At 66.1% G+C, this 44,743-nt stretch carries 45 protein-coding genes, 2 tRNA genes and 1 pseudogene (1 of these 48 cut by a window edge); 20 read left to right on the plus strand and 28 right to left on the minus strand.

Annotated elements, in window-relative coordinates; all coding sequences use genetic code 11:
• From FQV39_RS29470 to FQV39_RS29480, 3 genes are all read left to right on the plus strand, one after another.
• A protein-coding gene (locus FQV39_RS29470) for a flagellar hook protein FlgE (RefSeq protein WP_149133534.1) crosses the window boundary here: on the plus strand, positions 1–804 show its 3' portion. 594 nt of this gene lie to the left of the window's left edge; the window shows 804 of its 1,398 coding nt (coding positions 595–1,398); its start codon lies off the left edge, out of view; the stop codon is at positions 802–804.
• Positions 805–976: 172 nt separating this feature from the next.
• Entirely contained in the window at positions 977–2,848 is a 1,872-nt protein-coding gene (flgK, locus tag FQV39_RS29475; RefSeq protein WP_149133535.1) for a flagellar hook-associated protein FlgK, read from the plus strand.
• A 7-nt stretch (positions 2,849–2,855) separates the two neighbouring features.
• Positions 2,856–4,373, plus strand: coding sequence for a flagellin (locus FQV39_RS29480; protein ID WP_149133536.1), 1,518 nt, complete (start codon positions 2,856–2,858; stop codon positions 4,371–4,373).
• Positions 4,374–4,630: 257 nt separating this feature from the next.
• Here the strand turns inward: FQV39_RS29480 and flaF are convergent, their stop codons facing one another.
• The 8 genes from flaF to FQV39_RS29520 all read right to left on the minus strand — a co-directional run bounded on the left by flaF (position 4,631) and on the right by FQV39_RS29520 (position 11,153).
• A complete protein-coding gene (gene flaF / locus FQV39_RS29485; protein ID WP_149133537.1) occupies positions 4,631–5,002 on the minus strand; it encodes a flagellar biosynthesis regulator FlaF in 372 nt (123 codons plus the stop codon).
• Positions 4,986–5,378 (minus strand): flagellar biosynthesis repressor FlbT, encoded by a 393-nt coding sequence (gene flbT, locus FQV39_RS29490; protein WP_149133538.1) that lies wholly within the window; start codon positions 5,376–5,378, stop codon positions 4,986–4,988. Before flbT ends, flaF begins: the two co-directional genes overlap by 17 nt.
• Positions 5,379–5,430: 52 nt before the next feature.
• The gene (locus tag FQV39_RS29495; RefSeq protein ID WP_149133539.1) at positions 5,431–6,759 is read right to left on the minus strand and encodes a flagellin N-terminal helical domain-containing protein; all 1,329 of its coding nucleotides are present in this window, start codon (positions 6,757–6,759) and stop codon (positions 5,431–5,433) included.
• Between the two features lie 200 nt (positions 6,760–6,959).
• A complete protein-coding gene (locus FQV39_RS29500) occupies positions 6,960–8,276 on the minus strand; it encodes a flagellin N-terminal helical domain-containing protein (RefSeq protein WP_149133540.1) in 1,317 nt (438 codons plus the stop codon).
• Between the two features lie 260 nt (positions 8,277–8,536).
• Positions 8,537–8,989: a flagellar protein FlaG gene (locus tag FQV39_RS29505; RefSeq protein WP_149133541.1), complete on the minus strand. Its 453-nt coding sequence runs from the start codon at positions 8,987–8,989 to the stop codon at positions 8,537–8,539.
• A gap of 199 nt (positions 8,990–9,188) precedes the next feature.
• Positions 9,189–9,677 (minus strand): hypothetical protein, encoded by a 489-nt coding sequence (locus FQV39_RS29510; protein WP_149133542.1) that lies wholly within the window; start codon positions 9,675–9,677, stop codon positions 9,189–9,191.
• Positions 9,664–10,020, minus strand: a complete 357-nt coding sequence (locus FQV39_RS29515; protein WP_149133543.1) for a rod-binding protein — start codon at positions 10,018–10,020, stop codon at positions 9,664–9,666. The genes FQV39_RS29510 and FQV39_RS29515 overlap by 14 nt, the downstream gene beginning before the upstream one ends.
• Positions 10,020–11,153, minus strand: coding sequence for a flagellar basal body P-ring protein FlgI (locus FQV39_RS29520; protein ID WP_149133544.1), 1,134 nt, complete (start codon positions 11,151–11,153; stop codon positions 10,020–10,022). The genes FQV39_RS29515 and FQV39_RS29520 overlap by 1 nt, the downstream gene beginning before the upstream one ends.
• A gap of 324 nt (positions 11,154–11,477) precedes the next feature.
• Here FQV39_RS29520 and FQV39_RS29525 point away from each other — a divergent pair, with 324 nt between their 5' ends.
• Complete coding sequence (locus FQV39_RS29525) at positions 11,478–11,885, plus strand: flagellar assembly protein FliX (protein WP_248313179.1); 408 nt, start codon at positions 11,478–11,480, stop codon at positions 11,883–11,885.
• Positions 11,886–12,077: 192 nt separating this feature from the next.
• Here FQV39_RS29525 and FQV39_RS29530 read toward each other — a convergent pair whose 3' ends face one another.
• From FQV39_RS29530 to FQV39_RS29540, 3 genes are all read right to left on the minus strand, one after another.
• Positions 12,078–12,623: a 2,4'-dihydroxyacetophenone dioxygenase family protein gene (locus FQV39_RS29530; RefSeq protein ID WP_248313180.1), complete on the minus strand. Its 546-nt coding sequence runs from the start codon at positions 12,621–12,623 to the stop codon at positions 12,078–12,080.
• Positions 12,624–12,712: 89 nt separating this feature from the next.
• Positions 12,713–13,450: an SDR family NAD(P)-dependent oxidoreductase gene (locus FQV39_RS29535; RefSeq protein WP_149133545.1), complete on the minus strand. Its 738-nt coding sequence runs from the start codon at positions 13,448–13,450 to the stop codon at positions 12,713–12,715.
• A gap of 78 nt (positions 13,451–13,528) precedes the next feature.
• Positions 13,529–14,347 carry a hypothetical protein gene (locus FQV39_RS29540; RefSeq protein ID WP_149133546.1) on the minus strand — a complete coding sequence of 273 codons (819 nt, stop codon included), beginning with the start codon at positions 14,345–14,347 and terminating at the stop codon, positions 13,529–13,531.
• A 215-nt stretch (positions 14,348–14,562) separates the two neighbouring features.
• Here FQV39_RS29540 and FQV39_RS29545 point away from each other — a divergent pair, with 215 nt between their 5' ends.
• A complete protein-coding gene (locus tag FQV39_RS29545) occupies positions 14,563–15,777 on the plus strand; it encodes an NADP-dependent isocitrate dehydrogenase (protein ID WP_149133547.1) in 1,215 nt (404 codons plus the stop codon).
• A 128-nt stretch (positions 15,778–15,905) separates the two neighbouring features.
• On the opposite strand, the gene FQV39_RS29550 is transcribed toward FQV39_RS29545, so the two are convergent.
• Both FQV39_RS29550 and FQV39_RS29555 read right to left on the minus strand, forming a co-directional pair.
• A complete protein-coding gene (locus tag FQV39_RS29550) occupies positions 15,906–16,334 on the minus strand; it encodes a YunG family protein (RefSeq protein WP_149133548.1) in 429 nt (142 codons plus the stop codon).
• Between the two features lie 436 nt (positions 16,335–16,770).
• Complete coding sequence (locus FQV39_RS29555; protein ID WP_248313181.1) at positions 16,771–17,319, minus strand: GNAT family N-acetyltransferase; 549 nt, start codon at positions 17,317–17,319, stop codon at positions 16,771–16,773.
• Positions 17,320–17,389: 70 nt separating this feature from the next.
• Between FQV39_RS29555 and FQV39_RS33935 the strand changes: the two are divergent.
• Together FQV39_RS33935 and FQV39_RS29565 are read left to right on the plus strand one after the other, a co-directional pair.
• Positions 17,390–17,503: pseudogene (locus FQV39_RS33935) on the plus strand (cupin domain-containing protein); the annotation flags it as partial.
• A gap of 39 nt (positions 17,504–17,542) precedes the next feature.
• Positions 17,543–17,731, plus strand: coding sequence for a hypothetical protein (locus FQV39_RS29565; RefSeq protein ID WP_149133549.1), 189 nt, complete (start codon positions 17,543–17,545; stop codon positions 17,729–17,731).
• 136 nt (positions 17,732–17,867) lie between these two features.
• On the opposite strand, the gene FQV39_RS29570 is transcribed toward FQV39_RS29565, so the two are convergent.
• The 3 genes from FQV39_RS29570 to recA all read right to left on the minus strand — a co-directional run bounded on the left by FQV39_RS29570 (position 17,868) and on the right by recA (position 22,565).
• Positions 17,868–18,512 (minus strand): hypothetical protein, encoded by a 645-nt coding sequence (locus tag FQV39_RS29570; protein WP_149133550.1) that lies wholly within the window; start codon positions 18,510–18,512, stop codon positions 17,868–17,870.
• Entirely contained in the window at positions 18,512–21,154 is a 2,643-nt protein-coding gene (gene alaS, locus FQV39_RS29575; RefSeq protein ID WP_149133551.1) for an alanine--tRNA ligase, read from the minus strand. The genes FQV39_RS29570 and alaS overlap by 1 nt, the downstream gene beginning before the upstream one ends.
• A gap of 325 nt (positions 21,155–21,479) precedes the next feature.
• Positions 21,480–22,565, minus strand: coding sequence for a recombinase RecA (gene recA, locus FQV39_RS29580; protein WP_282570134.1), 1,086 nt, complete (start codon positions 22,563–22,565; stop codon positions 21,480–21,482).
• Between the two features lie 263 nt (positions 22,566–22,828).
• Here recA and FQV39_RS29585 point away from each other — a divergent pair, with 263 nt between their 5' ends.
• Positions 22,829–24,163, plus strand: coding sequence for an MFS transporter (locus FQV39_RS29585; protein WP_472840617.1), 1,335 nt, complete (start codon positions 22,829–22,831; stop codon positions 24,161–24,163).
• A 176-nt stretch (positions 24,164–24,339) separates the two neighbouring features.
• Here the strand turns inward: FQV39_RS29585 and cckA are convergent, their stop codons facing one another.
• From cckA to FQV39_RS29620, 7 genes are all read right to left on the minus strand, one after another.
• On the minus strand, positions 24,340–26,841 hold the full coding sequence (gene cckA / locus FQV39_RS29590) for a cell cycle histidine kinase CckA (protein ID WP_149133553.1): 2,502 nt from the start codon (positions 26,839–26,841) through the stop codon (positions 24,340–24,342).
• Between the two features lie 231 nt (positions 26,842–27,072).
• Positions 27,073–28,140, minus strand: coding sequence for a flagellar biosynthesis protein FlhB (gene flhB, locus FQV39_RS29595; RefSeq protein ID WP_149133554.1), 1,068 nt, complete (start codon positions 28,138–28,140; stop codon positions 27,073–27,075).
• Between the two features lie 7 nt (positions 28,141–28,147).
• Positions 28,148–28,906 carry a flagellar biosynthetic protein FliR gene (gene fliR, locus FQV39_RS29600; protein ID WP_149134107.1) on the minus strand — a complete coding sequence of 253 codons (759 nt, stop codon included), beginning with the start codon at positions 28,904–28,906 and terminating at the stop codon, positions 28,148–28,150.
• A gap of 77 nt (positions 28,907–28,983) precedes the next feature.
• Positions 28,984–29,250, minus strand: coding sequence for a flagellar biosynthesis protein FliQ (fliQ, locus tag FQV39_RS29605; protein ID WP_149133555.1), 267 nt, complete (start codon positions 29,248–29,250; stop codon positions 28,984–28,986).
• A gap of 24 nt (positions 29,251–29,274) precedes the next feature.
• Positions 29,275–29,598, minus strand: coding sequence for a flagellar hook-basal body complex protein FliE (fliE, locus tag FQV39_RS29610; protein WP_149133556.1), 324 nt, complete (start codon positions 29,596–29,598; stop codon positions 29,275–29,277).
• Positions 29,599–29,630: 32 nt separating this feature from the next.
• Positions 29,631–30,041, minus strand: coding sequence for a flagellar basal body rod protein FlgC (gene flgC / locus FQV39_RS29615; RefSeq protein ID WP_149133557.1), 411 nt, complete (start codon positions 30,039–30,041; stop codon positions 29,631–29,633).
• Between the two features lie 17 nt (positions 30,042–30,058).
• On the minus strand, positions 30,059–30,460 hold the full coding sequence (locus tag FQV39_RS29620; protein ID WP_149133558.1) for a flagellar basal body protein: 402 nt from the start codon (positions 30,458–30,460) through the stop codon (positions 30,059–30,061).
• A 209-nt stretch (positions 30,461–30,669) separates the two neighbouring features.
• On the opposite strand from FQV39_RS29620, the gene FQV39_RS29625 reads away from it, so the two are divergent.
• Together FQV39_RS29625 and fliP are read left to right on the plus strand one after the other, a co-directional pair.
• Positions 30,670–32,031, plus strand: coding sequence for a flagellar biosynthetic protein FliO (locus FQV39_RS29625; RefSeq protein ID WP_187640120.1), 1,362 nt, complete (start codon positions 30,670–30,672; stop codon positions 32,029–32,031).
• 218 nt (positions 32,032–32,249) lie between these two features.
• On the plus strand, positions 32,250–32,960 hold the full coding sequence (gene fliP / locus FQV39_RS29630; RefSeq protein WP_149134108.1) for a flagellar type III secretion system pore protein FliP: 711 nt from the start codon (positions 32,250–32,252) through the stop codon (positions 32,958–32,960).
• Between the two features lie 13 nt (positions 32,961–32,973).
• Here fliP and rnd read toward each other — a convergent pair whose 3' ends face one another.
• The gene (gene rnd / locus FQV39_RS29635; protein WP_149133560.1) at positions 32,974–34,113 is read right to left on the minus strand and encodes a ribonuclease D; all 1,140 of its coding nucleotides are present in this window, start codon (positions 34,111–34,113) and stop codon (positions 32,974–32,976) included.
• A gap of 142 nt (positions 34,114–34,255) precedes the next feature.
• Between rnd and aspS the strand changes: the two genes are divergently transcribed.
• From aspS to FQV39_RS29660, 5 genes are read left to right on the plus strand one after another with little or no spacing between them, the layout of a single operon-like run.
• On the plus strand, positions 34,256–36,034 hold the full coding sequence (gene aspS / locus FQV39_RS29640) for an aspartate--tRNA ligase (RefSeq protein ID WP_149134109.1): 1,779 nt from the start codon (positions 34,256–34,258) through the stop codon (positions 36,032–36,034).
• Between the two features lie 6 nt (positions 36,035–36,040).
• Positions 36,041–36,412 (plus strand): hypothetical protein, encoded by a 372-nt coding sequence (locus FQV39_RS29645; protein WP_149133561.1) that lies wholly within the window; start codon positions 36,041–36,043, stop codon positions 36,410–36,412.
• Between the two features lie 16 nt (positions 36,413–36,428).
• A complete protein-coding gene (locus FQV39_RS29650) occupies positions 36,429–36,728 on the plus strand; it encodes a hypothetical protein (protein WP_149133562.1) in 300 nt (99 codons plus the stop codon).
• Positions 36,729–36,770: 42 nt separating this feature from the next.
• Positions 36,771–37,652 carry a glycosyltransferase family 2 protein gene (locus tag FQV39_RS29655; RefSeq protein ID WP_149133563.1) on the plus strand — a complete coding sequence of 294 codons (882 nt, stop codon included), beginning with the start codon at positions 36,771–36,773 and terminating at the stop codon, positions 37,650–37,652.
• Complete coding sequence (locus FQV39_RS29660; protein WP_149133564.1) at positions 37,649–38,701, plus strand: acyltransferase family protein; 1,053 nt, start codon at positions 37,649–37,651, stop codon at positions 38,699–38,701. Before FQV39_RS29655 ends, FQV39_RS29660 begins: the two co-directional genes overlap by 4 nt.
• Here the strand turns inward: FQV39_RS29660 and FQV39_RS29665 are convergent.
• Together FQV39_RS29665 and FQV39_RS33395 are read right to left on the minus strand one after the other, a co-directional pair.
• Positions 38,673–39,386, minus strand: coding sequence for a CatB-related O-acetyltransferase (locus FQV39_RS29665; protein WP_149133565.1), 714 nt, complete (start codon positions 39,384–39,386; stop codon positions 38,673–38,675). The two genes, FQV39_RS29660 and FQV39_RS29665, sit on opposite strands and share 29 nt — an antisense overlap.
• Positions 39,376–41,214: a hypothetical protein gene (locus tag FQV39_RS33395; protein WP_187640121.1), complete on the minus strand. Its 1,839-nt coding sequence runs from the start codon at positions 41,212–41,214 to the stop codon at positions 39,376–39,378. The genes FQV39_RS29665 and FQV39_RS33395 overlap by 11 nt, the downstream gene beginning before the upstream one ends.
• A gap of 207 nt (positions 41,215–41,421) precedes the next feature.
• Between FQV39_RS33395 and FQV39_RS29675 the strand changes: the two genes are divergently transcribed.
• Positions 41,422–41,895, plus strand: coding sequence for a DUF192 domain-containing protein (locus FQV39_RS29675; protein ID WP_149133566.1), 474 nt, complete (start codon positions 41,422–41,424; stop codon positions 41,893–41,895).
• 99 nt (positions 41,896–41,994) lie between these two features.
• Here the strand turns inward: FQV39_RS29675 and FQV39_RS29680 are convergent, their stop codons facing one another.
• Complete coding sequence (locus FQV39_RS29680; RefSeq protein ID WP_149133567.1) at positions 41,995–42,294, minus strand: hypothetical protein; 300 nt, start codon at positions 42,292–42,294, stop codon at positions 41,995–41,997.
• Positions 42,295–42,749: 455 nt separating this feature from the next.
• On the opposite strand from FQV39_RS29680, the gene FQV39_RS29685 reads away from it, so the two are divergent.
• The 4 genes from FQV39_RS29685 (at position 42,750) to FQV39_RS29700 (ending at position 43,852) form a co-directional block, all read left to right on the plus strand.
• Positions 42,750–42,826 (plus strand) — tRNA-Pro (locus tag FQV39_RS29685).
• Between the two features lie 68 nt (positions 42,827–42,894).
• Positions 42,895–43,200 carry an ETC complex I subunit gene (locus tag FQV39_RS29690; protein WP_149133568.1) on the plus strand — a complete coding sequence of 102 codons (306 nt, stop codon included), beginning with the start codon at positions 42,895–42,897 and terminating at the stop codon, positions 43,198–43,200.
• Positions 43,201–43,237: 37 nt separating this feature from the next.
• Positions 43,238–43,314 (plus strand) — tRNA-Arg (locus tag FQV39_RS29695).
• A gap of 97 nt (positions 43,315–43,411) precedes the next feature.
• On the plus strand, positions 43,412–43,852 hold the full coding sequence (locus FQV39_RS29700; RefSeq protein ID WP_149133569.1) for a helix-turn-helix domain-containing protein: 441 nt from the start codon (positions 43,412–43,414) through the stop codon (positions 43,850–43,852).
• A 37-nt stretch (positions 43,853–43,889) separates the two neighbouring features.
• On the opposite strand, the gene FQV39_RS00005 is transcribed toward FQV39_RS29700, so the two are convergent.
• The gene (locus FQV39_RS00005) at positions 43,890–44,720 is read right to left on the minus strand and encodes an alpha/beta hydrolase (RefSeq protein WP_187640122.1); all 831 of its coding nucleotides are present in this window, start codon (positions 44,718–44,720) and stop codon (positions 43,890–43,892) included.
• Positions 44,721–44,743: the final 23 nt, after the last annotated feature.

Consider the following 44,743-nt stretch of genomic DNA (forward strand, 5'->3'; position numbering starts at 1 on the left):
TTCACCTCCAATCCGCTCTCGACCACCCAGGGCGGTACCGGCCTCGTCATCGGCAGCGACGTGACGAACTTCCTCAGCCAATCGATCCCGGGTGGGTCGGTGACGGTCTACGATACGCTCGGCAAGGCAACCAGCGTGGAGCTGCGCTGGGCCAAGACCACGAATGCCTCGGCCGGCCCGCCGGCCACGGTCGACACCTGGAACCTGTTCGTTGCCGAGAACACCGGGGCGACCGGCGCCGCCGTCGCCTATCGCAATGCCAACGCCTCGATCACCTTCGATGCGACCGGCCAGATGACGGCTCCGGCCGGCGGCAACATTGCGCTGCCGACGATGACGATCGCAGGCACGACGATCACCGGCATCAACGTGACGACCGGCGGCAACGGCCTGACGCAGAACGGCGACGTCAGCGGCCAGATCGACGCCCGCAGCATCCGCCAGGACGGCTATACCGCCGGCACGCTGGATCGCGTCTCGGTCTCGGCCGAGGGGCAGGTGATCGGCACCTTCAGCAACGGCCAGGTCGTGGCGCTCGCGCAGCTTTCGGTGGCGCGCTTCAACGCGGACAACGCCCTGAAGCGGCTCGACGGCGGCGCCTTCGAGGAGACGATCGAATCCGGCGCGCCGATCATCGGCCTCGGCACGTCGCAGCTCGTCGGCGGCTCGGTCGAGCAGTCCAACACGGACATCGCCGACGAGTTCTCGAAGATGATCGTCACCCAGCAGGCCTATTCGGCCAACACCAAGGTCATCACCACCGCGCAGGAGATGCTGACCTCCGTGTTCAACATCATCCGCTGAGCAGCGCATCCGGGTTGAGAGCGGCCCAGAAGGGCCGCGGCTAGAGCCGGATCCCGATCAGGTTGAATCAACCTGATCGGGATCCGTCTCTAACCTTAAGTGAGAGAACGCGTTCTCCGATCTGACTGCAACGCAGTCAGATCGGCGCGTGCTCTAGCGACAGGAGTTGGCGATGGGTCTGAGTACTTCCCTCAATACGGCGATCGGCGGGCTCAGCGCCACGCAGGTCGGCATCGGCGTCGTCTCGCAGAACGTCGCCAATGCGGGGACGACGGGCTATGTCCGGCGGTCGGTGTCGACGGCCGACAGCCTGTCGGGACTCACGATCGGCGTGCAGAACACGCAGGTCCAGCGTCTGCTCGACAAGATCGTCCAGCATCAGCTCTGGCAGGAAGCCTCGGGCGCCGCCTACACCTCGACGCGGGCGAGCGCGCTGTCGAACCTCGACAAGCTCTATGGCGCACCGGGCAGCGCGACCGCGCTCGACACGATCTTCAGCCAGTTCACCAGCGCGCTGCAGTCGCTGCAGAACGACCCGTCCTCCTACAGCCTGCGCTCGCAGGTGATCGACAATGCGACGCAGCTGGCCCGGCAGCTCAACACGCTCTCGAACGGCGTGCAGGCCCTGCGCGCCCAGGCCGAAAACGGCATTGCCAATGCCGTCACCAAGGTCAACGATCTGCTCGGCGCGCTGACCAAGGTCAACTCCCGCATTGTCGCGGCGCCGAACGACAGCTCGACGGCCACTCTGAAGGATCAGCGCGATCTGATCCTGTCCGAGCTCTCGCAATACGTCGACATCAAGACGACGGAGGATGCGCGGGGCTCGGTCTCGGTCGTCACCGGATCGGGCACGCAGCTCTTCGACGGCCAGCCCTCCGTCACCTTCGGCTTCGACGAGCATAGCGGGCTCGGCGCGGACGATCAGTGGAACATCGACCCGGCGAAGCGCGGCGTCGGCACGATCACGATGAAGGACTCGTCCGGGAACGTCTCGGACGCGATCGCGAACCGCATCTTCCGTTCGGGCGAGATCGCCGCGAACATCGAATTGCGCGACAAGACGCTGGTGCAGGCGCAGGCCCAGCTCGACGAGATCGCCGCCCAGATGTCGAAGGCGCTCTCGGATCGCGAGATCGCCGGTACCGCGGTGACGGCGGGCGCGGCGTCCGGTTTCGACGTCGACCTGACCGCGCTGCAATCCGGCAATACGGTGACGCTCGACTACAAGGTGACGCCGGGCGGTCAGACCCAGCGCTTCACTTTCGTTCGCGTCGATTCCGCCGCTTCGCTGCCGTTGCCGGCCTCGGCTGGCGGCGATGCCAACAACCGCGTGATCGGCATCGACTTCTCCGGCGGCCCGGCTTCGGTCGCGGCGCAGATCCAGGTGGCTGTCGGCCCCGGCTTCACCGTCTCCAACACCGGCTCGACCCTGCGCATCGTCGATGATGGGGCGGCCGGCACGCGCGACGTGATCGGCCTGACCTCGCGGCCGACCAACACGGCGCTGTCCTCGGCCGGCGGCACAGCGGAGCTGCCCTTCTTCGTCGACGGCTCGGCCGGTACCCCCTTCACCGGCTCTTGCGAGGGCGGCTCGCAGACCGTCGGCTACGCCGCGCGGATCGCGGTCAATCCGGCGCTCGTCGCGGATCGCTCGCTGCTCGCCGTCTACAACACCTCGCCCGCGACGGCGCAGGGCGACACAACCCGGCCCAAGCTGATGCTGGACCGGCTGACCCAGAGCCAGCGTTCCTTCACCAACGCCGTCGGCCTCGACGGGAACGGCGCGACCTCGAACACGACGATCGCCAATTTCGTTCAGCGCGTGGTCTCGTCCCAGGGACAGGCAGTCGAGGCCGCCAAGCGCCTCGATGAAGGCCAGCAGGTCGCGCTCGCTTCGATCCAGAGCCGCTTCCAGGAAACCGCGCAGGTCAATGTCGACCAGGAAATGTCGATGCTGATCGAGCTGCAGACCGCCTACGCCGCCAATGCCCGCATCATCTCCACCGTGAAGGAGATGATGGACGTGCTGCTGAGAGTGTGAGCCCGCCATGACCATCACCGCTTATGGAACCGGTGCCTATCGCGCGGCCAAGCCCAACGAGTTCGTCTCGACCCGCGCGCAGTTCGACGATCTCCAGCGCCAGCTCGACACGAAGCAGCGCAGCACGAGCTATGGCGATCTCGGCATCGACCGGCGCGTCAGCCTCGATCTCAACGCCAAGATCTCGACCCTCGACTCCTGGCTCAGCGGCATCGAGCTCAGCAATGTCAATGTGAAGCTGCAGACGACCTCGGTCGAGAACTTCGCCAAGCTCACCAGCGAGACGCGCAACGATACGCGCTCCAACAGCTATGTGCCGAGCGCCAGCGGCCGGTCCTCGCCGCAGGTTCTGGCGGAGGAGAAGTTCAAGCAATCCCTCGACCTGCTGAACATCGCGGTCAATGGCCGCTATCTCTTCTCCGGCAAGACCTCGGATACCCAGCCGGCGGCCGGCTTCGACGAGATCATGGACGGTGATGGCGCCGGCAAGGCCGGGCTGAAGCAACTGATTGACGAGCGCCGGCAGGCCGATCTCGGTTCCGGGCTCGGGCGGCTGACGGCCGGCGGCGCCGGCACGACCGCGACCATCGCCGAAGAGGCGACCGTCCATCCCTATGGCTTCAAGATTGCCGGCATTTCCGGGAGCTCGGCCGCGCTGGCGACGACCTTCAACCCCGGGCCGCCGGCGGATGTCTCGGTCAATGTCGCGTCGCAGCCGGTGGCGGGCGACACGGTGCGGCTCAAGCTCAACCTGCCGGACGGGACGCAGGAGGACATCGTCCTGACGGCCCGCGCCACGGGGACGACCGGCTCGGACACCGATTCCTTCGAGATCGGCGCCGATCCCAACGCCACGGCGGCCAATCTGCGCAACTCGATCAACGCGGCCCTCGGCAAGGAGGCGAAGACGACACTCTCGGCTGCTTCCTCGCAGGTCGCGGCGCAGGATTTCTTTGCGGGCAGCCTCAACAATCCGCCCAAGCGCGTGCCGGGACCGCCCTTCGACACGGCGACCCTGCCGCCGAGCAATGCCGGTGCCGCGGCGACGACTGTGATCTGGTATCGCGGCGATGACGGCTCCGACCCGGCGCGCAGCACCGCGACGGTTCAGGTCGACCAGGGACAGGCGGTGGGGACGGGCACTCGGGCGAACGAGGAGGCGTTCCGCGTCGGCCTCGCCCAGTTCGCGATCATGGCGGCCGAGAATTTCCCGGCCGGCGACACGAACTCGCAGGCGCGCTACGAGGCGATGACGTCGCGCGTCAGCGAGAAGCTCGGCTTCGGGGGTAACACCCAGAAGCCGGCCGAGATCATCACCGAGCTCGGCTCGGCCCAGACGGCGCTCGCCAGCGCCAAGGCGCGCCATCAGAGCACCAAGGACTATCTGACGACGACGCTGTCAGGCGTCGAGAACGTCTCGACCGAGGAGGTCGCGACGCAGATTCTGGCGCTGCAGACGCAGCTGCAGGCGAGCTACCAGGTGACCTCGATGCTCTCGAAGCTGTCGCTGACGAACTTCCTCTGAGGCGGTACGTTCGCGCATTGAAAACAAGAACGCCGCCCCTGTGAGGGCGGCGTTGTTGCTTAGAGTGTGCTGATTTTACACAGAACTACGCGGGTCATCCCGGCCGGAGCGAAGCGGAGAGCCGGGATCCATGCCTGAACCTTGATCGGAAACGCTCTGGCATGGATCCCGGGTCAAGCCCGGGATGACCCGCGTGGTTCCGTGTAAACTCAGCACGCTTACAGCTTGGGGAGCCGGAGATCGGTTCGAGCGGAGCGTCAGCGTCCGCGCAGCCCGGCGGCGATATCGCGGTTGATGTTGACGAGGACGCCGAGGCCCTGCGGCTGCGGATCGGCCGCGAGCTTGAAGGTATGATTGAAGATGAAATTGCCGAGGCCGAGAATGTTGGTCTTGATGCCGACCGGCAGCGGGTTGTCCTCGGCGATCACGGCCGAGACGAGCAGGGTCCAGAGCCGGCGGTTATAGGTCAGCGCGTCGTCGAGTTCGCGCTCGCGCGTGCTCCAGTCGTCGGCGACGGCCTGCAGCCGGGTGGCGGCCTTGATCAGGAGGGAGGCTTCGAGCTCGCGGGGTGAAACGACGGATTGGGCTGTCTTGGCGGCGGCGGCGTAGGCGTTAAACCCGTTTTGCATGCTCGATCAGTTCCGCTTCATAGGCGATCAGCTTCTTGGCTGCCTTGAGAGCTTTATAGAGATCTCCGCTTAAGATGCGGTTATTGATCTCGTGAACATGCGGCAGAGCGCTGGGAGCGGCCTGGACGAAATCGCGCACGAGCTGGAAGAAGACCTCGTGCTGATGCGTGGGATCCTGCGCCAGATACATGAGCTGGATGGCGAAGTAGATCTTCTTGGCCGGGCTGTCCGCGGTCGCGGCGGTCAGGATGTCCTTCTCACGCAGGATCGGCGCGTCGCCTTCGATGAAGAAGCGGGTGCGCTGCTCGTCGTTGCGGATCACCACCTGACCGATGATGATCCGTTCGCGCGGCTTGAGCTCGACCTTGAGAGCCATGTCTGTCCTGCCTTCTGGCGGAGGGGAGGGCGGCGAACCGAACCTGAAGGCGTCAGCCGAACAGGCGCAGGACGCCCTGGTCGGCCTGGTTCGCCAACGAGAGCGCCGTCTGCGAGAGCTGCTGGCGGGTGTTGAGGGCGAGCAGGCTCGCGCCTTCCTCGTTCGGGTCAGCGAGGACGAGGTTGCCCGCGCCGGTGGTGAGAACGTTTGCCAGCTCTTTGGTGAAGTCCTGCCGGGTCTGCGCGACCGAGAGGTTCGAGCCCAGCGTCGAGGCCAGCGATTTCAGCGACGTGAGCGCGCCGGTCAGCGAGGCGGTAGCCTTGTCCAGGTCAGCGTCGTTCTGGAAGTTGATGAAGCCGGCGAGCTGGGTGTTGATCGCCTGGCTGATGCCGAGATTGTCGGCGGTCAGCGTCGAGCCCTGGATGTCGAGCTTGGTCTGGTTCTTGCCGGTCTTCTCGTTGAACTGGATCGAGAGACGATCGCCCTGCAGCAGGTTGATGCCGTTGAAGCTCGAATCCTTGGCCAGCTGATCGATCTGCGTGCGCAGGTCGTTGTACTGCTGGATGAGGTTGGAGCGCACGGCCGAGGTGATGCTCTGACCCTTGATCGCGCCGCCAGCGGTGGCATCGGCGGCGAGGAAGCCGAAGGCGACGTTGGCGCCACCGGCCGCTGCGTCGGTGATGGCCGCCGGGCCGGCCGCGCCCGAGCCGATACCGAACTGCACGTCTTCCGAGCCGGCGCCCTTGACGTTGAGCTGACCCTTCTCATCGACGAAGGCGGTGGCGATGCCCGACTTGTTGATCTCGTTGACGACGTCACGAACCGTGGCGTTGGCCGAGCTGAACGAAGCCGTATAGGTGTTGCTGCCGCTGGTGATCGAGATCGCCAGAGTCGTGTTGGTGAGACCCAGGTCACCGGGGCTGGTGGCGGTCGCGGCATCGGCCGCGCCGGCGGTGCCGCCGGCGACGTCGATGACGCGCTTGTCGAGCGCGATGTCCTTCAGGCTCTTCGACGTCGTGACCTGTTCGGCCGCAGTGGCGAGAGCCCCGCCGGCCTTGGTCGGGCGGTTCTGAGCGGCGTCGGCCTGGGCCTGCTTCACCGTCGATTGCAGCGACTGGACGAGCTTGGTGATGCCGTCGATGCCCTTGGAGGCGGCCTGGATGGTCTGAATGCCGTTCGAGATACCATCGAGTAAGCCGGTGAGCTGGCTGGAGCGATCATTCAGCGATAGGGCGGTGAAGTAGTTGACCGGGTTGTCGATTGCCGAATTGACCTTCTTGCCGGTGGCGAGGCGGTTCTGGATGACGCTCTGCTGGGCCGTGGTCTGCTGCAGCGTCAACAGGTTGTTGCGCACGCCGCTGGAAAGGATCGTGTTGGCCATCTTCGGTCCCCTGAACGCGCGACTCCGGCGCGATGCAACCTGATTTCAGGGGAGATCATCCCTTGTTAGGGATAACAAAAAGTTAATCAGGACACTGTTCTCGTTACCGCGCCCAAACGAAAAGCGGCGGAGCCGAAGCTCCGCCGCCCTTTGACTTCGCCCCGCATTCTGCGGGTTGATCCGCTTCTGCGGACCGAAGATCAGAACAGGCGCAGGACCGCCTGGTCGCTCTGGTTCGAGAGCGAGAGCGCCGTCTGCGAGAGCTGCTGACGGGTCTGCAGCGCGAGCAGGTTGGCGGCTTCCGAGTTGGCGTCGACATTCACCAGGTTCGAGGCGCCCGTGCTCAGCACGTCCGCCATGTCCTTGGTGAAGTCCTGACGGGTCTGGGCGACCGAGAGGTTCGCGCCGAAGGTCGAGGACAGCGACTTCAGCGAGGTCAGGGCGCCGGTGAGGGCCTTGGTCGCGGATTCGAGGTCAGTGTCGTTCTGGAAATTGATCTGGCCGGTGGTCTTGGTGTTGGTCGCCTGCGCGATACCGAGGTTGTCGGAGGTGACGTCCGAACCCTGGATGTCGAGCTTGGTCTGGTTCTTGCCGGCTTTCTCGTTGAACTGGATCGAGAGACGGTCGCCCTTCAGCAGGTTGATGCCGTTGAAGCTCGAGTCCTTGGCGAGATCGTCGATCTTGTTACGCAGGTCGTTGTACTGGTCGATCAGGTTCGAGCGCACCGCCGAGGTGATGCTCTGCCCCTTGATCGCGCCGCCAGCGGTGGCATCGGCGGCGAGGAAGCCGAAGGCGACGTTGGCGCCACCGGCGGCCGCGTCCGTGAGGGCGAGTGGGGCGCTTGTGTCCGCACCGATACCGAACTGCACGTCGTCCGAGCCCGTGCCCTTGACGTTGAGCTGGCCCTTCTCGTCGACGAAGGCGGTCGCGATGCCGGACTTGTTGATCTCGTTGACGACGTCACGAACCGTCGCGTTGGCCGAGCTGAGGCCCGCCGTATAGGTCGTGCTGCCGGCGGTGATCGAGATCGCCAGGTTGGTGTCGGTGTTGATGATGCCCAAGTCGCCCGAGCTGGTGGCGGTTGCCGCATCGGCGATGGCGTCAGCGCCGACGACCTTCTTGTCCAGCGCGATGTCCTTCAGGCTCTTCGAGGTCGCGACCTGCTCGGCCGCGGTCGCCAGCGCGGTGCCGGCCTTAGTCGGGCGGTTCTGGGCCGCGTCCGACTGCGCCTGCTTGATGGTCGACTGCAGCGAGCTCACCAGCTTGGTGATGCCGTCGATGCCCTTGGAAGCGGCCTGGATGGTCTGGATGCCGTTCGACATGCCGTCGAGCAAGCCGGTGAGCTGGCTGGAGCGGTCATTGAGCGAAGCGGCGGTGAAGTAGTTGACGGGGCTGTCGACCGCAGTGTTGACCTTCTTGCCCGTCGCCAGCTTGAACTGGGAAGCCTGGGCCTGGGCGGTGATCGACTGCAGCGACGAGAGCGCGTTGCGCACGCCCGCATTGAGAGAGACGGCCATCTGTTTTTACCTTCTGGTAGGATGCCTTCTGGCGCCCGGGCCGTTCTGGCCAGGACGGGGCGACCGTGGAGCGCCAGCCCGTAACAACCGGTAAATTTCCCTCCGCAAATTGAGCGCGAGGCGGGGCGCGTCGGACCATGGTTAAGCAGGCGCTAATGGTCGCGGAACTCCGGAACGGGAGGCGGTGCGCCGACGAAAAAGCGCCCGCGCGGGGGGCGCGGGCGATATGCCGAGGGTAGCTGGAATGGAAGGGGGAGACGTCAGGCCGTGCGCTCGACCAGGTGGCGCTCTTCCTCGGCCTCGCGCGCCCGCTCGCTGAGTTCGCGGGAATAGGCGCGCAGCTTCAGCAGGAGCTCGTCGGGCAGCTGCGAGATCGTCTCGCCCGTCTCGCGATCCTTCTTCTGCAGGACGATCGCCCGGGTCTGCGGGTCGATGACGAGCTTGCGCTCCACGGTCTCGTCGACCGTGCGGTTGGCAGCGCGGCCATTCTGATCGTTGGTAAAGGCGCGGCGTTCGCCATCGGCGCGGCTCTGCGCGTCGCGAGCCTGCGCGCGGACCTCGACGTTGACGGCTGCGCCGGCGGAAGCGGACTGAACGGTCTTCTCGGGCGGAAGGTCGACGGCGACGCTGCCCGGCTGGGCGGTGACGTCGGAGCGGGTGACCGGCGGCGCAGCGGTCGGCGCCACGATCCTGGGTGCGTTGCCGAATTCCATGACCACTCCTTCTGGAGCCGCTCACGGCGCCGCCGCGCCGGTTTCGTCGGTCGCCGGAAACAGGACACACCTGCCCGACAATGCCAATCATGACAGAAAAGATTGAATCCGCCGTTAGGGAATTAGGTAAATATTGAGGGTTTCCGGCGCAGCCGGGCCGGATACGCAGGTCGAGCGACTGCCGGGATCGGGCAGTCTCTTACAGGCGCCGCGAGACGACGAGCGGGCCGGAGTTCGGACGGGCGAAGGCGCCGGCCCCGACCGAGGCTGCGGGGCCGTAGCCATTCGCGCGCATCGGCCTGTTGGCGTCGGCGGCCAGGTCGCGGATGACGGATTCCGAGACGGCACGGGCAGTGGCCAGCACGATCTGGTTGGTCTCGATCAGGTTCTGGAAGGCGAGGTGAGCGTCCTTCAGGCGCTTGACCTGATCGGGCACGAAGCGGGCGAGCGCTACGGCATTGAGCTTCACCTGTTCGACGCCGCGCATATAGATGCCGGCAAGCTCGGTCTTGCGCGGCTCGCGGCTCATCGCCTCCGGCAGGCGGCCGGCACGGACGAGCTCGGTTTCCTCGCCAACGAGATGCGACAGCGCTCCGAGCGCCTCCAGCACGGCCTCGATCAGCGCACGCGCACTCAGCGCATCGGCGATGCGCGGCCGCTCATCCAGGATCAGATTAGCCGCCGACATTCTTCGCTCCGGACGCGGCCTGCTCCTGAAGGCTGATCAGATCGCGCAGGATCTGATCGGACAGGCCGACGCCGCCGGCCTTCTGGATCTGCTTGGCGTATTGCTGGCTGAGCTGCGAGCGCCAGATGCCGCCGCCGGTGCCGTTCTCGCCGAGTGGGCCTTCGGAGCCTTCGCTCGCCGTCAGGCGGTCGGTCATCTGCTCGAGAAACATCGTCTCGAAATCGTCGGCCTGCTTCTTCAGCTTGGCCTTGGCCGGATCGAGCGCGTCGGCAATGCCGTTGACGACTTTTCCGGCGATGCCGAGGGCGAGATTGGCAGCGGGGAGGGCGAGAGCGGCGGTCATCACATCACCTCGATTTCGGCCTGCAGGGCGCCTGCCGACTTGATGGCCTGGAGAATGGAGATCAGGTCACGCGGGCCGATGCCCAGCGCGTTGAGCCCGTCGACGAGCTCGGCCAGGGTCACGCTTTCCTTGACGAGAGCGAGCTTGTTGCCGCTGCCCGTGTCGACCTTGATGCTGGTCTGCGGCGTCACGACCGTCCGGCCGCGCGCGAATTCGTTGGGCTGGCTGACCTGCGGCTGCTCGCTGATCGTGACGGTGAGGTTGCCCTGCGCCACGGCGACCGTGGAAACGCGCACGTCCTTGCCCATGACGATGATGCCGGAGCGCTCGTCGATGACGACGCGGGCGAACTGGTCCGGCTCGACGCGCAGCTGCTCGATATCGGTGAGCAGCTTGATCATGTTGCCCTTGAAGCGGGGCGGGATCTGGAGGACCACTGTCGTGGGGTCGGTCGGCTCGGCGGAATCGCCGCCGATGAAATCGTTGATCGCGGCGGCGACGCGGCGCGCCGTGGTCAGGTCGGGATTGCGAAGCGAGAGGCGCAGCGTCGAGAGCTTGTTCAACGCAAAGTCGATCTCGCGCTCGACCACGCCGCCATTGGCGATGCGCCCGACGGTCGGGACGCCGCGGGTGATCTTGCTGGCCTCGCCCTCGGCCGAGAAGCCGGAGATCGCGACCGGTCCCTGCGAGACGGCGTAGACCTCGCCATCGGCGCCGAGCAGCGGGGTGGCCAGCAGCGTGCCGCCTTGCAGCGACTTCGAATCGCCCATCGCCGAGACGGTGACGTCGATGCGCGTGCCCTGGGGGGAGAAGGGCGGCAGGCTGGCGGTGACCATCACTGCCGCGACATTGGCCGTGCGCATGTTGGCGCCGCGCGTGTTGACGCCGAGACGCTCCAGCATCGCCTGCAGCGACTGCTTGGTGAAGGGCGTGTTGTTGAGCGTGTCGCCCGTGCCGTTGAGGCCGACGACAATGCCGTAGCCGAGCAGCTGGTTGCTGCGCACACCCTCGACCGAGGCGAGATCCTTGATGCGCGAGAGCGCGAACACCGGCTGCGACGACAGGCCGATCACCACGGCCAGCAGCGCGGCCAGCGGCTTCAGCAGAGTCGTCAGGGCGGAGTTGCGGAACATGCTGCGGCACCAGGGGACAGTTCTTAAGTCCACCGACCCTTGCGAGCGGCGTGCCAGACAGATCAAAATTGAAAAGCCTTGTTTGTCAGTCGTTTGGAGTTGTGCGCCATCCTAGGTCACGGCCCGTAGACGCTGCGCTTCCTGCCGAGGCGGCAGTTTCTGCCGGGCAATTTACCGGCTGTTAACCATGCGGGGCGAGGTTGGGAACACTCTGGATCGCCGCGTGCCCTGATCGGGCGCGTGGTGCCGATCCATCCGTTTATTGCATCGGATTCGCTCGAAACGTGGCTTCCACTTTTCGGCCCGATGCTAGCGAGGCCGCCGATGATCAGGATCGACCAGCGCGCGCCCGTCTCGAATGCCGGCCCGGCCAGTTCCGCGAGGCGCTCGAGCGGCGCTTCCTTCACGCTTCCGACACAGGATTCCGCCACAGCGAGCCGCAGCGGCGGTGTCGGCGCGACGGGGCCGCTCGATACGTTGCTGGCCGTCCAGGCGCAGGAGGACACCCAGGATCGCAAGCGCCGGCAAGCCCGGCGCGGGCATGACCTGCTCGACGGGCTCGACCGGCTGAAGGCGGCGCTTCTTGCCGGCCGGGTGCTGCCTTCCGAGCTGGAGAGGCTGCGCACGACGCTGGCGCTCAGGCGCGAGACGACCGATGACCCACGCCTCGACGAGGTGCTGGCCCATATCGAGCTGCGCGCTGCCGTCGAGCTGGCGAAGCTCGGGCGCTGAGCTCGGAGGTTCGCGGCCGAGCCGCGCCGTCATTCCGGGGCAGGCCGAAGGCCTGAGCCCGGAACCCAGAACCGAGGCGGTTTCCGATCAGGCTGCCGAGCCGACATGCCTCCCTGGCCGTGGCATCGGTTCTGGGTTCCGGGCTCTTCGCTGCGCGAAGCCCCGGAATGACGGTTGCGCCTGTTCGTCCATTCAGCGAATGAACTGGTCGACATACTCCGCGCCGAGCCCATTCTGCGCGTAATGCGTGCGGCATTTGTCGAGGCGGGTGAAGACGTCGTCATAGCCCAGGCAGTTGCCGTCCGGATCGACATAGATCATCGCGCCGTTCACCTGGAACATGGTGATCATCTCCTCGACATCGGGATCGACCACCAGCGTATGCGTCTCGCCCGGCGCCTCATAGACATAGGCGCCTTCGGTCGCGACCCAGTCATGCTCCAGATAGCGCCACTTGCCTTTCAGCACATAGCCATGGACCGGCAGCGGGTGGCGGTGGCGCGAGAGCACGCCGGCGCGGCGGACTTTCAGCAGGTTCATCCAGTAGCCGCGCGAAACGCAGAAGAGCAGGGGGCGGAACCAGACATTGTCGTCCACCGGCACCCAGACGCGCTCGTCGGTCGGGATGACGTTCGGGACGATCAGTTCCGGCGGCGATTCCTTCGGCTGTGGGTGGCGATAGGGCGTCCAGCGCTCCTCCTGCGTGGCCGCGACGGGCATCGGGCTCGTCGTATTCATGGCGTCTCTCCCGTGCTGATCTTCTGATTCAAGTGGTGCTCAATTTGATTCAATGTTTCCGCCCAAGCGATTGAGGCGAAATCGCTTTTCTAAACCGCGAGATAACCGCCATCGACCGGCAGGATGGCGCCGGTGACGAACTGCGCCGCATCGGACAGCAGGAAAGCGATGGCGCCGCCGACATCGCCCGGCTTGCCCCAGCGCCCCATTGGCGTCCGCGCGAGGATAGGGGCGGAACGCTCGGCGTCCTCGACCAGCGGCCGGGTCAATTCGGTCTCGATCCAGCCCGGCGCCACCGCGTTGACGCGAATGCCTTCCGGCGCCCAGGCGGCGGCGAGTGACTTGGTGAGCTGGCCGATGCCGCCCTTGGAGGCCGCGTAGCCCGGCGCGAAGGGCGAGCCATGGAAGGTCAGCATCGAGGCGATGTTGACGATGGCGCCGCCGGTCTTGTCCGCGGCCTTGGCGGCGAGCTTGTCCTTGGCGGCGAGGCACATCCGCATCGTGCCGCTGAGGTTGACCTCGATCGTCAGGCGGAAGGCCTCGATCTCGAATTCCTTGCCGCCGCGCTGGATCATGCCGGCGCAGTTCACCAGCGCGTCGAGGCGCGGGCAGGTCGCGACGATAGCAGCGACCTGAGCATCGCTGGTCACGTCGAGCCGGGCATGGCGGATGGTGGGATGGGCCGGAGCTGCCGCTACTTCCTCTTCGGTCAGGCCGGTGGCGAGAACCTCGTAGCCGGCCTGAGCCAAAGCGAGGGCGGCGCCTGCGCCAATGCCGCGCGTGCCGCCGGTGACGAGAGCGAATTTGGTCGAAGTCGATTGTGTCATGAGCCGAAGGCTAATGCGGCCTTCGGCACCGGGAAAGGTGGCCCGGTGCAGGCCGCCATGCAGTGGCGGTCAGGTCAGCTACTGCAACTGGTATTTGAGAGAAAGCATGGCTCGGCCGCGCGTCTCGTAGTCAGAGGCGACAAGCGGAAGCTTGCGCGCCAGCGTCACATCGAAGGAGGTCTGCCAGGGCAGGTCCGCGAGCTTGGCGAGATCGACCGAGAGCTTCATCTCCGGAGTCAGAGCGGTATGAAGGCCATCACCCGGCGCAAAGACGTAGTTGCCGGCCATGGCGAGCTGGGACGTCAATGTCAGATGCGGCAGCAGTTCCTGGCGATAGCCGATGAGTGCCTCGCCCATCTGTTCGGGGTTGCCGTAGAGCGAGCTGCCGCCACCAGTGGCGAGGCCCCAGATGAAGCCCGTTCCGGCGGATACCGGCTGGGCCAGCCGCCAGTTCAGCCGCGCATCACGCGTCGCGCCGGCGCTTGCCGGGTCGGAGAGGGTGGTCGAGAGCGAGAAGACATCCTTGCCGAGCTTGAAGCCGACCGAGCGGTCCTGCTCCGGACTCATGATGTTCTGGCGCGCGGCGAAGCCGTTGCGGATGATGTCTACGGGGATCGGCGCTCGGGCGCGCAGATGGGCGCCTGATGAGGCATTGGCGCGGCCGATCGCCGCGAGCGTGGGATTGAACACGACCGCGTCGGCAGTCTCGCCGGTCGGCAGGAGGGCCTCCATCTCCGCAGCATCGGGATCCTGCAGGGCCGCGCGCGGGATGGGCAGCTGGATGGCAGCCTCCGGCATCACCTCCTGAGCCGCGACGGAAGCGGGAGAAAGGGATGCGGCGAGAAGGAGCACCGCCGGTGCCGTGGCGGCGCGATTGGTGAAAATGAAACGGAACACGTCGTTCGTCCTGTCGCTATGACGAGCGGCAGGTCAGGCTAGACCGGGAAGGTGCCGATTTTGCGGCGGTGCAACATGATCGGCATGGCGACAGATTGCCCGAAAGCTGCGCTTCCCCCGCCGCCTTTAACCCGCTAGGAAGCGACCCAGCCGCGGACGGTGGCCGAGAGCCGCAGTTTCGGATCGTTCTATCTGGAGAGCACAGGGGTCATCGCATGAGCAAGATCAAGGTCGCCAACCCGATCGTCGACATGGACGGCGACGAGATGACCCGGATCATCTGGCAGAAGATCAAGGACACGCTGATCTTCCCGTATCTGGACCTCGAGCTCGACTATTACGACCTCTCGGTCGAGAACCGCGACGCGACCAATGACCAGGTCACGATCGACGCTGCCAACGCCACCAAGAAGCATGGCGTCGCCGTGAAGTGCGCGACGATCACGCCGGACGAGGCGCGCGTGAAGGAGTTCAACCTCAAGGAGATGTGGAAGTCGCCGAACGGCACGATCCGCAACATCCTCGGCGGCGTGATCTTCCGCGAGCCGATCATCTGCAAAAACGTGCCGCGCCTGGTGCCGGGCTGGACGCAGCCGATCGTCATCGGCCGCCATGCCTTCGGCGACCAGTACCGCGCGACCGATTTCAAGTTCCCGGGCAAGGGCACGCTCTCGATCAAGTTCGTCGGCGAGGACGGCAACGTCATCGAGAAGGAGGTCTTCAAGGCTCCCGAAGCCGGCGTCGCCATGGCGATGTACAACCTCGACGAGTCGATCAAGGACTTCGCCCGCGCCTCGCTGAACTACGGCCTGATGCGCAAGTACCCGGTCTATCTCTCGACCAAGAACACCATCCTCAAGACCTATGACGGCCGCTTCAAGGACATCTTCCAGGAGATCTACGAGGCCGAGTTCAAGGCGGAATTCGACAAGCTGGGCATCACCTACGAGCACCGCCTGATCGACGACATGGTCGCCTCGGCGATGAAGTGGTCGGGCGGCTATGTCTGGGCCTGCAAGAACTACGACGGCGACGTGCAGTCCGACACCGTGGCGCAGGGCTTCGGCTCGCTCGGCCTGATGACCTCCGTGCTGATGACGCCGGACGGCAAGACCGTCGAGGCCGAGGCCGCGCACGGCACCGTCACCCGCCATTACCGCGAGCACCAGAAGGGCCGCGAGACCTCGACCAACTCGATCGCCTCGATCTTCGCCTGGACGCGTGGTCTTAGCCACCGCGCCAAGCTCGACAACAATGCCGAGCTCGCCAAGTTCGCCTCTCTGCTCGAGAAGGTCACGGTCGACACGGTCGAGGCCGGCGACATGACCAAGGATCTGGCGCTGCTCGTCGGCGCCGATCAGAAGTGGCTCTCGACCACCGGCTTCCTCGAGAAGGTCAGCGAGAACATGAAGAAGGCGATGGCGGCCTGAGGCTGGCTCCTCGCGAACGCTATGAAAGCCCGGCCGAAAGGCCGGGCTTTTCTATTGGGTGGTAGGAGTCAAGGCACGCGAAACAACCAATTTCGCAAATGGGGCGTGCTCGCCTTGTGTCCGGTGCGTCAATCCCGTCTTGCCTTGGCAAGATGCGCCCGAACGCGTGCTAACAACAGCTTGCAGCGCTCTTTTGCTTCTTCCCGGTCGCCCAATGCGTTGCGGTCGAGGACTTCAAAGCGTTGAACGATGGACCCAGGCGGAAACTGCTTCCAGCTGAGATCGATGCGCGCGGCGCTCTCGCCCGCACCGCGCGTATTCCAGAAGTGGCGCTCGCTGGATCCGGTCCAAACCTCTCCGCGGGCAATATCAAAATCCGGGTAGAAAAACTGCACGACGCGCGAGGTGGGGTAGCATTGACCGAATGCTGGATTGCCGAGACGGACGATGCCCCGATACGCTGTCAAATGATCCCATGAGGCCTCAAGTGCCGCCGCTAGAGCAGAGAGGTCAGGCGTCGGGAGTGCTTCCCCAGGCCGGGCACGCGGCTTGTCCATAGGTGAAAGCTCGCGCGATTTTGTCGAGGCCGCAACAGGTCGTGAGCTTCTTGTCCCGCCAGGTCTCTGGCTTCTCTCCGAGGTCGGCGCGTTGGCCGCTTCATGGTTGGGTCCGACGCGTGGTGGATCACGCATTTTCGCGAAATGACCACCGGTCCTTCCAACCTGCCTCGATCTCACCGCCCTCCGGCCCCTGAAGGGACATCGCTCCGCCCCGCGGCGGACCTCCGAATGGATGCTAATGAGAGCCTGCTGTGTTTTCATGGAAGCGCGGGTCATCCCGGCTGGAGCCCCCCGGGTCCGATCTTCGGTCGGCCCAAGGATAAACTCCGCGGAGAGCCGGGATCCATGCCTGAACCTCGATCGGAAGCGCTCCGGCATGGATCCCGGGTCAAGCCCGGGATGACGGCGTGGTTCTGCGTAAAATCAGCAGGCTCTAGTCCGCTTCGCGTTGGTGTCCGCCATAATCCGCCTTTGTGAGCAAATATGATTTCAACAGCTTGCTGCTATGTTCGATGTTTCCGACAAGTTCAAGTTTCATGCCAATTTTCTCTGCGACCCGTATAGATCCGAGATTGTCCGGATTGATATCGGTAACAATTTCGGGCAGATTTAGATTATGAAATGAGTACCGTACAAAAGGTAATGCTGCTTCGGTTGCGTACCCTTTGCCCCAAGACAGCCTATTTAGACGCCAGCCTATCTCTATTTTTGGCCCTACGCCGTCGTAAGGAATTAGAAGTACCCATCCAAGGAATTGATCCGTCCTTGCGTTGTTGAAGATCGACCAGTACCCAAATCCCTCCCCGAAGTTTCTCTGTATGCGATCTCTAAGGAAGAGTTTGTGGGCTTCTGGATCGTCCCATGGCCCGGTAATGTGCTTTATGACCTCCGGGTCGCGGTCCATGGCCAAGCAAGCATCAAAATCCGCCATCGTGCGTGGCCGGATCGACAATCGTTCCGTCTCAAAAGTTGGCAGCATCATCGCCTCCAGTCGGATGACAAGTCTCGTCGACGATGCACATCGCCCGCAATGGGGCGTCGTCTGACTGTTCCGCTGGCCGAACGACGTGACCACTTGCTCCGATATCGATATGATGAGCATCAATGCGGATGGGCGCTTCGTGCACAAGAATGGCACGCCTTATTCCGCAGGCGAGGGGCGCTGACTATCGCTCTAAGAAGACTGGCCGATACGGAGAGCCGGGATGCTTGAGAACGCTTCGCAGATGGAGCTTGACCAGCGGATTGCCATTGCTCGGAGGAACATCGCCGAGCTGATGGAGCAGGCGACGGGCGTTTCCGGCGCCGCCGCCGAGGAGCGCCTGGCGGCGCGGCTCAATGAGCAGCAGGACCTGCTCAACGAACTGCTCAAGAAGCGCGAAGCGATGGGCTGAAACGCTCGCCGCACGGTTCCCTCTCGCGGGCCAAAGCATCGGACCGAAAAGTGGAATCCACTTTTCGGAGAAATCCGATGCGATAACAAAAGCATAGATCGCCGTTACCGCGTCGGACGCGCGGCGATCGTCCAGATCACTCCACGGCGACGGGATGGCGGGCGAGGATGCGCAGCCCGCTCACGGGCGCGTTCATGACATAGCGGAGCTCGTAGGGGCCGGATTGATCCGGTGCTTCCAGCACGGCTTCGACATTCTCCGCCGGAAAGAAGCGGGGGCCTTCCGCCTCGACAGGGGCGTCGGCAGGGACCAGCACGACACGATCCTGTTCGCCGTTCGGCCCGATGCCGCGGACCGGTAGCGCCTGGCCGCGGCCGACGCGGGCCGGCGCGGCGAGCGTCGCGCTTGGTTCGGTGGTGACGAGCGCCTGGCGCAACAGGATAACCGGCGACCCGTCCTTCTCGACGGCCAGGCGCAGCTCATAGGTTCCGGCCAGACCGGGAGTCGGCAGGGCAGGGACCGAATTGCGCGGCTCGACGACGATGATCGCGCTGCTGGCGGGATCGTCGGGGCGGGCAATGGCGAGTCGTGCACCCTGCGGTGGGCGGCTGAGGAAGACGCTGAGCGGCGCGCCGGCCACGATGGTCCGGGCCGCCGACATGGCGGGCTCGGTCACGGGCGCCGGCTTCTTCTTCTGCGCGAAGGCGGCTGCCGGCCAAAGGCCAGCAGCCAGCAGCAAAGTGCGGCGGGAGAGCGCCTGGCCTGTCCCGCCGATCGTCATCAGCCCATCGCGGCCGCGACGGCATCGAGCGCGGCCTGCGCCTTGCTGCCGTCTGGGCCACCTGCCTGCGCCATGTCGCGCCGGCCGCCGCCGCCCTTGCCGCCGAGCTGTTCGGAAGCCGCGCGCACCAGCGCGACCGCGTCGAAGCGCTCGGTCAGGTCGGGGGTGACGCCGACGACGACGCCGGCCTTGCCATCATCGGCGACGCCGACGATGGCGACGACGCCGGAGCCGACGCGCGCCTTGGCCTCGTCGGCGAGGCTCTTCAGATCCTTCATCTCGATGCCGGTGACGGCGCGTGCCAGGAGCTTGGCGCCGGCGATCTCGCGCACCGGATCCTCGGCCGCGCCGCCGCCGCCCATGGCGAGCTTCTTGCGGGCCTCGGAGAGCTCGCGGTCGAGCTTGCGGCGCTCCTCGATCAGCGCGGCGAGGCGGTTTCCGGCCTCGGCCGCCGGCACCTTGAGCAGGCTCGCGAGCCCTTCGAGCAGGCGCGATTCCTCGTTGAGGCGCAGGCGAGCGCCATTGCCGGTCATGGCCTCCAGGCGGCGGACGCCCGCGGCGACCGCGCCTTCGCCGATGACGCTGACGAGGCCGATATCGCCGGTGCGGCTGGCATGGGTGCCGCCGCAGAGCTCGACTGAATAGGCCTTGCCGGCCGGGTTGGTGCCCATCGAGACGACGCGGACCTCGTCGCCATACTTCTCGCCGAAGAGGGCGCGGGCGCCCGAGGCGATGGCCTCGTCGACGCTCATCAGGTGCGTCGTGACCGGTTCGTTCTTCAGCACGATCGCGTTGGCGATCTCCTCGACCTCGCGCAGCTCCTCCTCGCTGATCGGCTTGGGATGCGAGAAGTCGAAGCGCAGCCGGTCGGGCGAGACCAGCGAGCCCTTCTGCGCGACATGGTCGCCGAGGACGAGGCGCAGCGCCTCATGCAGCAGGTGCGTCGCCGAGTGGTTGGCGCGGATCGCGGCGCGGCGCTCATGGTCGACGATCAGCTCGACGGCGGCGCCGAGCTTGAGCTCGCCTTCCTTGACGGTGACACTATGGGCGAAGACGTCGCCGAGCTTCTTCTGGACGTCGCTGACCTCGACCACCGTGTCCGGCGCCTTGACCAGGCCGGCATCGCCGACCTGTCCGCCGGACTCGCCATAGAACGGCGTCTGGTTGACCAGCATGAAGCCGCTCTCGCCGGCCTTCAGCGAGGGAACCTCGGCATTGTCGCGGATCAGCGCGGTGACCACGCCCTCGGCCGTCTCTGTGTCGTAGCCGAGGAATTCGGTGGCGCCGAGCTTGTCGCGCAGGGGGAACCAGAGCGTCTCGGTCGCAGCCTCGCCGGAGCCGGCCCAGGCGGCGCGCGCCTTGGCCTTCTGCTGCTGCATGGCGGCGTCGAAGCCCTCGACATCGACCGTGATCTCGCGGGCGCGCAGCGCATCCTGCGTCAGGTCGAGCGGGAAGCCGTAGGTGTCGTAGAGGGTGAAGGCGACATCGCCCTTGAGGCTCTGGCCGGCGGTCAGATCCTTCGAGGCGTCGTCGAGCAGGTTGAGGCCGCGCGCCAGCGTGGTGCGGAAGCGGGTCTCCTCCAGCTTCAGCGTCTCGGTGATCAGCGCCTCGGCGCGCAGCAGCTCGGGATAGGCGCGGCCCATCTCGCGGGTCAGGGCGGGCACGAGCTTGTAGAGCAGCGGCTCCTTGGCGCCGAGGAGCTGCGCATGGCGCATGCCGCGGCGCATGATCCGGCGCAGCACATAGCCGCGGCCCTCGTTGGAGGGCAGCACGCCGTCGGCGATCAGGAAAGCGGAGCAGCGCAGATGGTCGGCGATGACGCGGTGGCTCGCCTTCATCGGTCCGTCCGGATCGACTGAGGTCAGGTCGGCGATGGCGCTGATCAGGGCGCGGAACAGGTCGATGTTGTAGTTGTCATGCGTGCCCTGGAGCACGGCGGCGATGCGCTCCAGCCCCATGCCGGTGTCGATCGAGGGGCGAGGCAGGTTGGTCCTTACGCCACCCGCAGCCTCTTCATACTGCATGAACACGAGGTTCCAGATCTCGATGAAGCGGTCGCCATCCTCTTCGGGCGAGCCGGGCGGGCCGCCCCAGATATGGTCGCCGTGATCGAAGAAGATCTCGGAGCAGGGGCCGCAGGGGCCGGTGTCGCCCATGCGCCAGAAATTGGCGGAGGTCGGGATGCGGATGATCTTGTCGTCGGTTAGCCCGGCGATCTTCTTCCACAGGCCATGCGCCTCGTCGTCCTCGGAATAGACGGTGACGAGGAGCTTGTCCTTGGGCAGGCCGAATTCGCGGGTGACCAGCGTCCAGGCGTGATGGATCGCCTGCTCCTTGAAATAGTCGCCGAAGGAGAAGTTCCCCAGCATCTCGAAGAAGGTGTGGTGGCGCGCGGTGTAGCCGACATTGTCGAGGTCGTTGTGCTTGCCGCCGGCGCGCACGCATTTCTGGGAGGTGGTGGCGCGCGAATAGGGACGCTTCTCTTGGCCCGTGAAGACGTTCTTGAACTGCACCATGCCCGAATTGGCGAACATCAGCGTCGGGTCGTTGCGCGGCACGAGCGGGCTCGACGGCACGACTTCATGGCCGTTGGACTTGAAGTAGTCGAGGAAGGTCGACCGGATATCGTTGACGCCACTCATCGCTTTTTGCGCTCTGATCTTGGGCAGGAGCCGGGCAGGCCCGGCAGGAAGGTCCGGTTCTAGTCAGGCGGCTCGCCGCTGTCCAGAAAGCTTGATGCAGCGCACACCCGGCAAGGTCTTAGTCTCAAACGAAAAGGGCGGCCCGAAGGCCGCCCGCTTGGGCGATGAGGAGGGCGCGAGCCGCTGGACACGTCATCTCCGGATAGAACTGTCGTCATTCCGGGCTTGACCCGGAATCCATCGTAGAGCGCCTCGCCCTTTGATGGATTCCGGATCGGCGCCGCTTTCGCGGTTTGTCCGGAATGACGGCCGTATTCGTGGCCTCTCAGGCCTCGCCCTCGTTGAGATCGTCATCGGTCGGGGAGGCTTCATCGAGGATGCGGTCGGCGACCAGGCCGGAGTTCTGGCGGATCGTGGCCTCGATCTTGGCGGCCAGGTCCGGGTTGGCCTTGAGGAAGGTCTTGGCGTTCTCACGACCCTGGCCGAGGCGCTGACTGTCGAAGGAGAACCAGGCGCCCGACTTCTCGACCATGCCGGCCTTGACGCCGAGGTCGATCAACTCGCCGACCTTCGAGATGCCCTCGCCGAACATGATGTCGAACTCGACCTGCTTGAAGGGCGGCGCGACCTTGTTCTTCACCACTTTGACGCGGACCTGGTTGCCGGTCGCCTCGTCGCGTTCCTTCAGCGTCGAGACGCGGCGGATGTCGAGGCGGACCGAGGCATAGAACTTCAGCGCGTTGCCGCCGGTGGTGGTCTCAGGCGAGCCGTACATCACGCCGATCTTCATGCGGATCTGGTTGATGAAGATCACCATGCAGTTCGAGCGCGAGATCGAAGCGGTGAGCTTGCGCAGCGCCTGGCTCATCAGGCGGGCCTGCAGGCCGGGCTGGACCTCGCCCATCTCGCCCTCGATCTCGGCGCGCGGGGTGAGGGCTGCGACGGAGTCGATCACGAGCACGTCGATCGCGCCGGAGCGGACCAGGGTATCGGTGATCTCGAGCGCCTGCTCGCCGGTATCGGGTTGCGAGATCAGGAGGTCGTCGAGATTGACGCCGAGCTTGCGGGCATAGACCGGGTCGAGCGCGTGCTCGGCATCGACGAAGGCGCAGACGCCGCCCTTCTTCTGCGCCTCGGCGATGGTGTGGAGCGCGAGCGTGGTCTTGCCCGAGGATTCCGGTCCGTAGATTTCGATGATACGCCCCTTGGGCAGGCCGCCGACACCGAGCGCGACATCGAGCCCGAGCGAACCGGTCGAGATCGTCTCGATCTCGATCGACTGCGGGTTCTTGCCGAGCCGCATGATCGAGCCCTTGCCGAAGGCGCGTTCGATCTGGGAGAGCGCTGCATCGAGCGCCTTGGCCTTATCCATCGAGGAGCCTTCCACGAGTCTGAGGTTTGCCTGATTCACGGTTCGGGCTCCTTATGGCAGGGCTACGGAGACATCTCAATCAGTCTTGACAGGAGAATGATCACTCTTTGTTCCTATCGGCAAGTTCTTTTTTTGTTCTCGATGTCAGTTTCTGTCAGGAGGCTCTTTGTTCGACACCCGCCATGCTTGTTGGCGCTGATTCAGGATTCATCCTCGCTTTATCATGCGCATGGCGCATGGCTCGCCATTGAGTTGCCTATGCCACCTTCTGCCTTTTCCTGATATTGCGCCCGGCATCTTCTTTGTTTTCGAAAGTTGCCAACGTGTCCTCTGCCCCCGCAACGAATGCCCTGAACTCGCCGCGGCGCGTCCTGCTGGCCAGCCTGATCGGCACGACGATCGAGTTCTTCGACTTCTACATCTACGCGACGGCTGCAGTGATTGTGTTCCCGAAGCTGTTCTTCCCGGGCGGGGATCCGACTTCCGCGATGCTTCAGTCCTTCGCGACCTTTGCTATCGCCTTCTTCGCGCGACCGATCGGCGCCGCCATCTTCGGCCATTTCGGCGATCGTATCGGCCGCAAGGCGACGCTCGTTGCGGCTTTGATGACGATGGGGCTCTCCACCGTCGCCATCGGCCTGCTGCCGACCTACGCGGCCGTCGGCGTGCTCGCGCCGCTGCTGCTGGCGCTGTGCCGGCTCGGGCAAGGGCTTGGCCTCGGCGGCGAGTGGGGCGGGGCGGTGCTGCTTGCGACCGAGAACGCCCCTCCCGGCAAATCCGCCTGGTACGGCATGTTCCCGCAGCTCGGCGCGCCGGTCGGCTTCATCTGCGCGACGGGCAGTTTCCTCGCGCTCGATGCGGCTCTGACCGACGAGCAGTTCTTCAGCTTCGGCTGGCGCATCCCGTTCATCGCCAGCGCGCTGCTGGTCTTCATGGGGCTCTATGTCCGCCTGCGCATCAGCGAGACGCCGGCCTTCCGCAAGGCGATGGAAAAGCACGAGCGGGTGCAGGTGCCTTTCGTCAGCATCTTCGCCGAGCACAAGCTCGCGCTGCTCTGCGGCACCTTCGCGGCGCTCGCGACCTTCGTTCTGTTCTACCTGATGACCGTGTTCTCGCTGAGCTGGGGCACGACCAAGCTCGGCTTCTCGCGCGACCAGTTTCTGCCGCTGCAAATGGTGGGCGTCGTCTTCTTCGGCCTGACGATCCCGGTCTCGGCCGTGCTCGCCGATCGCTTCGGCCGCCGCCAGACCCTGCTGGCGACGACGCTGGGCATCGCTGTCTTCGGCTTCGTCCTGGCGCCGCTCTTCGGCTCGGGCAGCACGCTCGGCGTGCTCGCCTTCTTCATCGTCGGGCTGTCGTTGATGGGCTTCACCTACGGGCCGCTGGGGACGGCGCTGGCCGAGATGTTCCCGACCGCCGTGCGCTATACCGGCGCGTCGCTGACCTTCAACCTCGGTGGCATCGTTGGCGCCTCGCTCGCACCCTATGTCGCGACCTGGCTTGCCACCGAAAAGGGGCTGCCCTTCGTCGGCTACTATCTCAGTCTTTCGGCCGTGGTGACGATCCTGGCGCTGATCGGGGTGGGTGCTCTGGCTTCACGCCGGCTCCCCGGCGACGCAGCGGTGCCGGCGCGCTGAGCGGCTACCTCGTCATGGTCGGGCTTGTCCCGACCATCCACGTCTTCTCGTGAATCGAGGGCGGTGTTCAAGACGTGGATGCTCGCCACAAGGGCGAGCATGACGCTCTCTGGAATTCCGTCGTCTTCATGGGTTCCAGGCTCTTCGCTGCGCGAAGCGCCTGACTGACGGGAGTTTCACCCCATCGCCGCCTTCACCGTCTCGACGAGCTGCTTCATCGTGAAGGGCTTGGGCAGGAAGTGGAAGTCCTCGCCCTCCGGCAGGTTCTTGCGGAAGGCTTCCTCGGCATAGCCGGAGACGAAGACGACCTTTGTGTTCGGGTTGCGCTTGCGCAGCTCGCCCAGCAGGGTCGGACCATCCATCTCGGGCATGACGACGTCGGAGACGACGAGGTCGATCTGGCCGTCGTTCTTCAGGAAGAGATCGAGCGCCTCGACGCCGGATGCAGCTTCGTGGACGGTATAGCCGCGCGAGACCAGCATGCGCGCGTTCAGCGCGCGCACCGCGTCCTCGTCCTCGACCAGCAGAATGACGCCGGCGCCGGTGTGATCGGCGGCGAGCTTCTTCGGCGCCTCCTTGGCCGCGACCTCGGCAGCGATTTCCTCCTGGCTCGGGACATGGCGCGGCAGGAAGATCTGGAAGGCCGTGCCCTTGCCGATGGTGGAATCGACGAAGACGTAGCCGCCGGTCTGCTTGACGATGCCATAGACCATCGAGAGGCCGAGACCGGTGCCCTTGCCGACCTCCTTGGTGGTGAAGAAGGGCTCGAAGATCTTGTCGAGATGCTCCTGCGGAATGCCGGTGCCGCTGTCCTCGACTTCGAGCAGCACATAGTCGTCGGCTGGCAGGGCGGCGTGGTTGAAGCTCACGCAGTCCTCGCGCGCGACGTTGCGGGTGCGCACCGTCAGCTTGCCGCCATCGGGCATGGCGTCGCGGGCGTTGACTGCGAGGTTGACGATGACCTGCTCGAGCTGGCCGAGATCTGCCTTGACCGGCCAGAGGTCGCGGCCCTGGCGGACGTCCAGCGTCACCTTGTCGGCGACGACGCGCTTCAGCATCAGCGAGAGGTCGGAGAGCACCTCGCCGAGTTCCAGCACTTGCGGGCGCAGGGTCTGGCGGCGCGAGAAGGCGAGCAGCTGTCGCACCAGCGCCGCGGCGCGGTAGGCGTTCTGCTTGATCTGCATGATGTCCGGGAAGGACGGGTCGGTCGGCCGATGGCTCGCGAGCAGGAACTCGGAGGCGTTGATGATCACCTGCAGCACGTTGTTGAAGTCGTGTGCGATGCCGCCGGCGAGCTGGCCGACCGCCTGCATCTTGCCGGCCTGGTCCATATTGTCGCGCAGCTTGCGCTCGGCCGTGGTCTCGAGTGCGTAGACGATGGCGCGCTCGCCGTCGCCATCCTCCGAGGCGGAGACCGGCGCGAGGTAGAGCTTGGCCGAGCGCCCGTCCTCGCCGGCGAGGGTGAGATCCAGCGGACTGACCGCGGCGCTGCCGTCCACGACCTCGGCAAGGCCGCGTTCGAGGCCGGAATTGGGCGCGACGAGATCGTAGATCGTCTGGAGCGGCGTGCCGGATGGCGCAAGCCGGGCGAAGGCGGCGTTGGAGCGCAGGATCGCGCCGTTCTTGTCCACGGTCGCGATCGCCATCGGCGTCGAGTGGAAGAAGCGGGCGAAGCGGACCTCGGCGTCGCTGCCGCGATCGGCGCCGGCCTCGCCGGACGCGCGGTTGAGGACCAGCGTGCGGGAAGGGCCGGCGCGGCCGTCCTGCCCGAAAGCGACCTGATGATGCAGCCGCACCGGCAGCGGGTTGCCGTTGCGGCGCTTCAGATCGACGTCGAGCACCTCGACGCGGACATCGCCTGGCTGGCCGCGGATGGCCTGGATCAGCGCGGCGGCGGCCGGGGTGCAGATGTCGTCGAGATGCAGGCCGCCTGAGCCGAAGCGGGCGAGGTCGAAGTCGAGCCAGCTCGACAGCGTGGCGTTGAGATAGGAGACCTCGCCGTCGGCGTCGATCGAGATGAAGCCGGCCGGCGCATGGTCGAGATAGTCGATCGCGTGCTGGAGCTCCTGGAAGGCGTTCTCCTGCCGCTCGCGCTCGGGCGTGATGTCGGTGACCGACCAGAGCGTGGCGTTGCCGGTCTCGCGGCGAACCGGCGTGACGCGCACGCGGTACCAGCCGACCTCGCCGCGCCCGCCGAGGGCGGGTTCGAGGCGGACCTCCTCGACCAGCCGGCGGTTCTCGCGGGCGGCGGCGGCGAGCCGGTAGATCGCCTCCGAGACGTCGGCGCGGCCGGTCAGGAGACGTCCGACGGGCTTGAGGTCGTTCGCGCCTGTGGCGCCCGCCAGAGCGAGATAGGTCTCGTTGGCGTAGACGATCTCGTTCTCGCCCTCGGTCACGACGATGCCTTCGTCGGCACTGTCGACGATCGTCTTGGTCAGGTCGTTGCGGGCGGCGCGGCCGGAGAACTGGACGAGGCCGATGGCGAAGGCGAAGAGGCCGAAGACACCGATGACCGAGAGAAGGGCCAGCAATCCAAGGATCAGCGGCTGCGCCCATTCATTGGCCAGAAAGCCGAGTGCGATGGCCGCGCCGACGAGCAGACCCGCGACCAGCAGGATGATGCCGATATGGCCGGGCTTGTCGGAGCGATCAATTGTGGTCGCCGTGGTGCCGCTCATGCGGTGAAGTCCGTTTCCTTGCTGCCGGGCCCTTCTGGAGCACGCCGCATTCTTACTGAAGCATGCCGTCATTCCGGACAAGCCGCGCTGGCGGCGCCGATCCGGAATCCATCATAGAGCGATGCGCCCTACGATGGATTCCGGGTCAAGCCCGGAATGACGGCGTGTTTCCGCCAAACGCTACATGCTCCGGACCGTTGGCTTTTTCGTTCCTTCGCATCCGCTGCCGAGTTAGGCGCGCCGGCCCTTCAGGCGCAAGACGTAACCGATGACTTCCGCCACCGCCTGATAGTGTTCGACAGGAATTTCTTCGTCGATGTCGACCGTGGCGTAGAGCGCGCGCGCCAGCGGCGGGTTCTCGACGATCGGCACGCGATGCTCACCGGCGACTTCGCGGATCTTGAGGGCCATGGTGTCCACGCCTTTCGCCAGGCAGAGCGGTGCCGCCATACCAGGCTCATATTGCAAGGCGACGGCGAAGTGGGTCGGGTTGGTGATGATCACGGTCGCCTTCGGCACTGCCGCCATCATGCGCTTGCGCACGCGCTGGGCGCGGATCTGGCGCAGCTTCGCCTTGACCTCGGGATTGCCTTCGGAGTTCTTGAACTCCTCCTTGATCTCCTGCTTCGTCATCTTCTGGCGCTGGTACCAGCTGAAGCGCTGCCATGCGAAGTCCCCGATGGCGACGATGGCGAAGAGGGCGAGGACTGCGCCCATCAGCTTGATGGCCAGCGAGAGCGTGGCCGGCATCAGGGCCGAGACGTTCATCTGCACGAAGGCTTCGAGCCGATCGTGCTGGTTCCAGAGCGTGATCCAGACCACCGCGCCGATCAGCGCCGTCTTGGCGAGGCCCTTGGCGAAATTGACCCAGGCCTCCTTGCCGAGCATGCGCTTGGCGCCGGCAAAAGGCGAGATGCGGTCGAACTTCGGCATCAGCGGCTCGAAGGTCCAGAGCGGCTTGTGCTGGAGCAGCGCGCCGGCGAGGCCGGCGCAGAGGATGAAGGCGAAGGGCAGGCCGAGCGCCATGAAGCCGGTGAGAACGCCCTGCCGCGTGACCTGCATGAAGGCGGCGCCGTCCGGCGGCACCTGATGCGCGTTCATCAGGAAGGAGCGCAGCGACAACATCGCATCGCGGGCGGACCAGCCGGCGGCGACCAACAGCGCCAGCGTGAAACCGCAGAGGACGAAGAAGGTGCCGATCTCCTGCGATCGGGGTACGTCGCCTTTCTCGGTGGCCTCGTCCAGCTTTCGCTGGGTCGGGTCCTCTGTCCTGTCCTCGTTCTCGGTCTCTTCAGCCATGGCGTGCTCAGCCCCCCGTGAACTGGCGCAGGAAGACGCCGAGATCGTTGAGGAAGACGCTCATCATCACGCCGACCACGACGAGCAGGACGAGCATGCCGCCGAGGATCGAGGCCGGCACGGCGAGGAAGAAGACTTGGAGCTGCGGCATCATCCGCGCCAGCACGCCGAGCCCGAGATTGAACAGGAGGCCGAAGACGAGGAAGGGCGCCGAGATCTGAACGGCGAGCGCGAAGCCGCGTGCCGCCGACTGCACGGCGAGCGTCAGGATATCCGGCATCTCGGGAACGCCGCCGGGCGGCAGCAGGCGATAGCTTTCATGGATCGCGGCGATGGCGATGTGGTGCAGGTCGGTCGTCAGGATCAGCGTGGTCCCGAGCATGGTCAGGAAGTTGCCGATCGACGGGTTCTGCAGGCCGCCGGTCGGATCGACCGTCATGGCAAAGCCGAGACCCATGGTCTGGGCGACGAGAGTGCCGGCCGTCTGCAGGCAGGCCATCACCAGCCGGGCGCAGACACCGATGATCAGGCCGATCAGCAATTCGCCGATGAGCAGCGCGACGATGCCGGAGACATCGGGCGGGATGCGCAGGGAAGGGCGGGCGACCGGCACGATCATCAGGGCGATGAAGAAGGCGAGCGACAGCCGCCCGCGCGAAAAGATGAAGCGCTCGCCGATGCCGGGCATCAGCATGACGAGCGTGCCGACCCGCGCGAAGACGAGCACGAAAAGGGCGCTGATCTCGGGCAGGATCGCGATCTGCATCGTGCCGCAGGCACCTTTCCGCCAGCGCGGGTGCCGCGGGTCTGCGTCGGCGAAGGCCGGCTGCAGTCGCGACAGTCTCATCCGCCCGTGGCGATTCGGGCGGCGACTCGCCCCATATAGCCCGCCAGCGCATCACCCATGAACGGCAGAAACAGCAGCAGCGCGGCGAAGACGGCGACGATCTTCGGCACGAAGACGAGCGTCTGCTCCTGGATCTGGGTCAGCGCCTGCACCAGCGAGACGGCGAGGCCGACGACGAGCGCGATCACCATCAGCGGCCCGCCGACCTTGAGGAAGACGACGATGCCGTCGCGGGCGACGTCGAGAATGGCTCCGGAAGTCATGATCTTATCTCGATCCGTTGGCCGTCAGACCGGCATCCGCATGATTTCCTCATAGGCCGCGATGACACGGTCGCGCACCGCGACCAGCGTCTCGATCGCCGCCTCGCTCTCGGCCACCGCGGTGACGACATTGACGATGTCGGCCCGTCCGCCGGCGACGGTCGCAGTCTGAGTGTCAGCCTTGCGGCCGGCCTCGGCGGTCGCGTCGAGCGCCTTGCCGAGCAGGGCAGAGAAATCCGGTCCGCCTGCTTCCGCACCGCCTGTGGCGAGCGGCTTGCGCATCAGATTGCCGGCGCCCATCCCCTGGATGGAGGCGTAGGCGCCCGCAGCGAAACCCGGAGTGGCCATGGCGGTTCAATCCCCTTCTGGAGCCGCGCGGTTCAGGCGCGCAGGATATCGATGGTGCGCTGGATCATCCGGCGCGTCGAAGAGATCAGGTTGAGATTGGCCTCGTAGCTGCGCTGGGCCTCGCGCATGTCGACCATCTCGACCAGCGAATTGACGTTGGGCATCTGCACGTCGCCATTGGCGTCGGCGGCCGGATTGCCCGGCTCGTGCTTGACCTTGAAGGCGCTCTGGTCGCGCTGGACCTTGCCGAGTGCGACGAACTGGGCATCGAGCTCGCGGTCGAAATGGCGCTGGAAGGTCGGAACCTTGCGGCGATAGGGCTCGGCGCCGGCGCGCTCCGGGCCGGAATCGGCGTTGGCGATGTTCTCCGAGATGACGCGCATGCGACCGGACTGGCTGCGCAGGCCGGAAGCGGCGACGGCGATGCTCTTGATCAGATCCATGATCAGCGACCCATCCTTTAGCGTCCTTTGCCAATCGCGATCTTCATCAGGCCGAGACCCTTGCTGTAGAGCGAGGCGGCCAGCTGATAGTCGGATTGGTTCTGCGCGACCTTGAGCATCTCGTCCTCGAGGTTCACCGCATTGCCGTTCGGGGTCGTCTCGAAGCGCGGGGCACCGGTGCCGTTGAAGCCGCCATTGCCGGTGGACAGGCTCATATGGCCGACGCTGGTGCGGGCGAGCGTGACACCGGCGCGGGCTGGGTCGACGCTGGGTGGCTTCAGGTCGACCGGGCGGAAGCGGGGGCTGTCGGCATTGGCGACGTTCTCGGCCAGAACCTTCTGGCGCGACTGCTGGTACTGCATGCGCAGCTTCAGCGCCTGCATCAGGCCGCCGCCGATGCTCAAGCCGTCATTCGCCATGGCCCAGCCCCTCGCTGCACTGCTCGATACTAGGCAAATCCTGCCGGGCTCATGGTTAACAGGCAGTTAAATCTGCGGCATTTCGTAGGTCGCGTTAACCACGCATTCACCATGTTTCCCGATGGTGAAAGCGTTATGCTATAGCTAAGGTGTTGAACCTCGTGCGGAACTTCGGCCGCCCGAGGCCGTCTTCGCAGATGAGGCAGACCTTGCAGAGCTTGTTCGGATTGGAACTCTCGACCGCGCAGAAGGTGATCGTCGCCTCTGTCGTCATCCTTGTGCTTCTCGCCCTGCTCGGACTTTTCGTGCGACAGATCCAGGGCGGCCGGTTGCGGCTGCGCGGCCAGGCCGGCGGTCGCCAGCGCCAGCCCCGCCTCGGTGTCGTCGACAGTTACGATCTCGACCGCCAGCGCCAGCTCGTTCTCATCAGACGCGACAATATCGAGCACCTCGTCATGATCGGCGGTGCATCCGACGTCGTGGTCGAAACCAATATCATGCGCAGCGGCGGCCGCGCGGTGGCGCCGAACTACAGTGAGGCGGCGCTGCCGGACCGCCCGCTGCCGCCGTTCGAGACGCTGGTCCCGCCGGCCGAACCGCCGGCGCGCCCCGGTGACGAGCCGCGCAGGACGCCTGCCGCCGCCGAGGCTCCGGATGTCCTGCCGCCGCTGCCGACGCGCTCGGGGCCGTCGCATGGCGAGATCGCTGCCGCCGCTGCCGCGAGCGCGGGGGTTGCGGCTGCACTCGGCCTGGGTGGTGGCGAAACGCAGCCGGCGCCGAAGCCGGTCGTTCCTCCTGCGCCGCCGGCTCCGATTCCGCCCCTGACAACGGGCCCAGCCCCGAGTTTCGCGCGCGAACATGCCCCGCCGCCCGCCGTCAGCGCAGGCGAGCTCGACGACATGACGCGGCAGCTCGAGGAGGCGCTGAAGCGCCCCTTCTCGGCGGTGCGCCCCGCCAATCTGCCGGGCGAAGCAACGCAGGAAAGCGCTGCCCCGTCGGTGAAGCCGCCCGTGCCGCCGGTCAGGCCTTTCGAGAAGCCGGTCGCCGAGGCGCCGAAGCCGCCCGCCCCGCCGGTCGAGGCGGCACTGCCGCCACCGCCGCCCGAGCCTAAGGTCGTACCGAAGCCTGAACCGACCCCGATCCCGGCTGTGCCGCAGCGACAGCCGGTGCTCCCCAGCGATGTCGAAGCGGAACTCGCGGCCGCGCTGGGGCTGACGCCGGAGCGCACGGCTCCCAAGCCTGCCGCTCCCGTGGCGCCTGCTCCGGCTCCTGCGGTGAAGGCGCCCGAGCCGAAGCCGGCCGAGCCGGAGACGAAGGAGCCGCCGCAGCCGGTTGCGCCTCCCAAGCCGAGCGAGCCCACGCCGGTAATCGACGAGGACGAATTCGAGGAGGCTTTCGCACCCGTTGCGAAGCCGGAGCCCGAACAAGAGGCCAAGCCCGAGCCCGAGGCGAAGCCCAAGGCCGACAAGCCGGCCGAGCCGGAGACGAAGGAACTCGATCCGTTCTCGGTCGATGCCATCGAGGCGGAATTCGCCCGCCTGCTCGGACGCGACCCCAAGGCGAAGTCCTGATCTGACCCAGGTCGATGCCGCTGCTGGCCATGCCGGCGGCCATCAACAGGAATGTCAGATCTCCCGCCTCCAGACGCCGCGCTTCGGTTGCGCGGCGTTTCGCTGCGGCTAGCCTCGTGCCGTCCGATCGCGTGAGTCGGACGTAGCGGCAGCCGCGTGTGACATCGAGTTCCAGACCAGCGAGACGCTATCGTTTCGGGCGCGCCGTGCTGGCGGCCATGCTGCTGCTCGCCCTGCAGGCGACGCCGGCGCTGCCGCAGACGCTGTCGCTCGATCTGGGGCAGGGCGGCGGCGTCGCCGAGCGGGCGCTGCAGCTCATCGCCGTCATCACGGTGCTGTCGCTGGCGCCTTCGATCCTGATCATGGTGACGTCGTTCACCCGGATCGTGGTGGTGCTGTCGCTGCTGCGCTCGGCGCTGGGCACGCAGACGGCGCCGCCCAACGCCGTCATCATCGGGCTCTCGCTGTTCCTCACCGGCTTCGTCATGGCGCCGACGCTGCGCGAGGCCTACACCAATGCCGTCCAGCCGCTGATCGCCGGGCAGATCCAGCCGCAGGAGGCCTATAATCGCGGCGTCGTGCCGTTCAAGACCTTCATGCTCAGGCATGTCCGCGAGAAGGATCTCGGGCTCTTCCTCGACATGTCGCAGGGGCCGCGCCCACAGCAGCCGCAGGACATCGGTGTCGAGGTGCTGGTGCCTGCCTTCATGATCTCGGAGCTGCGGCGCGCCTTCGAGATCGGCTTCCTGCTGTTCGTGCCCTTCCTGATCATCGACCTCGTCGTGGCCTCGATCCTGATGTCGGTGGGCATGATGATGCTGCCGCCGGTGACGGTGGCGCTGCCGTTCAAACTGATCTTCTTCGTGCTGGTCGACGGCTGGGGGCTGGTCACCGGCTCGCTGGTGAAGAGCTACGGCGTCGGCGGGTAGGCTGCCGGGTCTGCTAGCTCACCACCACACGCCCGCGCTGGATGCGCAGGCTGAGCGAGCCGTTCTTCAACGCCAAGGCCTTCTCGCCGAAGACCTCCCGCCGCCAGCCCTTGAGCGCGGGCACGTCCGAGAGCTCGTCCGAAGCGATGGCCTCCAGATCGTCGCTTGAGGCGATGATCTTCGGCGCGACACGCTCGGCATCGGCCACCGCCTTGAGCAGCACCTTGAGCAGGTCGAGCACGGCGCCGTTGGTCGGCCGGCCGCGCTCGCGTTCCAGCCGCGGCAGGGTCTTCGAATCGATCGCGGCCGAGCGCTCGATGGCCGCGAGAACCTCGGCGCCATTGCGCGAGCGCTCGAAGCCGTTGGGGACCGAGCGCAGCTCGGCCAGTGCGTCGGCCGTGCGCGGGCCGCGCTGGACGATGTCCATCAGAGCGTCGTCCTTGAGAACGCGCTGACGCGGCACGTCGCGGCCCTGCGCCTCGCGCTCGCGCCAGGCGGCGACCTCCATCAGGATCGGCAATTCGCGCGGCTTGCGGACGCGGCCCTTCAGCCGCTGCCAGGCGTTCTCGGGCTTGACCTCGTAGGTCGCCGGAGAGGTCAGCACCGCCATCTCCTCGGCGACCCAGCTTTCGCGGCCGCTCGCATCGAGATCGGCCTTCAGCGCGAGGTAGATCTGGCGCAGATGGGTGACGTCCGATTCGGCATAGGCGAGCTGGGCCTCGGTGAGCGGACGGCGCGACCAGTCGGTGAAGCGCGAGGACTTGTCGATGCGCGCCTTGGCAAGGTCGTTGGCGAGTTGCTCGTAGCCGACCGAGTCGCCGTAGCCACAGACCATGGCGGCGACCTGCGTGTCGAAAAGCGGCGCCGGCAGCACGCGCCCGAGCAGCCAGACGATTTCCAGATCCTGCCGGGCGGCGTGGAAGACCTTCACCACGGACTCGTTGACCATCAACCCGAAGAAGGGGGCAAGGTCGAGCTCAGGCGCCAGCGGGTCGACCAGAATCGCCTCTTCGGGCGAGGCGAGCTGGATCAGGCAGAGCTTCGGATAATAGGTCGTCTCGCGCAGGAACTCGGTGTCGACCGTCACGAAGGGATGGGCGGCGAGGCGGTCGCAGGCGGCGGCGAGCTCGGCGGTATCGGTGATCAGATGCATGGTATTCGGCTCTTAGCAGAGTCCGGGGCGGGATGTCGCGGCCGTTCTTGACATTTCGGGCGCGCGCGTGTGGTTAGCCGCGAGCTGCGGCTGGCTCGCATGCCGGCTCCCGACGCATTTCCGAAAGACCGACCCCGTGACTCTGCATCGCTACCGTTCCCACACCTGCGGCGCGCTCCGCGACAGCGACATTGGCCAAACCGTTCGCCTCTCCGGCTGGTGCCATCGCATCCGCGACCATGGCGGTGTGCTCTTCATCGACCTGCGCGATCATTACGGCATGACGCAGGTGGTGGTGGATCCGGATTCGCCGGCCTTCGCCGATGCGGAAGCCGCGCGCTCCGAATGGGTCATCCGCATCGACGGCAAGGTGAAGCCGCGCCTCGAAGGCACCGAGAACCCGAACCTCGCCACCGGCAAGGTCGAGGTCTTCGCGACCGGGCTCGAAGTGCTCGGCCCGGCGGCCGAGCTGCCACTGCCGGTCTTCGGCGAGCTCGAATATCCCGAGGACACCCGCCTGAAGTACCGCTTCCTCGATCTGCGCCGCGAGAAGCTGCACAACAACATCATGCTGCGCACCAAGGTCATCGACTCGATGCGCCAGCGCATGAAGTCGGCCGGCTTCTCCGAGTTCCAGACGCCGATCCTGACCGCCTCCTCGCCGGAAGGCGCGCGCGACTTCCTGGTGCCGAGCCGCCTGCATCCGGGCAAGTTCTATGCGCTGCCGCAGGCGCCGCAGCAGTACAAGCAGCTCATGATGATGGCGGGCTTCGACCGCTACTTCCAGATCGCGCCCTGCTTCCGCGACGAGGACCCGCGCGCCGACCGCCTGCCGGGCGAGTTCTACCAGCTCGACGTCGAGATGAGCTTCGTCGAGCAGGAGGATATCTTCGCCACGATGGAGCCGGTGATCACCGGTGTCTTCGAGGAATTCGCCAACGGCAAGACCGTCTCCCGCAACTGGCCGCGCATTCCCTATGCCGAGGCCATGGCGAAATACGGCTCCGACAAGCCGGACCTGCGCAACCCGATCGAGATGCAGGATGTCTCCGAGCATTTCCGTGGCTCGGGCTTCAAGGTCTTCGCCCGCATCCTCGAGGGCGAGAAGAACCGCGTCTGGGCGATTCCCGCGCCGGGTGGCGGCTCGCGGGCATTCTGCGACCGGATGAATTCCTGGGCGCAGGGCGAGGGCCAGCCCGGCCTCGGCTATCTGATGGTCAAGGAGGATGGCGAGGGGCAGGGGCCGATCGCCAACAACATCGGGCCGGAGCGTGTCGGCGGCATCATCAAGCAGATGGGGCTGAAGGGCGGCGATGCCTGCTTCTTCGTCGCGGGCGACCCCGACAAGTTCGTCAAGTTTGCGGGTTTGGCTCGCACCAAGGTCGGCCAGGAGCTCAACCTGATCGACGAGAACGCCTACGCCTTCGCCTGGGTCGTCGATTTCCCGATGTTCGAGTACAACGAGGACGACAAGAAGGTCGATTTCTCGCACAACCCCTTCTCGATGCCGCAGGGCGGGCTGAAGGCGCTCACCGAGGAAGACCCGCTCTCGCTCAAGGCCTTCCAGTACGACATCGCCTGCAACGGCTATGAGTTGGCCTCCGGCGGCATCCGCAACCACAAGCCGGAAGCGATGGTGAAGGCCTTCGAGATCGCCGGCTATGGCGAGGAAACCGTCATCGAGCGCTTCGGCGGCATGTACCGCGCCTTCCAGTATGGCGCGCCGCCGCATGGCGGCATGGCGGCCGGCATCGACCGCATCATCATGCTGCTGGCGGGGGCGACGAACCTGCGCGAGGTCGCGCTGTTCCCGATGAACCAGCAGGCCGTCGACCTGCTGATGGGAGCACCGGCCGAGGCAACGCCGAAGCAGCTGCGCGAGGCGCATCTGCGGGTGAACCTGCCCGAGAAGAACGGCTGAGCCGAGATGCCTTCGCTGCTGACCGGCCGGCTCCTGCCGGCCGCCTGCCTGCTCGCCCTGTCGGCTGGCGCCAGCCTGGCCGGCCACCCCGATTCCAGCGCTGGACGTGCCTCCGAACTGGCTGTGACGGTCTCGCGCGCCATCGCCTGCAGGGCCGGTTCGCCGCAACGCACGACACTCGACCGCTTCCTCGACGCCGAGAAGACGCGCGGGGCGAGCGACGATGAGCTCGCCGCAGCGCGCTCGGCCTACATCACCGTCTCCGAGGCCGAGACCGTCAACCAGAGCGTTCAGCCGCAGGGCTGCACGGCGGAGGAGCGGACCGAGCTCAAGCTGCGCATGGCCCGGATCCGGGCCGGTGATTTCGAAGAGCGCTGATCCAGTCGCACCGCCCATGCCTGTCTGCAAACCTTGCCTCGCCGGGGCGCTGCTCCTCGGGCTCGGCGCCTGCACGACGGTCGGCCCGGTGCCGGGCACCGTGGAGTATGCCGCCGCGACCGTTTCGCGCGCCTATGATTGCGGCCTGCGCGTCGATCGCAGCCGCATCATCGCCCGGCTCGACCGGCAGGAGCGCCAGCGCTTCATCGAGGCCAATGCCGGCTACGCGGTGAAATCCTACAAGGCGCCGCGCCGCTGCGAAGCGAGCGAGCGCGAACGCGTGCAAGGCGAGATCGGCGCGCTCGCCCGGCGCTGAATTCGCTTGCGTCGGACGAGCCGTCGAGGCCACAAGGCCGCGATGCCCGCCCCCGCCATCACCGCCATCGTCGTCAGCTACGACAGTGCCGAGGTTCTGCCCGCTTGCCTCGATGCGCTGGCGGCCGAGGGCGTTCCGGCGATCGTCGTCGACAACGCCAGCGAGGACGAGAGCCGCAGCATCGCTGCCGCGATGGGCGCAAGGGTGATCGCGAACGCTCGCAACGAGGGTTACGGACGCGGCAACAATATCGGCATCGCCGCGGCCGATACGCCCTATGTGCTGATCGTCAATCCCGATCTGGAACTGAGGCCGGGCGCGGCTGCAGCACTGCGGGAAGCGGCCGAGCGCTATCCCGACGCTGGCATGCTGGCGCCGCGCATCGTCGAGCCTTCGGGCCGGGTCTTCCTGCAGCCGCGCTCGCTGCTCTCGCCGCCGCATCTCAACCGCAGCGGTGGCATGGTCGTGCCGGAAGGCGATGCCTGCCTGCCGTTCCTGTCCGGAGCCTGCCTGCTGATCCGGCGCGAGCTGTTCGTCACGCTGGGTGGCTTCGACCCGGCGATCTTCCTATTCTACGAGGATGACGATCTGTGCCGGCGCATGCGCGATGCCGGCCATGCGCTGATCCATGTCCATGACGCCGAGGCGCGGCATGGGCGCGGCCGCTCGACCGCGCCGTCGCCACGGCGCCGGTTCAAGGCGCGCTGGCATCTTGCCTGGTCGGAACGCTACGTGGCCCGCAAATACGGACTCCCGATGCCGGGGCCGATCCGCACGCTGGAGAACTTCGGCAAGGCGATCGGCTACGGCCTGCTGCTCAACCGCCAGAAGATGGCGGCCCATGCCGGCTCGGTTGCCGGGGCGCGGGCTTGGGCGAGCGGGCAGACGGCGCTGGCACATGAGAGGCTGGAGGTTTCGCCATGATCTGGCGTGCGCCGCGCGTCGCGAAAGCGCTTGCCAATCCGCATAACAATTTCGGCCTGCTGCGCCTCGCCATGGCCGTGGCCGTGGTGATCTCGCACGCCTTCAGCGTCACCGACGGGCGGGTCGAGCAAGAGCCCTGGTTTGCGACGACGGGCTTCACGCTTGGCGAACATGCGGTCAATGGCTTCTTCGCGATCTCCGGCTTCCTCGTCACGATGAGCTTCCTGCGGCGCGGCTGGCGCGACTATGTGCTGGCGCGGTTGCTGCGGATCGCGCCCGGCCTGATCGCGGCGACGCTGGTCGTCGCCCTGCTGATCGGCGGGCTGATGACGAATCTCGATCTCGCGGCCTATTTCAGGGATCCGCGGTTGTGGCGCTTCATCAGCGCGACGCTGACCAGCTTCAAGAGCGCGGCCGCCCTGCCGGGCGTGTTCGAGGGCAATCCGCTGCAATTCCCGATGGGGACGGTGTGGACGCTGAAATACGAGACGCTGTGCTATCTCGGCGTTCTGATCGCGGGCGTCGCCGGCCTGCTCGCCAAGCCGCGGCTGGCCTTGGCTACCCTTGCAGCGCTCACTTTGGCCGTGGTCCTGCGCGAGGTGCTGATACCCGACGGACCGAAGGGCGCGGAGACGGCCCTGCGCCTGCCGCTGATCTTCCTCGCTGGCGGCGTGGTCTATCTCTATCGCGAGCGGGTGACGCTCTCGCTGCCGTTGCTGGCGCTCGCGCTTCTCGCGCTGGTCCCGCTCGCCTTCACGCCGCTCTACAAGGCGGCGCTTTACCTCGTCACGGCCTGGGGCGTTATCGTGATCGCGCTTGCCCCGGCGTTGACGCGCCGCTCGGTCGAGCCGCCGGCCGACCTGTCCTACGGCGTCTATCTCTATGGCTGGCCGGTGCAGCAGGCTCTGCACGCGCTGTTCCCGGCCCTGGGCGCGGTCGCGCTGCTCTGGCCCTCGCTGGCCGTGACCTTCGTGATCGCGGCCTTGTCCTGGTTCCTGGTCGAAAAGCCGGCGCTCGGCCTCAAGCGCCGGTTGCTGCGCGCGTCCTGACCGTGGCGACGAACTCCGCGATCCGCTCGCTCATGAGAAGCGGCAGGAGCGGAGCGAGCCGTTCACGGGGAAGCTCCCACCAGCGGCTCTCGAGAAGTGCCGCGACCGTCGCTTCATCGAAGCGCAACCTGACGATGCGGGCCGGATTGCCGGCGACGATTGCATAGGGCGGCACGTCGCGCGTCACCACGGCCCGCGCCGCCACCACGGCGCCATGGCCGATGCGGACGCCGGACATGATCATGCATTGCGAGCCGAGCCAGACGTCGTGACCGATGACGACGTCGCCACGCGTGGTGTCGTGGCCGGTCATGCCCGCCGTCTCCGGCCAGAGACGCGGCAGGGCCGGGAAGGGGTAGGTGGTCGCCCAGTCGAGCCGGTGATTGCCGCCCAGCAGGATCTCGACGCCGTCGGCGATCGAGCCGTAGCGGCCGATGGCAAGCTTCGCGCCGCTTTCAGGGAAGCGCACCTTCGGCCGGCCATAGGTATAGAGGCCGAAGACGAACTGGCCCGGCCGCCGGGCGGTGAGATGCGCCAGATGCAGTCGGGTCTGGTTGTCCGGATTCAAGCGCTTGCGCAGCCAGCCGCGCGGGACGGCGGGCAGCCCTGCCCACCATCCCTGCAGGCGCGAAGGGCGCCAGTCGCGATCCTCGGGAGCGATGACGCCCTCCAGATCAGAGGGCATCGGCCTTGAGGTCGATCTTGTCGAAGATCTCCGTCGGCTCGGTCATGGTGATGACGTCGGCGAGGCCGAGGCCGGTCTGCGACTTGGCGCTGGCCTGGACGTTGAGCGTGCCCGGCTTGGCGACGAAGCGCGAGACCGCTGCCGTCAGGGTCTTGGCGGCGTCGGAGGGGCCGAGGATCGCGGCGAGGCCGAGGCTTGCGACCATCGCATATTGCTGACGGACCTCCTCGACCTTGCGCTTCGACTTGCGGGCCTCGTTCTCGATCAGCTTCTCGACCAGGCCGAAGTTCTGCAGCTTGACCTGCAGATTGCGCGCGGTCGCGCCGAGCGCGGCCACCTGGGCGAGGGCGAGGTCGCTGGAGAACAGATCCTTCGTGACGTTTCCGAGCGTGCCGGAAGCGTCGAGCTGGACGAGGCCGGCGCTGCCCAGGGACAGGCTGCGGATGGCGATCTCGTTCTTCGCCGCCTCCCAGGCCAGGTCGAGCTTGGCGGAGAGATCGAGCGAGCGGATGCCCATCGCGATCATGTCCTTGGCGGCCGGGTTGCTGGCCGTGTCGACGATCGGGGTGACGAGGTGGTCGATGGTCAGCCCAAGGCTGGTCGGGATGCCGTTGAGCTGCTCGCCGGCCCTGATCTCGAAGGTTCCGAGCGCGATCTTGATCGGGTCCTTGCCGGTGATGACCGGCGGGGCATCGATCGAGATTCCGGCGAGGCGCATCGTGCCGATGGTCGGGATGAAGCGGCGGAAATCGAACTCTTCGATCGGCTTGTCAGGCTCCGTCAGCGCGGTGCGCAGCTCGCGCAGAACCGGGGCGAAGGAGAAGCCGGAATAGCTGATCGTATCGATGCCGCCCTTGGCCGGGCCGGAGCTGAAGCGGAAGCCTTCGAGCGCGAAGCCGGACTTGGCCGGCGTATTCTCGCCAAAGGCCATGCGGGCGATCTTGATGTCGACCGTCTCCGGCTTGGCGCCTGACTTCGGCGGAGCAGAAACGGTCATGGCGAAATCGCGCGCCTCGCCGCTGCCGTATTCGAACATGTCGAAGAGCGAGAGCATGGACAGGCCGAGCCGCTTTTCGGCGTCGCTCTTCTGCGCGGATTTCTCGTCGGCCTTGTCGTCCTTCTTGCCGGCCTCCTTCTTCTCGACTTCGTCGGAGGCGGCGGCGAGCTGGTTGATGACGTCGAGCAGCGGCTCGGCGCCGACCTTGGCGGCGAAGCCGCGGGCCGTGGCCTTGCCGAGCGACGCCTTGCCGGCCTTGCCCATGTCGAGAGCGTAGCCGTCCTGCTCGAAGCTGCCGATCAGGGGCTGCATCTTCTCCTCGACGCCCGGCGCGGCCTTCTCGGTCAGCACCCGCGCGCTCTGGCGCAGATCGAAGGCGTCGAACGCCGTGCGCTTCAGCTCGCCCTTGATCGGGCCGGTGGCGCCGCCATCGCCGACGATCGTGCCGCTCGCCGATTCGCCGTGGCCGATCCGGCCCTCGCGGATGTCGGTGAGGCGGATGTCGCGATAGGTCGTTGTCTGCTTCTGGTCGCCGAAATTCTGCACCATCGTCAGCTCCGGAGCGCTGATCTCGGTCGCATTCAGCCGCCCCGCGCGCGCCGCAGCCGAATCGCTGGCGGTGCCGGTGAACAGGGCGAGGAAGGCGTCCTTCTCCAGCGTCGAACCCTTGACCATGATCTTCGGCGCATTGATCACCATCCGGCCGAGATCGATCTTGACGTTGTCGATCTGGAAATCGGCGGCCCAGACGGGAGACGCAAAGGCGATGAGGACGGCCGTCAAGGCTGTGCCGGTGAGGTGCGTCGGCCGACGAAGGCGCACGATCGTCATAAGGGGCTCCTGCTTCATTGGCTGGGCGAAACTGCCGCGAGCGGATGGCGAAAGAAGGTCGCCATGCCGTAGGGGCCAGCGTCATGCATTCATATGACGAGGAAGGGGTTGACCGGAAGATGGCGGACACGGCCATCTGCCGAAGATTCGCCATCGGCCGTTCCTAAAGCATGAGAACGGCGATGGCCGCCATGGAGTTGGGAAGCGATGCACGCCATCAAGACCGTTTTCGCCGCGATCGTTCTCGCCCTGATGGCGTTGGTGCCGGCCGCCGCGCAGAGCCAGCCCGCCGCAGCCGGCGCCGGGCTCGAACCGCTCGTCATCGTCAGCGGCGGCACGCGGCACGCCTTCCAGGTCGAGGTGATGCGCACGCCCGACCAGCGCGCGAAGGGGCTGATGTTCCGCAACTACATGCCGGCCGATCGCGGCATGCTGTTCGACTTCGGTGCCAGCGAGCCCGTGGCGATGTGGATGCAGAACACCTACATCTCGCTCGACATGCTGTTCATCCGGGCGGACGGCACCATCGCACGCATCGCCGAACGGACGGAGCCGCTTTCGACGCGCACGATTCCCTCCGGCGAGCCGGTGCTGTCGGTGCTCGAGATCAATGGCGGCGTCAGCAAGCAGCTTGGCCTCAAGCCCGGCGACAAGGTCGAGCATCCGCTGTTCAAGCGTTAGGGATGGCAAGGCGGGGGCTTCCGCTGGCGGCTTTCAAGCCCGCCGCGTGACAGTTCCCAGCAAGGCTCCACTGAGGGCTCCCTTGCGCCGCCCGGCCTGCTATGTCGCGGGCGCGAAGGCCAAGATCACGTTCTCGTACGAGGTCATGCGGGCGACGTCCTGAATCTGCCAGCGCCGTGAAGGCGGTGGCTTCAGGCCGATATTCGAACCGCGCGTCGTCGATTCCCGGGCCTGCCGCGGCTTCTCCAGCTGATCGACCTCGTCCCTATTCGACTCATCGATCTCAGGTACTAGCTGTGGCTTGGGAAAGCGCTGCTCGCGCTCCTTTCTGGCCTCTTCCTGCTCGCGCCTCATCTTTGCCAGGCGCGCAGCCCTCGAGAGCTGATTGGCTCGTTTCATGGCCCATTCCTTCAGGGCGTTGCAGCTGTGAGAAGCTGGTGGAGATGCAGGGCTGCACGCGCGATGTAGGCCGCGAGGACGAGTACAAGAATCACTCTGATCCAAACGGTGATCGGAAAGGCTTCGGCAGAGCCCCGGCGGTGCCGGAACGGTACGACCTGTTTCATATCGGCGCGTTCCTTGTGGCGTGGAGCCAAGCGTTTCAAGGAATGCGCCACCAGCGAGCAGCGCCTTGAACGGCGATCGTATCGGCCGTTGCGTTCCACCGGGACGGCGCAGCCCGTTCCCAGGGGCGATGGCGAGACGGGCAAACGGCCGGAGAACATCGCTGGGCGTTAATGGGAACTTCCTGTTCCCAAACCGTCCCGACGATGCTATTTCGTTCCGCGTTGCGGCAGGTGGTTTTGGAACTGCCGTGATGGTTTTGCGAGTGATGCGATACACTTGCGGACTGTCGGGGTATAGCGCAGCCCGGTAGCGCATCTGCTTTGGGAGCAGAGGGTCCCAGGTTCGAATCCTGGTGCCCCGACCATTCCAGACCGATACAACACGGCCCGGCTCCCGGGCCGGAGCAAATCTGGTGACGGCCGAGCGCTATTTATGACCGCACGCATCTACCGACCGGCCCGTACGGCCATGCAGTCCGGCACCGCCAAGACCGAGCGCTGGCTGCTCGAATATGAGCCGGAGCGGCCGCGTGAGATCGAGCCCCTTATGGGGTGGACTTCCTCGTCGGACATGAAGAGCCAGCTCAAGCTCTGGTTCGACAGTGAGGAGGAGGCTGTCGCCTACGCCACGCGCAACGGCATTCCGTTCCGTGTCGAGAAGCCGCATGAGGCGAAGCGCCGCTCGATTTCCTACTCCGATAATTTCAAGTACACGCGCGTCGGTCAGTGGACGCATTGACGCGATGACGACAGGCGAGGGGGCTTCCTTCGCTTTCGGGCCCGTAGCTCAGTTGGATAGAGCAATAGCCTTCTAAGCTATCGGTCGCAGGTTCGAATCCTGCCGGGCTCGCCATTGTTTTTATTAGGGAATTCCTCTTTGTTCTCGGAGGCGTTCCAACAAGCATACCGCTGCTCGTTCTGATTCTTGGCCGCCCTCCGTCCGCCCTCCCATGGCCGACGAGCGCGGCACGCTGCTGGCGCGGCGCTACGGCGAGACCGGACCGCTGAAGCCGGTGCCGCACGGGCGGCTCGCATTCTGGCAGGAGCGGCGGGTCAAGGAGCTGATGAGCGCCCATCTCGGCTCCGACATCTCGTTGAAGCGGCTGGCGGATGAGTGCGGGCTCTCCGTCACCCATTTCGCCCGGGCTTTTCGCCAGTCGACGCAGACTTCGCCGCATCGCTGGCTGCTGGCGCAGCGGATCGAGAGGGCGATAAGGCTGCTCTCTGCCGGACGGCAGACGCTGGCGGAGATCGCCGTCGATTGCGGCTTCGCCGACCAGAGCCACTTCACCAGGGCCTTCATCAAGGCCGTCGGTGTCGGGCCCGGACAATGGCGGCGCTTGCACGGCGAAGGGCCGATGCGCTCCGCCGTAACGCCGTCGCCGGGCTGAGCGCACAGTTTATCGCTGGCCGCAATGCACGGCGGGATTACCGCGCCATCAGGGACTGGCCAAGGCGCAAGGGAGCTCTCAGCATCTGCCCGGCCGCGTCGACTGCGAGCACGCGTGTCCCTGAGGCTTCGGACGAGCCGGATAGGGCATGGCTCTGGATCACCCGATCGAGCGCAGGCAGAGCCTTGATGAAGGTGCCGTGCTTGAGCGGGTCGCCGCCCTGCACTTCGGAGAGGTCGACGACGCGCAGATTGTACTTCTCGATCGCGGCGCGGGCCTGCTGGTCGTCAATCAGGACGTTTCCGACCCTAGAGACGTCTCCGGACAGATGCTGCGACGCGGCGAGCGCCAGGTCGTGCTTGTTGACGACCACGGTGATGGGCTCGCGCAGCCGGCCGATCGAGTCGAGCTGCGTCACGAAGACATCGGCATCGATGTCGGGCGCCACCAGCATCACGCCGCGCAGCTTGCCGATGAAGGGCGAGCTGGACCGCAGCTTCGCCTGCCGGAGCGTTTCGACCGCCAGCCAGTTGCCCATGCTGTGGGCGACGAGGTCGATATTGCGCACGCCGGGCGTCGCTGCGATCTCGTTCAGCGCGGCTTCGAGATAGTTGCGTGAGAAGGTGACGCTTTCCCGGTCGGCGAGGTAGCCGGTGAGCTCGCCGCGCGAAGGCCAGGCGAAGAGCACGTCGACATGGTTGGGCGCCCGGCCCGGTGCGGAGGCGTCGTTGATGAGCTGTGCGAACCTGAAGACGGATTCCGGATAGTTCGTATTGTAGCCGTGGACGAAGACGAGCACGTCGCCCTTGTGATGCGCGGCGATCGCGGCCCTGAAGCCGGTCTGGTCGAGATTCTCAGCCTTGGTCACCACGAAACTCGTGGCCGGATTCC

This window comes from Bosea sp. F3-2, from assembly GCF_008253865.1.
GTDB lineage: Bacteria > Pseudomonadota > Alphaproteobacteria > Rhizobiales > Beijerinckiaceae > Allobosea.

Bases quoted from the DNA above. Each gene is read 5' to 3' on its own strand.
- flgK (WP_149133535.1), top strand. From the start codon at position 977: ATGGGTCTGAGTACTTCCCTCAATACGGCGATCGGCGGGCTCAGCGCC.
- FQV39_RS29480 (WP_149133536.1), top strand. From the start codon at position 2,856: ATGACCATCACCGCTTATGGAACCGGTGCCTATCGCGCGGCCAAGCCC.
- flaF (WP_149133537.1), bottom strand. From the start codon at position 5,002: ATGCAAAACGGGTTTAACGCCTACGCCGCCGCCGCCAAGACAGCCCAA.
- flbT (WP_149133538.1), bottom strand. From the start codon at position 5,378: ATGGCTCTCAAGGTCGAGCTCAAGCCGCGCGAACGGATCATCATCGGT.
- FQV39_RS29495 (WP_149133539.1), bottom strand. From the start codon at position 6,759: ATGGCCAACACGATCCTTTCCAGCGGCGTGCGCAACAACCTGTTGACG.
- FQV39_RS29500 (WP_149133540.1), bottom strand. From the start codon at position 8,276: ATGGCCGTCTCTCTCAATGCGGGCGTGCGCAACGCGCTCTCGTCGCTG.
- FQV39_RS29505 (WP_149133541.1), bottom strand. From the start codon at position 8,989: ATGGAATTCGGCAACGCACCCAGGATCGTGGCGCCGACCGCTGCGCCG.
- FQV39_RS29510 (WP_149133542.1), bottom strand. From the start codon at position 9,677: ATGTCGGCGGCTAATCTGATCCTGGATGAGCGGCCGCGCATCGCCGAT.
- FQV39_RS29515 (WP_149133543.1), bottom strand. From the start codon at position 10,020: ATGACCGCCGCTCTCGCCCTCCCCGCTGCCAATCTCGCCCTCGGCATC.
- FQV39_RS29520 (WP_149133544.1), bottom strand. From the start codon at position 11,153: ATGTTCCGCAACTCCGCCCTGACGACTCTGCTGAAGCCGCTGGCCGCG.
- FQV39_RS29525 (WP_248313179.1), top strand. From the start codon at position 11,478: ATGATCAGGATCGACCAGCGCGCGCCCGTCTCGAATGCCGGCCCGGCC.
- FQV39_RS29530 (WP_248313180.1), bottom strand. From the start codon at position 12,623: ATGAATACGACGAGCCCGATGCCCGTCGCGGCCACGCAGGAGGAGCGC.
- FQV39_RS29535 (WP_149133545.1), bottom strand. From the start codon at position 13,450: ATGACACAATCGACTTCGACCAAATTCGCTCTCGTCACCGGCGGCACG.
- FQV39_RS29545 (WP_149133547.1), top strand. From the start codon at position 14,563: ATGAGCAAGATCAAGGTCGCCAACCCGATCGTCGACATGGACGGCGAC.
- FQV39_RS29550 (WP_149133548.1), bottom strand. From the start codon at position 16,334: ATGGACAAGCCGCGTGCCCGGCCTGGGGAAGCACTCCCGACGCCTGAC.
- FQV39_RS29555 (WP_248313181.1), bottom strand. From the start codon at position 17,319: ATGATGCTGCCAACTTTTGAGACGGAACGATTGTCGATCCGGCCACGC.
- FQV39_RS29565 (WP_149133549.1), top strand. From the start codon at position 17,543: ATGCTTGAGAACGCTTCGCAGATGGAGCTTGACCAGCGGATTGCCATT.
- FQV39_RS29570 (WP_149133550.1), bottom strand. From the start codon at position 18,512: ATGACGATCGGCGGGACAGGCCAGGCGCTCTCCCGCCGCACTTTGCTG.
- alaS (WP_149133551.1), bottom strand. From the start codon at position 21,154: ATGAGTGGCGTCAACGATATCCGGTCGACCTTCCTCGACTACTTCAAG.
- cckA (WP_149133553.1), bottom strand. From the start codon at position 26,841: ATGAGCGGCACCACGGCGACCACAATTGATCGCTCCGACAAGCCCGGC.
- flhB (WP_149133554.1), bottom strand. From the start codon at position 28,140: ATGGCTGAAGAGACCGAGAACGAGGACAGGACAGAGGACCCGACCCAG.
- fliR (WP_149134107.1), bottom strand. From the start codon at position 28,906: ATGCAGATCGCGATCCTGCCCGAGATCAGCGCCCTTTTCGTGCTCGTC.
- fliQ (WP_149133555.1), bottom strand. From the start codon at position 29,250: ATGACTTCCGGAGCCATTCTCGACGTCGCCCGCGACGGCATCGTCGTC.
- fliE (WP_149133556.1), bottom strand. From the start codon at position 29,598: ATGGCCACTCCGGGTTTCGCTGCGGGCGCCTACGCCTCCATCCAGGGG.
- flgC (WP_149133557.1), bottom strand. From the start codon at position 30,041: ATGGATCTGATCAAGAGCATCGCCGTCGCCGCTTCCGGCCTGCGCAGC.
- FQV39_RS29620 (WP_149133558.1), bottom strand. From the start codon at position 30,460: ATGGCGAATGACGGCTTGAGCATCGGCGGCGGCCTGATGCAGGCGCTG.
- fliP (WP_149134108.1), top strand. From the start codon at position 32,250: ATGCTGCTGCTCGCCCTGCAGGCGACGCCGGCGCTGCCGCAGACGCTG.
- rnd (WP_149133560.1), bottom strand. From the start codon at position 34,113: ATGCATCTGATCACCGATACCGCCGAGCTCGCCGCCGCCTGCGACCGC.
- FQV39_RS29645 (WP_149133561.1), top strand. From the start codon at position 36,041: ATGCCTTCGCTGCTGACCGGCCGGCTCCTGCCGGCCGCCTGCCTGCTC.
- FQV39_RS29650 (WP_149133562.1), top strand. From the start codon at position 36,429: ATGCCTGTCTGCAAACCTTGCCTCGCCGGGGCGCTGCTCCTCGGGCTC.
- FQV39_RS29655 (WP_149133563.1), top strand. From the start codon at position 36,771: ATGCCCGCCCCCGCCATCACCGCCATCGTCGTCAGCTACGACAGTGCC.
- FQV39_RS29660 (WP_149133564.1), top strand. From the start codon at position 37,649: ATGATCTGGCGTGCGCCGCGCGTCGCGAAAGCGCTTGCCAATCCGCAT.
- FQV39_RS29665 (WP_149133565.1), bottom strand. From the start codon at position 39,386: ATGCCCTCTGATCTGGAGGGCGTCATCGCTCCCGAGGATCGCGACTGG.
- FQV39_RS33395 (WP_187640121.1), bottom strand. From the start codon at position 41,214: ATGACGATCGTGCGCCTTCGTCGGCCGACGCACCTCACCGGCACAGCC.
- FQV39_RS29675 (WP_149133566.1), top strand. From the start codon at position 41,422: ATGCACGCCATCAAGACCGTTTTCGCCGCGATCGTTCTCGCCCTGATG.
- FQV39_RS29680 (WP_149133567.1), bottom strand. From the start codon at position 42,294: ATGAAACGAGCCAATCAGCTCTCGAGGGCTGCGCGCCTGGCAAAGATG.
- FQV39_RS29690 (WP_149133568.1), top strand. From the start codon at position 42,895: ATGACCGCACGCATCTACCGACCGGCCCGTACGGCCATGCAGTCCGGC.
- FQV39_RS29700 (WP_149133569.1), top strand. From the start codon at position 43,412: ATGGCCGACGAGCGCGGCACGCTGCTGGCGCGGCGCTACGGCGAGACC.